Annotated in this window: 55 protein-coding genes, 1 other RNA gene and 1 pseudogene (1 of these 57 only partly in view); 30 read left to right on the top strand and 27 right to left on the bottom strand. The window is 66.4% G+C overall.

Translation table 11 applies throughout. From position 1 onward, the window contains the following. The 10 genes and pseudogenes from J2X45_RS18590 to dapD all read left to right on the top strand — a co-directional run. Window positions 1-2,655 carry the 3' portion of an autotransporter domain-containing protein gene (locus J2X45_RS18590; RefSeq protein ID WP_310217864.1) on the top strand. 603 nt of this gene lie to the left of the window's left edge, so only the last 2,655 of its 3,258 coding nucleotides appear in the window; the start codon falls outside the window, past its left edge; it ends in the stop codon at window positions 2,653-2,655. Between the two features lie 261 nt (window positions 2,656-2,916). Beyond that, a pseudogene (locus J2X45_RS18585) lies at window positions 2,917-3,030 on the top strand (hypothetical protein); the annotation flags it as partial. Window positions 3,031-3,039: 9 nt separating this feature from the next. Then, window positions 3,040-4,455, top strand: a complete 1,416-nt coding sequence (locus J2X45_RS18580; protein ID WP_310218048.1) for a porin — start codon at window positions 3,040-3,042, stop codon at window positions 4,453-4,455. Between the two features lie 24 nt (window positions 4,456-4,479). Beyond that, on the top strand, window positions 4,480-5,529 hold the full coding sequence (locus J2X45_RS18575; protein WP_310217861.1) for a sulfate ABC transporter substrate-binding protein: 1,050 nt from the start codon (window positions 4,480-4,482) through the stop codon (window positions 5,527-5,529). A gap of 211 nt (window positions 5,530-5,740) precedes the next feature. Beyond that, window positions 5,741-6,847 carry a histidine kinase dimerization/phosphoacceptor domain -containing protein gene (locus J2X45_RS18570; protein WP_310217858.1) on the top strand — a complete coding sequence of 369 codons (1,107 nt, stop codon included), beginning with the start codon at window positions 5,741-5,743 and terminating at the stop codon, window positions 6,845-6,847. 19 nt (window positions 6,848-6,866) lie between these two features. Further along, window positions 6,867-7,334 carry a response regulator gene (locus J2X45_RS18565; RefSeq protein WP_310217855.1) on the top strand — a complete coding sequence of 156 codons (468 nt, stop codon included), beginning with the start codon at window positions 6,867-6,869 and terminating at the stop codon, window positions 7,332-7,334. Continuing rightward, window positions 7,334-7,606 carry a SemiSWEET transporter gene (locus J2X45_RS18560; protein WP_310217853.1) on the top strand — a complete coding sequence of 91 codons (273 nt, stop codon included), beginning with the start codon at window positions 7,334-7,336 and terminating at the stop codon, window positions 7,604-7,606. Before J2X45_RS18565 ends, J2X45_RS18560 begins: the two co-directional genes overlap by 1 nt. Before the next feature lie 81 nt (window positions 7,607-7,687). After that, window positions 7,688-8,602, top strand: a complete 915-nt coding sequence (argB, locus tag J2X45_RS18555; RefSeq protein WP_310217850.1) for an acetylglutamate kinase — start codon at window positions 7,688-7,690, stop codon at window positions 8,600-8,602. Then, window positions 8,599-9,264, top strand: a complete 666-nt coding sequence (locus J2X45_RS18550) for a pyrimidine 5'-nucleotidase (protein WP_310217845.1) — start codon at window positions 8,599-8,601, stop codon at window positions 9,262-9,264. The genes argB and J2X45_RS18550 overlap by 4 nt, the downstream gene beginning before the upstream one ends. Next, on the top strand, window positions 9,261-10,106 hold the full coding sequence (dapD, locus tag J2X45_RS18545) for a 2,3,4,5-tetrahydropyridine-2,6-dicarboxylate N-succinyltransferase (RefSeq protein WP_310217842.1): 846 nt from the start codon (window positions 9,261-9,263) through the stop codon (window positions 10,104-10,106). The genes J2X45_RS18550 and dapD overlap by 4 nt, the downstream gene beginning before the upstream one ends. 131 nt (window positions 10,107-10,237) lie before the next feature. Here the strand turns inward: dapD and J2X45_RS18540 are convergent, their stop codons facing one another. Then, window positions 10,238-10,564 carry a cell surface protein gene (locus J2X45_RS18540; protein WP_310217838.1) on the bottom strand — a complete coding sequence of 109 codons (327 nt, stop codon included), beginning with the start codon at window positions 10,562-10,564 and terminating at the stop codon, window positions 10,238-10,240. Window positions 10,565-10,670: 106 nt separating this feature from the next. Here J2X45_RS18540 and fmt point away from each other — a divergent pair, with 106 nt between their 5' ends. Both fmt and truA read left to right on the top strand, forming a co-directional pair. Beyond that, window positions 10,671-11,597 (top strand): methionyl-tRNA formyltransferase, encoded by a 927-nt coding sequence (fmt, locus tag J2X45_RS18535; RefSeq protein WP_310217836.1) that lies wholly within the window; start codon window positions 10,671-10,673, stop codon window positions 11,595-11,597. Continuing rightward, window positions 11,597-12,340 (top strand): tRNA pseudouridine(38-40) synthase TruA, encoded by a 744-nt coding sequence (gene truA, locus J2X45_RS18530; RefSeq protein ID WP_310217834.1) that lies wholly within the window; start codon window positions 11,597-11,599, stop codon window positions 12,338-12,340. The genes fmt and truA overlap by 1 nt, the downstream gene beginning before the upstream one ends. Here the strand turns inward: truA and J2X45_RS18525 are convergent. From J2X45_RS18525 to dapE, 3 genes are read right to left on the bottom strand one after another with little or no spacing between them, the layout of a single operon-like run. After that, window positions 12,337-12,927 carry an NAD(P)H-dependent oxidoreductase gene (locus J2X45_RS18525; RefSeq protein WP_310217832.1) on the bottom strand — a complete coding sequence of 197 codons (591 nt, stop codon included), beginning with the start codon at window positions 12,925-12,927 and terminating at the stop codon, window positions 12,337-12,339. The genes truA and J2X45_RS18525 overlap by 4 nt on opposite strands. 51 nt (window positions 12,928-12,978) lie before the next feature. Continuing rightward, the gene (locus J2X45_RS18520) at window positions 12,979-13,899 is read right to left on the bottom strand and encodes a glutaminase (protein WP_310217830.1); all 921 of its coding nucleotides are present in this window, start codon (window positions 13,897-13,899) and stop codon (window positions 12,979-12,981) included. Between the two features lie 17 nt (window positions 13,900-13,916). Continuing rightward, a complete protein-coding gene (gene dapE / locus J2X45_RS18515) occupies window positions 13,917-15,077 on the bottom strand; it encodes a succinyl-diaminopimelate desuccinylase (RefSeq protein ID WP_310217828.1) in 1,161 nt (386 codons plus the stop codon). Between the two features lie 64 nt (window positions 15,078-15,141). Between dapE and J2X45_RS18510 the strand changes: the two genes are divergently transcribed. Further along, entirely contained in the window at window positions 15,142-15,621 is a 480-nt protein-coding gene (locus tag J2X45_RS18510) for a cupin domain-containing protein (protein WP_310217827.1), read from the top strand. Between the two features lie 7 nt (window positions 15,622-15,628). Here J2X45_RS18510 and def read toward each other — a convergent pair whose 3' ends face one another. The 7 genes from def to ffs all read right to left on the bottom strand — a co-directional run bounded on the left by def (window position 15,629) and on the right by ffs (window position 20,944). Beyond that, a complete protein-coding gene (gene def / locus J2X45_RS18505) occupies window positions 15,629-16,150 on the bottom strand; it encodes a peptide deformylase (protein WP_310217824.1) in 522 nt (173 codons plus the stop codon). Between the two features lie 8 nt (window positions 16,151-16,158). Next, window positions 16,159-17,448: a DNA recombination protein RmuC gene (gene rmuC / locus J2X45_RS18500; protein ID WP_310217822.1), complete on the bottom strand. Its 1,290-nt coding sequence runs from the start codon at window positions 17,446-17,448 to the stop codon at window positions 16,159-16,161. A gap of 53 nt (window positions 17,449-17,501) precedes the next feature. Continuing rightward, window positions 17,502-17,654, bottom strand: a complete 153-nt coding sequence (locus J2X45_RS18495; RefSeq protein WP_310217821.1) for a hypothetical protein — start codon at window positions 17,652-17,654, stop codon at window positions 17,502-17,504. A gap of 109 nt (window positions 17,655-17,763) precedes the next feature. After that, a complete protein-coding gene (recR, locus tag J2X45_RS18490; RefSeq protein WP_310217818.1) occupies window positions 17,764-18,366 on the bottom strand; it encodes a recombination mediator RecR in 603 nt (200 codons plus the stop codon). Between the two features lie 125 nt (window positions 18,367-18,491). After that, window positions 18,492-18,821 (bottom strand): YbaB/EbfC family nucleoid-associated protein, encoded by a 330-nt coding sequence (locus J2X45_RS18485; protein WP_062094817.1) that lies wholly within the window; start codon window positions 18,819-18,821, stop codon window positions 18,492-18,494. Window positions 18,822-18,938: 117 nt separating this feature from the next. Next, complete coding sequence (locus J2X45_RS18480; RefSeq protein WP_310217816.1) at window positions 18,939-20,762, bottom strand: DNA polymerase III subunit gamma/tau; 1,824 nt, start codon at window positions 20,760-20,762, stop codon at window positions 18,939-18,941. Between the two features lie 90 nt (window positions 20,763-20,852). Then, an RNA gene (gene ffs / locus J2X45_RS18475) (signal recognition particle sRNA small type) lies at window positions 20,853-20,944 on the bottom strand. 75 nt (window positions 20,945-21,019) lie between these two features. Between ffs and nudC the strand changes: the two genes are divergently transcribed. Continuing rightward, on the top strand, window positions 21,020-21,961 hold the full coding sequence (gene nudC / locus J2X45_RS18470; protein WP_310217813.1) for an NAD(+) diphosphatase: 942 nt from the start codon (window positions 21,020-21,022) through the stop codon (window positions 21,959-21,961). Between the two features lie 93 nt (window positions 21,962-22,054). Next, window positions 22,055-23,293 carry an acetyl-CoA C-acetyltransferase gene (locus J2X45_RS18465; RefSeq protein ID WP_310217811.1) on the top strand — a complete coding sequence of 413 codons (1,239 nt, stop codon included), beginning with the start codon at window positions 22,055-22,057 and terminating at the stop codon, window positions 23,291-23,293. A 138-nt stretch (window positions 23,294-23,431) separates the two neighbouring features. Here J2X45_RS18465 and J2X45_RS18460 read toward each other — a convergent pair whose 3' ends face one another. Next, a complete protein-coding gene (locus J2X45_RS18460) occupies window positions 23,432-24,886 on the bottom strand; it encodes an AMP nucleosidase (RefSeq protein WP_310217808.1) in 1,455 nt (484 codons plus the stop codon). A gap of 309 nt (window positions 24,887-25,195) precedes the next feature. On the opposite strand from J2X45_RS18460, the gene J2X45_RS18455 reads away from it, so the two are divergent. Both J2X45_RS18455 and J2X45_RS18450 read left to right on the top strand, forming a co-directional pair. Further along, the gene (locus J2X45_RS18455) at window positions 25,196-26,449 is read left to right on the top strand and encodes a dicarboxylate/amino acid:cation symporter (protein ID WP_310217806.1); all 1,254 of its coding nucleotides are present in this window, start codon (window positions 25,196-25,198) and stop codon (window positions 26,447-26,449) included. Window positions 26,450-26,595: 146 nt separating this feature from the next. Then, on the top strand, window positions 26,596-27,018 hold the full coding sequence (locus J2X45_RS18450) for a DUF6491 family protein (RefSeq protein WP_310217804.1): 423 nt from the start codon (window positions 26,596-26,598) through the stop codon (window positions 27,016-27,018). A 21-nt stretch (window positions 27,019-27,039) separates the two neighbouring features. Here the strand turns inward: J2X45_RS18450 and J2X45_RS18445 are convergent, their stop codons facing one another. Together J2X45_RS18445 and J2X45_RS18440 are read right to left on the bottom strand one after the other, a co-directional pair. Then, window positions 27,040-27,912 carry a 2-dehydropantoate 2-reductase gene (locus J2X45_RS18445; RefSeq protein ID WP_310217802.1) on the bottom strand — a complete coding sequence of 291 codons (873 nt, stop codon included), beginning with the start codon at window positions 27,910-27,912 and terminating at the stop codon, window positions 27,040-27,042. Between the two features lie 161 nt (window positions 27,913-28,073). Continuing rightward, the gene (locus tag J2X45_RS18440) at window positions 28,074-29,117 is read right to left on the bottom strand and encodes a ribonucleotide-diphosphate reductase subunit beta (protein WP_310217799.1); all 1,044 of its coding nucleotides are present in this window, start codon (window positions 29,115-29,117) and stop codon (window positions 28,074-28,076) included. Window positions 29,118-29,252: 135 nt separating this feature from the next. Between J2X45_RS18440 and J2X45_RS18435 the strand changes: the two genes are divergently transcribed. From J2X45_RS18435 to J2X45_RS18415, 5 genes are all read left to right on the top strand, one after another. Further along, a complete protein-coding gene (locus J2X45_RS18435; RefSeq protein ID WP_310217796.1) occupies window positions 29,253-29,939 on the top strand; it encodes a glutathione S-transferase family protein in 687 nt (228 codons plus the stop codon). Window positions 29,940-30,291: 352 nt separating this feature from the next. Then, window positions 30,292-30,858: a hypothetical protein gene (locus tag J2X45_RS18430; RefSeq protein WP_310217792.1), complete on the top strand. Its 567-nt coding sequence runs from the start codon at window positions 30,292-30,294 to the stop codon at window positions 30,856-30,858. A gap of 339 nt (window positions 30,859-31,197) precedes the next feature. After that, window positions 31,198-32,589: an adenosylhomocysteinase gene (gene ahcY, locus J2X45_RS18425; protein ID WP_310217790.1), complete on the top strand. Its 1,392-nt coding sequence runs from the start codon at window positions 31,198-31,200 to the stop codon at window positions 32,587-32,589. 118 nt (window positions 32,590-32,707) lie between these two features. Next, complete coding sequence (locus tag J2X45_RS18420; RefSeq protein ID WP_310217788.1) at window positions 32,708-33,559, top strand: bifunctional hydroxymethylpyrimidine kinase/phosphomethylpyrimidine kinase; 852 nt, start codon at window positions 32,708-32,710, stop codon at window positions 33,557-33,559. A gap of 136 nt (window positions 33,560-33,695) precedes the next feature. Beyond that, window positions 33,696-34,823 (top strand): serine hydrolase domain-containing protein, encoded by a 1,128-nt coding sequence (locus J2X45_RS18415; RefSeq protein ID WP_310217786.1) that lies wholly within the window; start codon window positions 33,696-33,698, stop codon window positions 34,821-34,823. Here J2X45_RS18415 and rarD read toward each other — a convergent pair. Together rarD and J2X45_RS18405 are read right to left on the bottom strand one after the other, a co-directional pair. Next, window positions 34,820-35,722 carry an EamA family transporter RarD gene (gene rarD, locus J2X45_RS18410; protein ID WP_310217784.1) on the bottom strand — a complete coding sequence of 301 codons (903 nt, stop codon included), beginning with the start codon at window positions 35,720-35,722 and terminating at the stop codon, window positions 34,820-34,822. The genes J2X45_RS18415 and rarD overlap by 4 nt on opposite strands. Before the next feature lie 251 nt (window positions 35,723-35,973). After that, window positions 35,974-37,002: an aspartate-semialdehyde dehydrogenase gene (locus J2X45_RS18405; RefSeq protein WP_310217782.1), complete on the bottom strand. Its 1,029-nt coding sequence runs from the start codon at window positions 37,000-37,002 to the stop codon at window positions 35,974-35,976. Between the two features lie 252 nt (window positions 37,003-37,254). Between J2X45_RS18405 and J2X45_RS18400 the strand changes: the two genes are divergently transcribed. Then, entirely contained in the window at window positions 37,255-39,216 is a 1,962-nt protein-coding gene (locus J2X45_RS18400) for a PBP1A family penicillin-binding protein (protein WP_310217779.1), read from the top strand. 1 nt (window position 39,217) lies between these two features. On the opposite strand, the gene J2X45_RS18395 is transcribed toward J2X45_RS18400, so the two are convergent. Both J2X45_RS18395 and J2X45_RS18390 read right to left on the bottom strand, forming a co-directional pair. Further along, window positions 39,218-39,937: a M48 family metallopeptidase gene (locus J2X45_RS18395; protein WP_310217777.1), complete on the bottom strand. Its 720-nt coding sequence runs from the start codon at window positions 39,935-39,937 to the stop codon at window positions 39,218-39,220. 48 nt (window positions 39,938-39,985) lie between these two features. Then, window positions 39,986-41,248 carry a polyhydroxyalkanoate depolymerase gene (locus J2X45_RS18390; protein ID WP_310217774.1) on the bottom strand — a complete coding sequence of 421 codons (1,263 nt, stop codon included), beginning with the start codon at window positions 41,246-41,248 and terminating at the stop codon, window positions 39,986-39,988. Window positions 41,249-41,461: 213 nt separating this feature from the next. Here J2X45_RS18390 and J2X45_RS18385 point away from each other — a divergent pair, with 213 nt between their 5' ends. After that, the gene (locus J2X45_RS18385; protein ID WP_310217771.1) at window positions 41,462-42,079 is read left to right on the top strand and encodes a hemerythrin domain-containing protein; all 618 of its coding nucleotides are present in this window, start codon (window positions 41,462-41,464) and stop codon (window positions 42,077-42,079) included. An 11-nt stretch (window positions 42,080-42,090) separates the two neighbouring features. On the opposite strand, the gene J2X45_RS18380 is transcribed toward J2X45_RS18385, so the two are convergent. Then, window positions 42,091-42,681 (bottom strand): SCO family protein, encoded by a 591-nt coding sequence (locus tag J2X45_RS18380; protein WP_310217769.1) that lies wholly within the window; start codon window positions 42,679-42,681, stop codon window positions 42,091-42,093. A gap of 56 nt (window positions 42,682-42,737) precedes the next feature. On the opposite strand from J2X45_RS18380, the gene J2X45_RS18375 reads away from it, so the two are divergent. Then, window positions 42,738-44,138 carry an ActS/PrrB/RegB family redox-sensitive histidine kinase gene (locus J2X45_RS18375; RefSeq protein ID WP_310217767.1) on the top strand — a complete coding sequence of 467 codons (1,401 nt, stop codon included), beginning with the start codon at window positions 42,738-42,740 and terminating at the stop codon, window positions 44,136-44,138. 76 nt (window positions 44,139-44,214) lie between these two features. Then, entirely contained in the window at window positions 44,215-44,772 is a 558-nt protein-coding gene (spdR, locus tag J2X45_RS18370; RefSeq protein WP_310217764.1) for a stationary phase response regulator transcription factor SpdR, read from the top strand. Window positions 44,773-44,829: 57 nt separating this feature from the next. On the opposite strand, the gene J2X45_RS18365 is transcribed toward spdR, so the two are convergent. From J2X45_RS18365 to J2X45_RS18355, 3 genes are read right to left on the bottom strand one after another with little or no spacing between them, the layout of a single operon-like run. Then, on the bottom strand, window positions 44,830-45,615 hold the full coding sequence (locus J2X45_RS18365) for an SDR family oxidoreductase (protein ID WP_310217762.1): 786 nt from the start codon (window positions 45,613-45,615) through the stop codon (window positions 44,830-44,832). A gap of 41 nt (window positions 45,616-45,656) precedes the next feature. After that, a complete protein-coding gene (locus tag J2X45_RS18360; protein WP_310217761.1) occupies window positions 45,657-45,941 on the bottom strand; it encodes a 4a-hydroxytetrahydrobiopterin dehydratase in 285 nt (94 codons plus the stop codon). Between the two features lie 27 nt (window positions 45,942-45,968). Then, window positions 45,969-46,610, bottom strand: coding sequence for an HAD-IA family hydrolase (locus J2X45_RS18355; RefSeq protein WP_310217760.1), 642 nt, complete (start codon window positions 46,608-46,610; stop codon window positions 45,969-45,971). Window positions 46,611-46,752: 142 nt separating this feature from the next. Here J2X45_RS18355 and J2X45_RS18350 point away from each other — a divergent pair, with 142 nt between their 5' ends. From J2X45_RS18350 to J2X45_RS18340, 3 genes are all read left to right on the top strand, one after another. Next, window positions 46,753-47,154, top strand: a complete 402-nt coding sequence (locus tag J2X45_RS18350) for a hypothetical protein (RefSeq protein ID WP_310217758.1) — start codon at window positions 46,753-46,755, stop codon at window positions 47,152-47,154. A 67-nt stretch (window positions 47,155-47,221) separates the two neighbouring features. Further along, complete coding sequence (locus J2X45_RS18345; RefSeq protein ID WP_010918131.1) at window positions 47,222-47,326, top strand: hypothetical protein; 105 nt, start codon at window positions 47,222-47,224, stop codon at window positions 47,324-47,326. Window positions 47,327-47,506: 180 nt separating this feature from the next. Then, on the top strand, window positions 47,507-49,480 hold the full coding sequence (locus tag J2X45_RS18340; RefSeq protein WP_310217755.1) for an AsmA family protein: 1,974 nt from the start codon (window positions 47,507-47,509) through the stop codon (window positions 49,478-49,480). A 138-nt stretch (window positions 49,481-49,618) separates the two neighbouring features. On the opposite strand, the gene J2X45_RS18335 is transcribed toward J2X45_RS18340, so the two are convergent. From J2X45_RS18335 to J2X45_RS18315, 5 genes are all read right to left on the bottom strand, one after another. Further along, window positions 49,619-49,897, bottom strand: a complete 279-nt coding sequence (locus tag J2X45_RS18335) for an HPr family phosphocarrier protein (RefSeq protein ID WP_310217752.1) — start codon at window positions 49,895-49,897, stop codon at window positions 49,619-49,621. Then, window positions 49,894-50,301: a PTS sugar transporter subunit IIA gene (locus J2X45_RS18330; protein WP_310217750.1), complete on the bottom strand. Its 408-nt coding sequence runs from the start codon at window positions 50,299-50,301 to the stop codon at window positions 49,894-49,896. Before J2X45_RS18330 ends, J2X45_RS18335 begins: the two co-directional genes overlap by 4 nt. Before the next feature lie 75 nt (window positions 50,302-50,376). Beyond that, window positions 50,377-50,811, bottom strand: a complete 435-nt coding sequence (locus J2X45_RS18325) for an HPr kinase/phosphorylase (protein ID WP_310217748.1) — start codon at window positions 50,809-50,811, stop codon at window positions 50,377-50,379. Further along, window positions 50,808-52,412 carry an ATP-binding protein gene (locus tag J2X45_RS18320; RefSeq protein ID WP_310217747.1) on the bottom strand — a complete coding sequence of 535 codons (1,605 nt, stop codon included), beginning with the start codon at window positions 52,410-52,412 and terminating at the stop codon, window positions 50,808-50,810. Before J2X45_RS18320 ends, J2X45_RS18325 begins: the two co-directional genes overlap by 4 nt. Beyond that, entirely contained in the window at window positions 52,387-53,094 is a 708-nt protein-coding gene (locus J2X45_RS18315; protein ID WP_310217744.1) for a response regulator transcription factor, read from the bottom strand. Before J2X45_RS18315 ends, J2X45_RS18320 begins: the two co-directional genes overlap by 26 nt. Before the next feature lie 216 nt (window positions 53,095-53,310). On the opposite strand from J2X45_RS18315, the gene J2X45_RS18310 reads away from it, so the two are divergent. Further along, on the top strand, window positions 53,311-55,008 hold the full coding sequence (locus J2X45_RS18310; protein WP_310217742.1) for a hypothetical protein: 1,698 nt from the start codon (window positions 53,311-53,313) through the stop codon (window positions 55,006-55,008). Window positions 55,009-55,254: the final 246 nt, after the last annotated feature.

The raw sequence follows: 55,254 nt of genomic DNA, 5'->3' as shown, positions 1-55,254 counted from the left end.
CCGGTGACCGGCAAGGTGACGTTGGGCGGCCAGATCAACGTGCAAGGCGTGAACGCCGTCGCCGAGGCCGTAGACGCGAACATCACCGGCGCGCTCGTTCTGCAGGGCGCGGCCAGCGCCACGGGCTACCGCTACACCACCCGTCCGTCGACCGTGGACGCCTTGAACAAGCTGGACGCCGACGACCTGCTGCAGGGTGGGCCAGCCGTGCGCATCGCCGGCGACGTCACCGGCGGCGTGTTGCTGCAAGGCCTTAACTACTCGTCCAAGGTCAACAGCGACGGAACCACGACGATCTCGACCGTGTCGTCGAGCAACACCGGGACGTCCAGCATCAACGTTTTCGGCGCTGCCCCGGCGTTGCAGATCGGCTCGGCCAGCCAGAACGTCACCCTGGGCGCGGTTGGAACCGGCGACAACGCCTACGGCCTGATCGCCAAGGGGGCCATCTCGGCGGCGGGCGTCTACAACGGCGTTTCGGCCACGGGCGTTTCGATCGGCGCCGGCGGCGGCGGCACGACCACGCTTTCGGGCGGCCTGCGGAACGACGGGCAGATCACCGCGAGCGCCTACGAGGCGAGCGCGACGACCTTGGCGCTGAATTCGGGCTCCAATGTCGCGGCGATCCTCAATCGCGGCGCGTTAACCGCCAACAGCGCGTCGTACGCCGGATCCGGAATCACGGCTGACGCCCGCGCGCTCGTGATCGCTAGCGGCGCTTCAGCCACCAGCTTCAGCAACACGGGCAGCATAACGGTCACGCGGACGGGCGAGACGGGCGATGCGATCGCCGTGCTTGACCAGGCCGGGACTCTTAGGACCATCTCCAACACCGGCTCCATCCGGACGACGGTTTCGGCGCCCGCGTACAAGGCCGACGGCACGCTCGCGACCGTGACCTCCACGGGTCGAACGATCGCGCTGGATCTGCGCGCGAACACGTCTGGCGTGACCTTCACCCAGTCGGGCCCCGCCGACTTCACGTCGACGAGCACTTTCCCCAGCACAGACACCACCTCAAGCTCGACCTCGACCTCGACGACGGTGGCGCCGTCCGTCATTGGCGACGTGCTTTTCGGCTCTGGAGCCGACACCCTGAACCTCTGGAGCGGCACGCTGCTGGGCGAGATGTCGTTCGGCGCCGGCCAGGACCGCCTGTCGATCGATGGCGGCGGCGTCGCCGTCGGCAAGCTTTACGACAGCGATGGGAAGTTGGACCTGTCGATCGCCAACGGCAGCCTGGCCATCGCCAACGCCGACACCATCAATGTCAGCAGCGTGACTCTGGGCGGCAAGGCGAAGCTCCTGTTCTCCGCAGATCCGGCGGCCGGCGCGAACACCAAGCTCGTCGTGTCTGGCTCCACCACGATCGCCTCGGGCGCCGAACTGGGCATCCGCATGGCCAACCTGGTCAAGCAGCCGACCACCTTCACCGTCATTCAAGGGTCGAACATCAGCGTCGGGACGATCGGCAACAGCCTGCTCGCCTCGTCGCCCTATCTCTATGTCGCGACCAGCCGCGCCGACGCCAACAATGTCTATATCGACGTGCGTCGCCGCTCCTCGTCGGAGATCGGTTTCAACCAGGCTGAGGCCTCGGCCTACGACGCCGTGTTCAGCGCGCTCGGCGCAGACACCACACTGGCCGCGACCTTCTTGAACCAGACGACGCGCGATGGCTTCCGCGACCTCTACGACCAGATGCTGCCTGATCAGGGCGAAGGCCTCTTCGCGGCGCTACAATCGGTCAACCAGCAGGTTTCGGCGGCCACCATGTTCCGTCCGGATCCGGGCGATCGCTATGGTCCCGACAGCGTATGGGTTCAGGAAATCAACTCCCTGACCCGTCGCGACACCGACCAGACCCTCGGTTCCGACACCCAGGCCTTCGGCTTCGTGGGCGGCTACGAAGCGATGGGCGACGCTGGCGGCGCTCTGGGCCTGACGCTGGCCTATGTCAGCATCGAAGAACACGACACGGTGGCCAAGGTCGGCGAACAGACGACCGCCTCGTTCGTTCAGAGCGGGGCCTATTGGCGGCGCTCGGTCGGCGGTTGGCGCTTCAACGCCGGCGGCGGCCTGGGCTACGCGTTCTTCCAGGGCGATCGTCGTTTCATCGCCCCGGACGCCAGCGGCGATGGCGTCGCGGACCTGCTCTTGCAGAACAGCGCCGATTGGAATGGCGTGACCGCCAACGCCTATGCCGGCATGGCGTACGAACAGAAGTTCGGCCGGTTCTTCGCTCGCCCCGAGGGCCGTCTCGACTATGTCTGGCTCCGCGAAGGCAAGCGCACCGAAAAGGGCGGCGGCGATGCGTTCGACCTGACCGTGGACAAGCGCACGTCCAGCAATCTCAGCGGCGAGCTGGGCGTGGTGATGGGCGCGGACTTCGGCAAGCAGGTCTGGTGGCGCCCGGAAGTCCGCGTCGGCTATCGTCAGACGCTGGCCGGGTCCGTGGGCGACACCGTCGCGCGCTTCAAGGGCGGCAACGCCTTCTCGTTGGCGGCCATGGACGACAAGCAGGGCGCGCTCACCGCCGGCTTCGCTCTACGAGCGGGCACGCCCATGTCGTATCTGGCCCTGGAGGGCGGCGTCGAAGCCGCCAAGAAGCAGAAGCGCTACAACCTGCGCCTCTCTGGCCGGGCGATGTTCTAACCGCGTCAAATCGTCCCAATACACCGTATTCGTTGCAGAGGCCGCTTCGGGAGACCGGAGCGGCCTTTTTCGTGAACGGGTTGTTAATGGCTTCAACCATTTGATTCCGTGGAAGATTCGCGGCCTTTTCCGCGACACTTCGCCGCGCCTCCAGAAAATCTCGGGGCCGGCTCCCTTAATCTCTATTTCCGAACTAGGAATAATCGTCTTCCTTGAGTTCGGCAGGTCGGCCCGCACAGCGGCGCCGAGAGGGGACTAACGATGATCACCACCAAGACCGCCTTCCGCGCCGCTCTGATCGCTGGCGCTTCCCTGCTCGCAACCGCCGGCGCCGCTTCGGCTCAAACCGTCTCACCCGACAACGCCGCCGCGCGCATCGCCGCGTTGGAGGCCCAGCTCGAGGCCCTGCAGAAGCAGGTTTCGGACCTGAAGGCCGCGACCGCCGCCAGCGTCAAGGACGTTAGAGCCGCGCAAAGCGCCACGACCGTCAGCCTCGCGAACGCGCGCCCGACTTTCTCCACGGGCGATGGAGCCTTTTCCGCCTCGATCCGGGGGATCTTCCAGGCAGACGCTGCGCTCTATGACCAGAAAAGCGCGGGCCCGCTCAGCACAGACTTCCGCCGCGGCTCCTTCGGCGACGCAACCGAGAACGATCGCGCCCGCGATCTTTCGGACGGCGCGAACGTGCGCCGCGCCCGTCTCGGCATCGAAGGCAAGGCCTTCGGCGTGTTCGACTACAACATGATCTACGACTTTGGCGGTTCAGGCACGGAAGAGGCCGGCAAGATCTCTTCGGCCTGGGTGCAATACAGCGGCCTGCCTCTCAAAATCCGCGCCGGCGTCTATGCGCCTGTGACCAGCCTCGAGGACGCGGCCAACAACACGGGCTCGCTGTTTGTCGAACGCGCCTCGGTCGCCGAGACTGTCCGTGGCGTCGCCGGGGGTGATGGCCGCGCTGCGATCGGCGTCTTGGGCAATGGCGAGCGCTGGAACGTCTCGGCGGCCGTGACCGGCAACACTGTCACCACCCAGACCTTCGATGAGCAACTAGGCTTCGTGGGGCGCTTCGCCTATGTGCCTCTGAAGGGCGACGGGTGGCTGGTCCACACCGGTGTGAACGCCAACCTTGTCATCAGCCCCGCAAAGAGCGGACCGGACGTCGCGGCCACCGGCGGCGCGACCAGCAACCTGCGACTGCGCGACCGGCCGGAATTGCGCGTTGATGGGACTCGGCTGATCGATACGGGCAACATCGACGCCGACGGCCTGACCGCCATCGGATTGGAACTCGGCGCCCAGCGAAACAACGTGTTTGTTCAGGCCGAGTACTTCGACATCCAGGTCAAGCGCCGCAACAGCACATTGCCGGATCCGAAGTTCAACGGCTGGTACGTTCAGGCGGGCTGGACGCTGACGGGCGAACCCCGCCGCTATAGCACCGCAACCGCCGGTTTTGACGCGCCGCGGCCCGCCAAGCCCTTCGACCTGAAGAAGGGCAATTGGGGCGCGGTCGAACTCGCCGCGCGCTATTCGACCTTCGATCTCGACTACCTGGCGGGTCCGGCGGGCTCAGCGCCCGTCACGGGCGCGATCCGGGGCGGCGAGCAGAACATCCTGTCGCTCGGCGTGAACTGGTATCTCAATCCGGTCGTTTCGCTTTCTGCCGCCTATCGCAATGTCGAGGTCAAGCGCCTTTCGCCTGGTGGTACGGCCTTTGTCGCCGGCTCGACCCCGGTCGCCGGAGCGCAAGTCGGGCAAGACCTCGATATCTGGTCCGTCCGAACACAGTACGCGTTCTAACCTTCAAAGCTCCGAGGACACTTCATGGCTCGTCACTCTGACAAACCCACACGTCGAGGTGTCCTCGGCGCGGCCACCGCCGGCCTTGGTGCGCTCGCCGCTCCAGCCGTGCTTGGCGGTGTCGCCCATGCCCAAGCCAAGCCCGTCACGCTTCTGAATGTCAGCTACGATCCGACGCGCGAGCTCTACAAGGAGGTCAATGCGGCGTTTGCAGCGTACTGGAAGTCGCGCGTCGGCCAGACCCTGACCATCAACCAGAGCCACGGCGGCTCGGGCAAACAGGCCCGCTCCGTGATCGACGGCTTGCAAGCCGATGTCGTCACCCTAGCGCTCGCCTACGATATCGACGAGATCGCCGCGAAGGCCAGGCTGCTGCCCGCGAACTGGCAGTCACGCCTGCCGCAAAATTCCACGCCCTACACCTCCACGATCGTCTTCCTGGTCCGCAAGGGCAATCCCTGGAAGATCAGGGACTGGAGCGACCTGATCAAACCGGGCATCGACGTGATTACGCCCAACCCCAAGACCTCGGGCGGCGCACGCTGGAACTATCTGGCGGCCTGGGCCTGGGCCCTGAAGCAGCCCGGCGGCAATCCGGCGAAGGCCGAGGCGTACGTCAAGGCGCTGTTCGACCACGTGCCCATCCTGGACACGGGCGCACGCGGCGCGACGACCACCTTCACCCAGCGCGGCATCGGCGATGTTCTGCTGGCGTGGGAGAATGAAGCCTACCTCGCGCAAGAGGAACTGCCAGGCAAGTTCGACATCGTCTATCCGTCGCTGTCGATCCTCGCCGAACCGCCTGTCGCTCTGGTCGACAAGAATGTGGATCGCCGCAAGACCCGCACCGTGGCGGAGGGGTATCTGAACTTCCTCTACAGCCCGCTGGCGCAGGAACTCATCGGCAAGCACTATTATCGCCCTCGTAACGCGGCGGTCGCCGCCAAGTACGCGAGCCGGTTCAAGCAAATCCCTCTGGTGACGATCGACGACACCTTCGGGGGCTGGAAGAAGGCGCAGGCGACCCACTTCGCCGACGGCGGCGTGTTCGATCGAATCTATCAGCCCAGGTGACACCCGGGGGCTGATCCTGTCCGGGAAGTCCGGATCAACCCTCGACCATCGCGGCGACTGGCCCCAGGGGCCATTCCTCCCCAAGTTCGCCGCGTTTTGACGGCGGGAGTCCTTAGCGGGCCCCCGCCGTTTCTTCGTCGGCTATAACCCCTGTTGGGAACTCGACAGGATCGGGTACGTTGAGCGTCCACGGGGAGGTGGGAGCTTAGCCTTGGAAGACTATTCGGAATCGCGCCGGGCCGGCGAACGGCTCGCCGCCGGACATGGCGTCGACGACCCTTTCGCCGCCGCGATCCGCGCCACGCGGATGGCCATGATCGTGGCGGACGCCACCCAGGCCGACAACCCGATCATCTTTGCAAACGACGCCTTCCTGAAGCTGACTGGCTACGCGCGGGACGAAGTTATCGGCCGCAACTGCCGCTTCTTGCAGGGGCCCGACACAGACCCCGAGACCGTCAAGACCGTGCGTGACGCCGTGGCGGCGGGGGACGACGTCGCCGTCGACCTCCTCAACTATCGCAAGGACGGATCGTCGTTCTGGAACGCGCTTTACCTATCGCCCGTGCGGAACGACGCCGGTCAGATCGTTTATTTCTTCGGCTCGCAGCTGGATGTCACCGACAAGAAGGCTATCGAGGTTCGCGCCCGCGACCACAGCGACGGCCTTCAGCAGATGGTCGATGAGCGGACACGCGAACTCACCCAAGCTCTGGAGCAGAAGACCGTCCTTCTTCACGAGGTGGATCACCGCGTGAAGAACAATCTTCAGCTCATCTCGAGCCTGTTGCTGCTGCAAAACCGGCGCGTGCCTGATCCTGCGATCAAGGCGTCGCTAAAGGGAATGTTGGGCCGGGTGAACGCCATTGCGACGGTCCATCGACGCCTGTTCCAAAGCGAGGATGTGGAGCGCTTCGACGTTTCGGCGTTCATTCGGGACATGGTCGCCGACCTGATGGGTTCGGCCATGCGTGACGACATCCGGGTCGAGCTGGATCTCGAACGCGTGGAAATCCCCGCCGCCAAGGCGGCGCCGCTCGCCCTGGTGGTCAACGAACTGCTGACCAACGCCCTTCGGCACGGCTTTCCTGAAGGACGCGGGGGTCGCATCTTTGTCGGTGTCTCTCGCCTCAACGGCGACTTCCGGATCGAAATCGCCGACGACGGCGTTGGTTCGAATAGCGAAACGAAGACCTCCGGCTTTGGCCTGACCATCGTTCAACTGCTCTGCCAGCAATTGAAGGCGAAATGGGAGACCACCGACGCGGAACCTGGGACCCGTGTGGTCGTTCTGTTGCCCGTCAATGGGGCGCACTGAGTAAGGATTTGTCTTGGTAATGAGCCGGCCAGCGCTCGATGTTCTGATCGTCGAAGACGAGATGCTTCTCGCCATCGAGCTGGAACATCTGATCGAGGAGGCTGGCTGCCATCCGCTCGGCTGCGCCATGAGTTCTGACGAAGCCGTCGCGCTCGCCCAGCAACTCAAGCCTGACCTAGCGCTTGTTGATGTCCACCTCAGTGATGGCCCCACTGGCGTCGATGTGGCGCGGAAAATCGCTGACGACTGTGGTGGCGTCGCGTTGTTCATGACCGCCAATGTCAAGCGCTTGCCCGACGACTTCGCTGGCGCCTGCGGCGTTATCGGCAAGCCCTATTCAGAGCATGGGGTAAAGACCGCCCTGGCCTTTCTCGCTGTTTGCCTCACCGAAGGGCGCGCACCGGGCCCGGTCCCGGTCGGCCTGACTCTCGCGCCGGCCTACGCCCAGCGCTGGGAGGCCGAGGACCCACTCGCCAGATCCGCCTGATGGAAGGCTCACCCCTCGCCGTTCTCGTCGGAACATTGGCGGCCTTGCTGTCAATCGGGAGCTTTGCGCCACAGATCATCAAGACCTGGCGCGAGCGTGATGCTTCGACCGTCTCACTGCGCATGTATGTCGTGACGGTGACAGGATTTGCTTGCTGGCTGACCTATGGCCTGATGATCCAGGCTTGGCCGGTCATCGCGTCCAACCTCGCCTGCCTTGTGATGTCCGGCGCCATGCTGGCGCTCAAGCTGCGGTTCGGTCGCGCGGGCTAGCGCCCGGGCTCGTTTTTGATGACAGGGGGGGCGGGGTCCGCTATCGAGGCGCCGCTCTTTTCCGCATCGAGGACCGCCGCCTTGACCGACGTCGCCGAGGAAGCTGGCTGGGCCACCGCCAAGACTTTGGCTGAGGCCCTGCCCTATATCCAGATCTACGACCGCGAAACGGTCGTGATCAAATACGGCGGCCATGCAATGGGCCAAGAAGAAGTGGCCAAGGTCTTCGCCGCCGATGCGGTACTCCTGAAGCTCTTGGGTGTGCATCCGGTGGTGATCCACGGCGGCGGCCCGCAGATCAGCCGCATGCTCGACAAGGCCGGTGTGAAGTCGACCTTCGTCGACGGGCTGCGCGTCACAGACGAAGCGACGATGGAAGTCGCCGAGATGGTCCTCTCGGGCGCGATCAACAAGGAGATCGCCAACTGGATCACGCTGGCCGGCGCCGAGGCGGACGTGCGCGGCGTAGGCCTGTCGGGCAAGGACGCCCGCCTGATCACCGCCGAAAAGGTGACGCGGACCAAGAAGGATCCGGATAGCAACATCGAACAGGCGGTGGACCTGGGCTTCGTGGGCGAGCCCACCAAGGTCGACCCGCAGCTGATTGAGGCCCTGCTGACCTCGGAGCACGACTACATCCCGGTCGTCGCGCCGATTGGCGTTTCGCCCGACGGCGACACTTTCAACATCAACGCCGACACTGTGGCGGGCGCGCTGGCGGGCGCCCTCAAGGCCAAGCGCATGTTGATGCTGACCGACATCAAGGGCGTGCTCGACGCCAATGGCGAACTGATCCGTGAAATGACCATCGAACAGGCTCGCGCCCTGATCGACACGGGCGTGGCCACCGGCGGCATGATCCCGAAGCTGGAAAACGCCATCCACGCGATCGAGTCCGGCGTCGAAGCCGTCGTCATCCTGGACGGCCGCCGCCCGCACGCCATGCTGGTCGAGCTGTTCAGCGAGCACGGCGCAGGCACCCTCATCAAGCGATGAGCGCGGACCTTTCCCACGTCGACACCTGGCTGTTCGACCTCGACAATACGCTCTACCCGATCGAGACCCAGTTCATGGGCCTTATCGAGGCCAAGATGACGGATTTCGTGGCCCGCGAGACCGGTCTGCCGCGCGACGAGGCGCGCGTGCTGCAGCATGGCTACTTCACCGAGCACGGCACGACCCTGGCCGGGCTCATGGCCAACCATGGGATCGAGCCCTCGCGCTTCCTGGACGAGGTGCACGACGTCTCCCTGGATTGCCTGACGCCCGATCCCGCCCTGCGCGCAGCGATCGCCGCCCTGCCCGGGCGCCGGCTGATCTTCACGAACGGTTCCGTCGGCCACGCCGAGCGGGTGCTTTCGCACCTGAACCTCCGTGACCTGTTCTCGGAAGTCTTCGCCATCGAGACGGCGGACTACGTGCCCAAGCCAGCCCTCGCGACATTCGATCGGATCTGCAAGCTGCACGACATCGACCCGCCGATGACGGCCTTCTTCGAAGACAGCGAGAAGAACCTCGTGCCAGCGTCGCGCATGGGCATGACCACCGTCTTGGTGGGCCCACACGCGGCCGCCTCCACGTCCGAACACGTTCATTTCCGCACCAACGATCTCGCCGAGTTCCTGGGCTCGGCGCGCCTGCAAGGAAGCCCCGCATGACCGCCGTGAGCCTCGCCGATCTCCAGACCGAAATCGAAGCGGCGTGGGAAGCCCGCGCCGACGTCTCGGCCGCCACCACCGGTCCGGTCCGAACCGCCGTCGACGAAGCGCTGCGCCTGCTCGACAGCGGCGAGGCCCGCGTCGCCGAGAAGATCGACGGCGAGTGGTTCACGCACCAGTGGCTGAAGAAAGCGGTGCTGCTGTCGTTCCGCCTGAACCCCAACACCGTTATGCGCTCGGGCGCGCTGGGCGGCGGCGTCGGTCCCTGGTGGGACAAGGTGCCGAACAAGTTCGACGGCTGGGACGCCCCGCAGTTCGAGGCCGGCGGCTTCCGCGCGGTCCCGGGCGCGATTGTCCGTCGCGGCGCTCATATCGGCAAGAACGTGATCCTGATGCCGTCGTTCGTGAACATCGGCGGTTATGTCGATGAAGGCACGATGGTCGACACCTGGGTGACCGTCGGCTCGTGCGCCCAGATCGGCAAGAACGTCCACCTGTCCGGCGGCGTCGGCATCGGCGGCGTGTTGGAGCCCCTGCAGGCCAACCCGACCATCATCGAGGACAACTGCTTCATCGGCGCCCGCTCGGAGGTCGTCGAGGGCGTGGTCGTCGGCGAGGGCTCGGTGCTGTCGATGGGCGTCTTCATCAGCGCCTCGACCAAGATCGTCGACCGCAAGACCGGCCAGGTCCACATCGGCAAGGTCCCGCCTTACAGCGTCGTGGTGCCCGGAAACCTGCCCGATCCGAACGGTGGTCCGGGCCTCTACTGCGCGGTGATCGTCAAGACGGTCGACGCCCAGACGCGGTCGAAGACCTCGATCAACGATCTGCTGCGGGATTGATACTCCAAAATCCTCCCCCCAAGGGGGGAGGCGGGCGTAGGCCGGAGGGGGAAGTGCGTCCTATCGGGCTTCCTCCTCCTTCGTTCGCTTCGCGAACACCTCCCCCGCCAGGGGGAGGATTTAATGACGACCTACCGCGTCGCCTCGTTCAGTTGCTTCTTGCTCTCGGCGGCGCCTTCCTTGGCGTCCTGCTTCAGGTCCTTGCCGGCTTCCTTGAGCTCCTGGCCGGCCTCGCCGGCGGCCTCCTTGAGCTCCGCGCCGGCTTCCTTGGCGCTTTCCTTGATCGCGGTCCCAGCTTCCTTGACGTCGGGGTCGTTGGCGATCTCCCGGGCCGCGTCCTTGACGTCGGAAGCGGCGGCCTTGGCGCCTTCCTTGACCTCCTGGGCGTGCTGGTCCGAACAAGCGGCGAGGGACAGGGCGGCGCCGGCGGCGGCGATCAGAAGCAGTTTCGAGCGCATGGTTAGGCTCCCGGCTGGGTTCAGGGGTCGCGTGGATAACGAAAGGCCATGGCCTAGGTTCCGCGTCGGCTTTGCGTCCGCGCGTCGAGACCGCTAAACCCCCGCCATGCGCATCGCCTTCCTCGGCACTCCCGATTTCGCCGTCACCTGCCTCGCCGAACTCGTCGCCTCGGGGCACGAGATCGTCTGCGTCTATTCCCAGCCGCCCGCCCCGCGCGGGCGTGGCCAGGAACTGAAGCCCTCTCCGGTCCATGCCTTCGCCGAGGGCCTGGGCCTGCCGGTCCGCACGCCGGTCTCGATGAAGACCCCTGAAGAGATCGAAGCGTTCAAGGCCCTCAACCTCGACGCCGCCGTCGTCGTGGCCTTCGGCCAGATCCTGGTGAAGGACGTGCTGGAAGCGCCGACCCACGGCTGTTTCAACCTGCACGCCAGCCTGCTGCCGCGCTGGCGGGGCGCCGCGCCCATCCAGCGAGCGATCATGGCCGGCGACCCGGTCACCGGCGTCCAGGTCATGCGGATGAGCGAAGGCCTCGACGAGGGCCCGATCCTGATGTCCGAGCAGGTCGCCATCGCCGAGGACGACACCGCCGCATCCCTTCACGACAAGCTGGCCGCCGTCGGCGCGCGCCTGCTGCCCGTCGCTCTGGCCGCCATCGAACGCGGCGTCGTTCAGGAGACCCCCCAGGCCGAGGAGGGCGTCACCTACGCCAAGAAGATCAAGTCGGCCGAGGCTCGCATCGACTGGACCCGCCCCGCCGTCGAGGTGGACCGCCATATCCGCGGCCTCTCGCCCTTCCCCGGCGCCTGGTTCGAGGCGCCGTCGGAGAAAGGTCCCGTGCGCGTGAAGGCCCTGTTGTCGTGCGTCGAGGCCGCCTCTGGCGCGCCGGGAACGGCGCTGGACGACGCCCTGTTGGTCGCCTGTGGCGAGGGCTCCATCCGCCTGCTGAAGGCCCAGCGCGAGGGCAAGGGCGCCCAGGACGCGCAGACCTTCACGCGCGGCTTTCCGATTCCGGCGGGAACGGTCCTGGCCTGATGCCCCGCTACCGCCTCCTCGTCGAGTATGACGGCCGCCCCTACGCGGGGTTCCAGGCTCAGGCGACGCTGCCCAGCGTGCAGGGCGCGATCGAGGCGGCGCTGAAGGCCTTCTGCGGGCAGGACGTGCGCATCGCCGCCGCCGGCCGCACCGACACCGGCGTCCATGCCACCGGTCAGGTGGTCCATGTCGATCTTGAGAAGGACTGGCCCGCCCAGACCGTCTTCAACGCCCTCAACGCCCACCTGACGCGCGAGGCGGTCTCGATCCTATCGGCCGAGGTCGCCGAAGAGGGGTGGCACGCCCGCTTCTCGGCCAATGAGCGGCGCTACCTCTACAGGATCCTGAACCGGCGCGCGCCGCCCGCCCTCGATAAGGGGCGCGTCTGGCACATGAAGAAGGACCTCGACCACGAGGCCATGCACGCCGCCGCCCAGCATCTGGTCGGCCTGCACGACTTCACGACGTTCCGCGACATGCACTGCCAATCCAAGAGCCCGGTGAAGACCCTCGATGTCGCCCGCGTGCGTCGGGTCGGCGAGGAGATCCACCTTGATTTCGAGGCGCGGTCCTTCCTGCACCGCCAGGTCCGCTCGATGACCGGAACGCTGGTCGAGGTCGGCGCGGGTCGCTGGAGCCCCGACGATGTGAAGGCCGCACTAGAGGCCAAGGACCGCCGGGAATGCGGCCCCGTCGCGCCGGCGGATGGACTTTATCTGGTGGGCGTAGGGTACGGGGACTAGCTGGCCGCCGCCCCAAGATCCGCCATCCGCTCCAGCCACCGCGACCGGCCGCCTGGGCCGATCGCCTCAACGCCGCCGACGATGGACGCCCGGGTCGGCTTGACGCCGGCGAGCATGAAGATCCCCTGCGTGACCGCCTTCAAGCCGTGCGAGCCGAAGACGAGACGAAAGATCGCGCTGGGCATGCCCATGGTCAGCACCATACGGGCCGAGCGCCCCGAGAGCTTCGAGTTCCAGCCCTTGGGGCCGACCTCGAACCCGAACCCGCCCCGGAACACCTGCTCCAGCGCGGCCTTGAGCTTGGCCGGCACGCCGCCAAGCCAGAGGGGGAAGACCAACACCAGGTGATCCGCCCAAAGGATGTCGGCGCGTAGATCTCGGATCAGAGGCGTGACGTCGTCGACCTGAAAGGCCGCCTGACTTTCCAGCAGGGGAATGTCCATGGTTCCGATGTCGGCGCGGCGGATCTCATGCCCCCCTGCAATGGCGCCCTGGGCATAGGCCTCGGCGAGGGCCCGACAAAAGCGGTCGGGCGCAGGGTCGGGATGGCCGACCAAGATCAGGATTCTACGGCTTGGCTTGCTCATGAGGCGCAGGCTGCGCCCCTCGACCGGCATGCGCGTTGATCCTGATCAAGGCTACAGCACCGAGCAGTTCGTGATCTGGCTGAACGCCTCCAGCGCCGCCGCGCCGACCACACTGGTGCCGAAACGGTCCAGCTCCGGCGACCAGACCGCCACCGTCGCCTTGCCGGGGATCACCGCGACGATGCCGCCACCCACCCCGCTCTTGGCCGGGAGGCCTACCCGATAAGCGAAGCTGCCGACGCTGTCATAGATGCCGCAGGTCAACAGGAGGGCGTTCAGACGGCGGGTCAGACGCTCGGGAAACACCGTCTCCTGCGCGATCGGCGAAAAGCCGCCCGCCGCCAGCGGCAGGAACGCCCGCGCCAGCTGGCGACAGCTCATGGTCAGCGCGCACTGGCGGCAGTAGGCGGCGACCACGGCCTCGGGGTCATGGGTGATCGTACCCTTGCCCCGCATCAGGCTGGCGATTGCCCGGTTCTGCCAGGCGTGGGCGAGCTCCGACGTCGCCACCGCCGGATCGATTTCCAGCCGCTCGTCACAGAGAAATCCGGCGAAGTCACGGACCAGGGCCGCCGGGTCCCGGGTGACGTCCAGCAGCACGTCGGTGATCGCCAGGGCGCCGGCGTTGATAAACGGATTGCGCGGCACGCCCTGCTCCGCCTCAAGCAGGGAAAGATGGTTGAACGGCGTGCCCGACGGCTCCTTGCCCACCCGCGTCCAGGTCTCGTCGCCCAGGCGGTTCAGGGCCAGGCCCAGGGCGAAGACCTTGGTGATGCTCTGGACGGAGAAGCCTTCGTCGGCGTCGCCGATGACGTGTTCGCCGCCATCGACGGTCCGCACCGCCATGCCGAACTTGGCGCCAGGCACAGTCGCCAGCTGCGGGATGTAGTCCGCCGGTCTGCCCCTGCCGAAATGCGGCTTCACCAGCACGGCCACCTCGGCCAACACGTCGGGGATCGAGAGCGCCCTCATCCTCGTCCCCGCACCGCTCAGGCGAACGCTTGGAAGTAGCGGCTGATCAGCGCCTCGTAGGCGTCGGCCAACTGACGGACCTCATCGACCGGCACGCGCTCATCGACCTGGTGCATGGTCGAGCCGACCAGGCCGAACTCGACGACCGGGCACAGGGCGCGGATAAAGCGGGCGTCGCTGGTGCCGCCGGTGGTCGACAGCTCCGGCGCGCGGCCGGTAGCGTCAGTGACGGCGGCCACGATCACGTCCGTGAAGTCGCCGGGCTCGGTCAGGAAGGCTTCGCCGCTGATCTTGCACCGCGCGCTGGCGGTTCCGTCGAAGCCTTCCGCGGCCTTGGCGCACTCCCCCTCGATCCAGGCGGCCAGGTCCTTGCCCTTGTGGGCCGGGTTGAAGCGGATGTTCACGCGCGCCTTGGCCGAGGCCGGGATGACGTTGGTGGCGGTGTTGCCGACGTCGATCGTGGTGATCTCCAGGTTCGACGGCTGGAAGCCGGTATAGCCTTCGTCCAGCACCCGCGCCTTCAGAGCCGACAGGATGTCGATGAGCACCGGAACCGGATTGGCCGCGCGGTGCGGATAGGCCACGTGCCCTTGGCGGCCCTCGACCGCAATCCAGGCGTTGATGCTGCCGCGACGGCCGATCTTGACCATGTCGCCCAGCAGGTTCGCCGAGGTCGGCTCGCCGACGATGCAGTGGTCAATGATCTCGCCTTCGGCGGCCAGAGCCTCGACGACCTTGACGGTGCCGTCTTCGGCAACCCCTTCCTCGTCGCCGGTGATCAGGAAGCTGATCGAACCGGGATGCTCGGGGATCTTGGCGACGGCGGCGACGAAGGCGGCGATGGCCGATTTCATGTCGACCGCGCCGCGGCCATAGAGCACGCCGCCCCTGATCTGCGCCTCGAACGGATCGGCGGTCCAGGCGGCGTCGTCGCCCACCGGCACCACGTCGGTGTGGCCAGCGAAGCAGAGGTTCGGCCGCGCCGTGCCGCGTCGGGCGTAGAGGTTCTCGATCTCGCCGAACTTCATGCGGCGGCAGGAAAAGCCGAGGACCTCCAGTTGGCGCTGCAGCGTGTCCATCGCGCCGGCGTCGGCCGGGGTCACGGACGGCCGCCGGATCAGGGCCTGAGCCAATTCGACGGGATCAATGCTGACAGAAGCGGGCGCGGGGCTGGTCATGATGCAGGCTTTAAGCTTCCCCTTGCGTCCGCGCAAATTCGGCACGCTTGTTCCAAGGTAGGTCATGCCCAAGATCGATCTCGCCACCGCCCCCACCCGCGTCGGCACAGCCTATCCTGCGCCGTTCAATCAGCCCTGCCTGCAGCGCCACCGCACGAAGCTGGGCGACGCGGCTGGGCTGGATCAGTTCGGCGTCAACCTGCTGCGCCTGCCGCCCGGCGCCTGGTCCAGCCAGCGCCACTGGCACACGGCCGAGGACGAGTTCACCTGGGTGGTCGAGGGCGAGGTCGTGCTTGTGGAGAATGACGGCGAGACGGTGATGCGAGCCGGCGACTGCGCGGGCTTCAAGGCTGGTGTCGCGAACGGTCACTGCTTCCAGAACCGGTCAGATCAGGACGTGCTGTTGCTGGAGGTGGGATCGCGCAGGCCGGATCAGGACGGTTGCGACTATCCGGATATCGATCTCATCCTGCGGGAGGGGGAAAGCACGTACCGCCACCGGGATGGGGCCCCCTACGAAACCAACGAGGGACGAAAGCGGTAGTCCGCCCTTAAGCCGCGCGACGGGCCTTCTTGACCTTGGCCATGGCGCGGTCGCGGCGCAGGCGCGAGAGGTGGTCGATGAAGAGGACGCCTTCCAGGTGATCCATCTCGTGCTGGATGCAGACGGCGAACAGGCCCTCGGCCTCTTCGACGACCGTCTCGCCCTGATAGTTCATGTAGCGCAGGGTGACCTTGGCCGGGCGCTCGACCTCGTCATAGTACTCGGGCACCGACAGGCAGCCTTCTTCATAGCCCTGCAGGTCCTCGGACGAGGCCAGGATCTCGGGATTGACGAAGTAGCGCGGCGCCTTGTCCTCGCCCTCACGGGCCAGGTCCATGACGATCACGCGGACGGGCTCGCCGATCTGCACGGCGGCCAAACCGATGCCGGGGGCGTCGTACATGGTCTCCAGCATGTCATCCATCAGAACGCGTAGCTCGTCCGTGACGGCCTCCACCGGGGTGGAAACCTTCTTCAGGACCGCCAGGTCGGCGGCGTTATCGACGGTGAGGATGCGACGGATAGTCATGATGTTGGTCAGGTAGGCGTGTCATTCCCGAGGGTCAAGGTGGGAGATTGTCCCACGGCCTTCAGCTTGGTCAAAGGCCGCACCGCCTGATCGACCATGGGCGGCTCGGGGATCTCCTTGCCCTCGTGGTCGACAGACAGGTCCTCGAAGCGCCTGGCCTGGGTCAGGACCTGGCTCTCCAGCGAGCCGACGAACTGGTTGTACTTGCCCACGGCGCTCTCCAGCGCCTTGCCCATGGCGCCCGCATGCGCTCCCATTACCGAAACGCGCTTGTAGAGCTCGCGACCGACCTCGACGATGCGGGCGGCGTTCTTGGCCTGGTCCTCGGCCCGCCAGCCGTAGGCTACGGCCTTGCAGAGCGCGAACAGGGTCGTGGGCGTGACCAGCACCACACGGCGGTCCATGGCCTCGGCCATCAGCTCGGGCAGGCGATCCAGAGCGGCGGCCAGGAAGCCGTCGCCGGGCACGAACATCGCCACGAAGTCCGGCGAGCCCTCGCCGGCGAACTGGTCCCAATAGGCCTTGGACGACAGGCCCTGCATGTGGGTGCGCACGCTCTGGGCGTGACGGGCCATGGCCGCTTCGCGCAGGACCTCGTCGGTCGCCTCCTGGGCTTCGAGGAAGGCGTTGAGCGAGCACTTGGCGTCAATCACGAACACGCCGCCACCCGGCAGCGTGACCTTCACGTCCGGCCGGCGACGCCCCTCGTCGCTGTCGACGCTGAACTGCTCCTGGAAGTCGAAGCGGCTGTTGAGGCCCGCAGCCTCCAGCACGTTGCGCAGGGTCTGCTCGCCCCAGCGGCCTTGGACGCCGGCGCCGCGACGCAGGGCGGCCGACAGCTTGCGGGCCTCGGCCTGGGTGGCGGTCGAAGCCTCGAGCAGGGCGGTGATCTGGGCTTTCAGGCCGCCCGTCTCCTCGGCCCTCGCCTTCTCCACGGCGGTGACCTGGGCTTCGAACTTGGCGAGGGTCTCGGCCACCGGCTTGAGTTGAGCCTCCAACCGGGCCTCGGCGAGACGCTCGCGGCTCTTGGCGTTCTCGTCGGCGCGCTTGATCAGCTGCTCGGCGATGGCGTTGGCGCTCTGAGCCGCCTGGGCCTTGATCAGCTCGATCTGGGTGGCGCTCTGGTCCTCCAGCAGGCGATGGCGCTCTTCGGCCTGAGCCAGGCGCTCATTCAAGAGCCACGCCTGGGCCTCGGCCTTCGCGGCGCGGCGTTGCGCGGTCACGGCCCAAAGGCCAAAGGCCACGGCGGCCAGCGCGAAGACCAAGGCCAGGATCAGGAAAGGATCGGAGAAGTTCATGCTCCGTTCCTAGCCGAAGTCGGCGACGGCATAAAGGCCGCCGCCACCTCCCATCACTCGTCGCCGTCAGCGATATCGGCGATCAGGCCGTTGATCGGCTCCTCGTTGAAGCTGGTCACGTTGTGACCCTTGTCGTGCACGCCGACCTTGGCGACGTGTGGGGCTTCGACCTCGGCCGCAGGGGCCTTGTCGTCTGGCGTACTCATGAAAATCGTCCCTCTACAGACGCATCGGCGGTCCCGACGCGACGACGGGGAGCTTGGCTTTTGAAAGCGGAGCTGTCAGCCGGTTTCCAGAAGCGCTCCCGGATTTTTCTCAAGCCGGGCGGCGGGCGCGCAGCGCTTGGGCGATGGTGCCGTCGTCGAGCCAGTCGAGGTCGCCGCCCACGGGGACTCCACGCGCCAGCATGGTCACCGGCACATTGGTCTGAGCCAGACGGTCGGCGATGTAGTGAGCGGTCGTCTGGCCGTCGACCGTGGCCGGCAGGGCCAGGATCACCTCGGCCACCTCGCCGCCCCCGACCCGCGCGACCAGTTCGCCGATCCGCAAGGCCTCGGGGCCGACGCCGTCCAGGGCTGACAAGAGACCGCCCAGCACGTGATAGCGCCCCTTGAACGAGCCGCCGCGTTCCATCGCCCAGACCGAGCCGACCTCCTCGACCACGCACAGCAGGCGGCCGTCGCGCGAGCCGTCGGCGCAGACCGCGCAAGGATCGGTGACGTCCAGCGAACCGCAGCTCCCGCAGGTTCGAACCTTGGCCTGCGCCTCTGCCAAGGCGGTCGCCAACGGCGCCAGCAGCGTGTCGCGCTTCTTCAGCAGCGCGAGGGCCGCACGCCGGCCCGAACGCGGACCCAGGCCCGGCAGCTTGGACAGCAGGGCGATCAGGCGCTCGATCTCGGGTCCGGCGGAGGCGGCCATCAGGTCCTTTGGGTAGTCGGTGCGTCTCCCTCCCCCTTCGGCAAGCTCAGGGTGAAGGTGATTTTCGGCTCAGTAGAGATCCTCACCGTAAGCCTGTCGAAGGGCGAGGATGGCGGCTCCCGGCTTTAGAACTTCATCCCAGGCAGACCGCCCATCAGGCCCGCCATCGGGCCGGCGGCGTCCTGCATCATCTGGGCCTGTTTGGCGTCGAGCTTCTTCTTGGCGTCGGCGTGAGCGGCGACGATCAGGTCGGCGATCACCTCGCCCTCGCCGGGCTCGATCAGGCTTTCGTCCAGCACCACCTTGGCCAACTCGCCCGTGCCCTTCAGCGTCACCGTCACCATGCCGCCGCCAGAGGTTCCCTCGACGGTGCTCTCGGCCAGGCGCGCCTGGGCGTCCTGAAGCTTCTGTTGCATGGCCTGGGCCTGCTTCATCAGGCCGCCGAGGTCTTTCATGGTCTTGGTCTCCAAAACTACTTGTCATCCCGGCGAAAGCCGGGACCGCCGGATACGCCGGCGCTCGCCGTGGTCCCGGGTCTGCGCTGCGCTGGCCCGGGATGACAGCTTCCTTTGTCAGCCCTCTTCCTCGTCCGGCTCCAGGGGCGGAGCCTCCGGGGTGAGGAGCTTGCGGATCTCGACGATCTCGGCGCCGGGGAAGGCCGACAGCACCGAGGCGACAAAAGGATCTTGCTTGATGGCCTCCAGCGCCTCGCGCTCCTCGCGCTTCTGGCGCTCCATGAGGCTTTCGGCCCCGCCGCCGCCCTCGGCCGCCACCAGCCAGGGCTGGCCGGTATGCTCCTTCAGGAAGCGAACAAGCCGCCCCGCCAGATTTCCGGGCGCGCCGGGCGCGGCCTCGAAGGTGAGCGCGCCGGGGCGGAAGTTGATCGGGCGAACGTACTGCTCGACATCCAGCCGCAGGCCGATGTCGCGCTTGGCGGCGATCAGGGCCATGACGTCGTCGAACGAGGCCAGCACCGGCATGGCTTGGGCGCCGGGCGCAGCCATCATCACTGGAGACTGGGCAGAAGCTGTCGCCCCGCCTGCGCCGCCGCCGATCGACACGCCACCGCCGGGACCACCGCCCCCAACCGGCGCGCCGTCGCGAAGGGCCTTCAGCGCCTCCTCCGGACCAGGCAGGTCCGCCGCATAGCACAGGCGGATCAGGGCCATCTCGGCCGCAGCCATGGCGTCGGGCGCGCGGCGCACCTCGTCATGGGCCTTCAGCAGCATCTGCCACAGACGCGACAGCGTGCCGGCCGAAGTATGGGCGCCGATCGCGGCCAGCCGCGCAGCCTGCTCCTTGGGCATCGACAGGGCGTCGGGGCCCAGCGCCTTGGACACCGCCGAGGCGTGGCAGTGGTCGAGAACGTCGAGCATGACCACCGCTGGGTCGGCGCCGAAACCCCACAGGGCGCGGAAGGCCTCAAGAGCCTCCTTCGTCTTCCCAGCCATGACGTGTTCGTAGAGCGCGATGGTCTGGCTGCGGTCGGCCAGGCCCAGCATGTCGCGGACCACCGTGGCCGTGACCGTCTGGCCCCGCTCGGTCTGGACGATGGCCTGATCCAGCAGGGAGAGACCGTCGCGCACCGAACCCTCCGCCGCGCGGGCGATCAGGGCCAGGGCGTCCATCTCGATCCGCGCGCCTTCCTTGGCCGAGATGCGGTCGAAGTGCTTGACCAGCACGTCCGGCTCGACCCGGCGCAGGTCGAAGCGCTGGCAGCGCGACAGGATCGTCACCGGAACCTTGCGGATTTCGGTGGTGGCGAAGATGAACTTGGCGTGTGGCGGCGGCTCTTCCAGCGTCTTCAGCAGCGCGTTGAACGCCGCCGTCGACAGCATGTGCACTTCGTCGATGATGTAGACCTTGTAGCGCGCCTCGACCGGCGCGTAGCGCACCCCGTCCAGAAGCTCGCGCATCTCGTCGACCTTGGTGCGCGATGCGGCGTCCAGCTCCAGCACGTCCATGTGCCGGCCCTCGATGATGCCGCGGCAATGATAGCCTTCGGTGGTCAGGTCGACCGAGGGCCCCTTGACGGTGTCGGTCTCGTAGTTGAGCGCGCGCGCCAGAAGGCGGGCGGTCGTGGTCTTGCCCACCCCGCGAACGCCGGTAAGCATGAAGGCGTGGGCGATCCGCCCCGTCGAGAACGCATTCGCCAGCGTGCGGACCATGGCCTCCTGGCCGATCAGATCCTCGAAGGTGCGCGGACGGTACTTGCGCGCCAGAACGGTGTAGGCGTCGCCCTTCTCGCCCTCGGGCGGGGTCTCGACCACGGGGCGCGCCTCGGCGGCCGCCGCCGGCGCGTCGCCGAAGATGTCGGCGGTGTTCTCGTCCCGCTCGGCGGGCGCCTCGTCCCACGGCGGCGCGGAATCGGGCGAGAGGTCGTCGTGGTCGGCCATGGCGCTGAGTGTAGTGGGGCGGAGGGCGCAGCAAAAGCCTCGGGCCCTAAAGCGCGCGCATCTGCTGACAGAATTTCGAGGGAAATGAGGTGGAGACCGGCAGACGACCCAGAGGTGATCTCGTTGTGGCTGCTGCCTCTCGGCCCTGACCAGGTTGGCGAGGACTCCGTCCGCGCCGATCTCCGAGGCCTATATCGCGACTCATCGCGCAGGATGCAAGGCTGACGAGTCATTCCGCTCACGCTACAGAGTGGCGCATGCCTCTTTCGATCATCACCAACACCTTCGCCGGCAATCCCCTGGACCGTGACAGCGAGCGTCGCGGCGACGAGGCCTTCCTCGCCGAAAAGCTGGCCGATCCCGAGTCGCTGGCCGTCGCGCTGTGGAATGGCAAGCCGCTGGTCGAGGACATCCTCGGCGACGACGGCAAGCCCACGGGCGTGCAAATCGCCTATCTGCGCGCCGACATGGCCCAGGACCTGGCCGGCGGGAACGAGAAGCTGCTGTATCTGGGCCTCTGGAAGGACATCGCGGTCTTCGCGGTCGACATCGAAGGCGCGGCGGACCCCGCCGAAGGGCCGTTGCAGGGCCTGGGCCGGTTCGAAGAACTGCGTGGCGCGGCGGCGACCATGCCGCCTGCCGACGCCGGCATCCTGGCCACCGCCAAGTCGATGTTCGAGTGGCGCCGCCGCCATCGCTGGTGCAGCGCCTGCGGCCAGAAGACCGAGGTCTCGGACGGCGGCTGGAAACGCGTCTGCCCGTCCTGCGAGGCCGAGCACTTCCCACGTACCGATCCGGTGGCGATCATGCTGGCGATCCATGACGGCAAGTGCCTGCTGGGCCGTCAGGCGATGTGGCCCAAGGGCATGTTCTCGGCCCTGGCCGGCTTCATCGAGCCCGGCGAGACGATCGAGGAGGCCTGCGCCCGCGAACTGCAGGAAGAGGCCGGCCTGAAGGCGACGGCGGTCCGCTATCACTCCAGCCAGCCCTGGCCCTGGCCCAGCTCGCTGATGATGGGCCTGATCGCCGACGTCGACAGCGACGAGGCCGCCCCCGACCAGACCGAGCTCGAGGAAGTCCGCTGGTTCACCCGCGAGGAAGCCCAGCAGCTGATCAGGGGCGAGCTCGAGGGCCTGTTCGCCCCGCCGCCCCTGGCCATCGCCCACCAGCTGATCAAGGCCTGGGCCGAAGAGGCGTAAAACCTCTGGACTGCCCCAGCGGCGCCTCCCGTTCAGTTCGCATCGAGCCCGGCCAGCAAGACCGGCGATGCGAACTGAACATGGGAGGGCCGAATGGCCGAAGCCTACATCATCGACGCCTGCCGCACCCCGCGCGGCATCGGCAAGGTCGGCAAGGGAGCCCTGGCCGACTTCCATCCCCAGCACCTGGCCGCCACGGTCCTGAAGGCCCTGGCCGAGCGCAACGGCCTCAACACCGCTGAAGTCGACGACATCATCTGGGGCACCTCCAGCCAGCGCGGGTCGCAGGCGGGGGACCTGGGCCGCATGGCGGCGCTGGACGCTGGCTATGACGTCCGCGCCAGCGGCGTGACTCTGGACCGCTTCTGCGGCTCGGGCATCACCACGGTGAACCTGGCGGCGGCCTCGATCATGTCGGGCATGGAGGACCTGGTCATCGCCGGTGGGACCGAGATGATGTCCTACACCTCGGCCACCGCGAACGTGACGTCACCGCCGATGCTGGACAGCGGCAACCTGCGCCTGCGCGCCCGTCATCCGCAGTCGCACCAGGGCGTCTGCGCCGACGCCATCGCCACTCTGGAGGGAATCACCCGCGCCGATGTCGACGCCCTGGCCCTGGAGAGCCAGCGCCGCGCCGATCTCGCCATCAAAGGCGGTCACTTCGACAAGAGCCTGATCCCCGTGCTGCGCGACGACGGCTCGGTCGCGCTGGACCACGAGGAGTTCCCGCGTCCGCAAACCACGGCTGAAGGGCTGGCCAGCCTGAAGGCCTCGTTCGCGGCCCTGGCCGAGATCCCGGTCGACGAGGCCGGTAACACCTATGGCGGCCTGATCCGCAAGGTCTATCCGGACCTGAAGATCCAGCACATGCACCACGCGGGCAACTCGTCGGGCGTGGTGGACGGCGCGGCGGCGGTGCTGCTGGCCTCGCCGGCCTACGCCCAGCGCAACGGCCTCAAGCCTCGCGCCAAGGTCATCGCCATGGCCAATGTCGGCGACAGCCCGACCCTCATGCTGAACGCCCCGGTCCCGGCCGCGCGCAAGGCTCTGGCCAAGGCCGGCCTGACCGTTGACGACATCGATCTGTGGGAAATCAACGAGGCCTTCGCGGTCGTGGCCGAGAAGTTCATCCGCGACCTCAAGCTCGACCGCGACAAGGTCAATGTGAACGGCGGCGCCATGGCCCTGGGTCACCCGATCGGCGCGACCGGCTCGATCCTGATCGGCACGATCCTGGACGAGCTGGAACGCCGCGACCTCAAGCGTGGTCTGGTGACCATGTGCGCCGCCGGCGGCATGGCGCCCGCGATCATCATCGAGCGGGTTTAGGGAAACAAGATGCTCCCCCGCGAGGCGGGGGAGCTGTCACGGAGTGACTGAGGGGGCTGGCGCGGCCCAGGTCCAGCTCGCCCCCTCCGGCCCTCTGGGCCACCTCCCCCGCAGCGCGGGGGAGGAACTATCTCCACATCACCGGAACGGCGGCTCGTCGAAGGCGCGGAGCTTGCGCGAGTGCAGGTTCGGGCCTTCGGCGTGCAGCAGCTTGCAGGCCAGGATGCCGATCTGCAGGTGCTGGCTGATCGCCCGCTCGTAGAACGCGTTGGCCTGGCCGGGCAGCTTGATCTCGCCGTGCAGCGGCTTGTCCGAGACGCAGAGCAACGTCCCGTACGGCACCCGGAAGCGGTACCCCTGGGCCGAGATGGTCGCCGACTCCATGTCGATCGCCACCGCACGGCTCTGGTTGAAGCGCAGGGCCGACAGGCTGTGGCGAAGCTCCCAGTTGCGGTCGTCGGTGGTGACGACGGTGCCGGTGCGCAGGCGCTTCTTCAGCTGGTCGCCGCTGTCGCCGCTGATCGCCTTGGCCGCGTCGTAGAGGGCGCGCTGCACCTCGGCGATGGACGGCACGGGGATTTCCGGCGGCAGCACCGCATCCAGCACATGGTCGTCGCGCAGATAGGCGTGGGCCAGGACATAGTCGCCGATGGTCTGGGTGTCGCGCAGGCCGCCGCAGTGGCCGATCATCAGCCAGGCCTGCGGGCGCAGCACCGCCAGGTGGTCGCAGATCGTCTTGGCGTTGGAGGGGCCGACGCCGATATTGACCAGGGTCACGCCCGAACCGCCCGGGGCCATCAGGTGGTAGGCGGGCATCTGGTGCTTGCGCCAGGTCGATTCCGCCACCGCCAGTTCCGGATTGACCGTGTTGGCGGTGATGGTCAGCCCGCCGGCGCAGGACAGGGCCGTGTAAGGGCTGTCGGGCGCCTTCAGCTGCTCGATGCTCCAGCGAACGAACTCGTCGACATAGCGGTTGTAGTTCGTGAACAGGATGAACTGCTGCACGTCCTCGGCCGGGGCGCCGGTGTAGTGCTTGAGCCGCGCCAGCGAGAAGTCGGTGCGCAGGCCGTCGAACAGCGACAGCGGGTGGGTGTCCTCCAGCACCGAGTTCCACAGGCCGTCGGCGATCTCGTCGCCGATGAAGGCCAGGTCCGTGGTCGGGAAGAAGCGGGCGATATCCTCGCTGCGCACGTCGGCCTGGTTCAGGTCGATGGTGGCGTCCAGAACGTAGGGATAGGGGATTTCCTGGCGCGAGCGGTCGATCTCGATCTCGACGTCGAAGTCGTCCATCAGCAGCGTCAACTGCTCGACCAGATAGTCGCGGAACTGCGCGGGCCGCGTGACCGTGGTCGCATAGACCCCCGGGCGGCTCACCCGGGCGTACGAGCGGGCCAGCTTCGGCGGCAGCGCTTCGGGGTCATAGGTCAGGCGCAGCTCGGGATAGGCGAACGTCCCGTCAAAGCGGGCGGCCGGGTCCGGGCGGGTTCCATGTTCGAGATAGGCGCGGAGCGCGTCGCGCAGAGCGCCGACGGCGCGCTCGTATTCGTCATTGAGTCGCTCAACGACGGCGATTGCTTTTTCTTGGTTTGACATGGCGCCTTATAGCGACGTTTTGCGACCTTGGCGAGACAGCCGGGCGACACAAATAAGAATTTTATTACTTGGGTGGACGCTGCGCCGTCGGCGCCACGCCCGATTGCAGTAGACGCCCGTTTCCGGAGCTCGGCCACGCCCAAGAGCGCTTGGCGGACGCATGGGGCATGGACGAACCCGCCCATGTCGGCCACAAGGGCTGAAATGCTCCAGGAGGGCGCGACTGGCGGCGCGGACGTGCTCGCGCGTCGTTCCTTCCGACAACCAGAACAAGCCGTCGACGCCCGCGTGAGGCGCCAGGGGGACTAGATGAATAAACGCTTCGCCTATCTGATCATCGGCGCGATGATCCTGGGGGTGCTGGTCGGCTGGGCCTGCAACCAGTTCCTGGACCCGGCCGGCGCCAAGGCTGCGGCCGGCAACCTGTCGATCATCACCGACATCTTCCTGCGCCTGATCAAGATGATCATCGCTCCGCTGGTCTTCACGACCCTGGTGGCCGGCGTCGCGCACATGGAAGACGCCGCCGCCGTCGGCCGCATCGGCGCCAAGACCATGACCTGGTTCATCGGCGCCTCGGCCGTGTCGCTGGTGCTGGGCCTTCTGATGGTCCACCTGCTGGATCCGGGCGCGGGCCTGAACATGGCGCATGTCGACGTGGCGATGAAGACCACCGCCTCGACCGAAGCCTTCACCCTGAAGGGTTTCATCACCCACCTGGTGCCGACCTCGATCTTTGACGCCATGGCCAAGAACGAGATCCTGCAGATCGTCGTCTTCTCGCTGTTCGTCGGCACTGCGGTCGCGGCGCTGGACGACAAAGCCCCACAGATCCTCGAGCTGGTCGAGCAGGCCGCCCAGATCATGCTGAAGGTCACCGGCTTTGTGATGAAGCTGGCCCCGCTGGCCATCTTCGCCGCCCTGGCCTCGACGATCGCGACCCAGGGCCTGGGCATGCTGGCGACCTACAGCAAGTTCGTGCTGGGCTTCTACCTGACCATGGGCGTCCTGTGGGCGCTGCTGTTCGTCGCCGGCTTGGCGGTGCTGGGCAAGCGGGTGGTGCCGCTTTTTGGCGTGATCCGCGACCCGACCCTGCTGGCCTTCTCGACCGCCAGCTCGGAAGCCGCCTACCCGCGCATTCTCGACAGCCTGCCGAAGGTGGGCGTGCGCCGCCGGATCGTGTCGTTCGTGCTGCCCCTGGGCTACTCGTTCAACCTCGACGGCTCGATGCTGTACTGCACCTTCGCCACGATGTTCATCGTCCAGGCGCACGGTGTGGAGCTGACGGTCCAGCAGCAGATCTTCATGCTGCTGCTGTTGATGGTGACCTCCAAGGGCATCGCCGGCGTGCCGCGCGCCTCGCTGGTGGTGATCATGGCCACCCTCACCTATTTCGGCCTGCCGGAAGCCTGGATCGCGCTCGTTCTGGGCGTCGATCACCTGCTGGACATGGGCCGCAGCGCCACCAACGTCGTCGGCAACAGCGTCGCCGCGGCGGTCGTCGCCAAGTGGGAGGGCGAGCTGGACGACATGCCGCCGGAAGGCGAAGCCGCCAAGGCCTGATCCCCGCGATCCTGGCCGCTTGAGATCGCCCGCTCCGCCTCGGCGGGGCGGGCTTTTTCGTGTCCAGTTTCAAATGTACAGTAAAAACTTGACAACAACCACGTGAGGTCCAATCTCGATGGGCGAGGGACTATGAGGATGACGTCATGAGCAGGATCACCCCCCTGGCGCGCGTCGCGCTGATCGGGCTGGCCGTCGCGGGCTTCTCGGCTTCCGCCGCCCAGGCCCAGGCGCCGGGCGAGCCCCCCAAGGCCGCCAAGCCGGCGCGGCAGTGCTTCTACCTTTCCGACTGGCGCGGCTGGTCGGCGCCGGACAAGAACACGCTGTACATGAAGGTGCGCGGCCGCGACGTTTATCGCGTCGACCTCGCCTACGGCTCCAGCCAGCTGACCTGGCCGGGCACGCATCTGGTCTCGGTCGTGCGCGGCCCTGACAGCGTCTGCCATCCGCTGGATCTGGACCTGCGGGTGTCGGACGGCTTCGGCATTCCCCTGCCGATCCGCGCCAAGACCATCACCAAGCTGACGCCGGAAGAAGTGCAGGCGCTGCCCAAGAAGTATCGCCCCTAGGGCTTCGGCGGCGCTTGCGCCTCAGAGCGCCGCCGCGTTCAGCAGCGCCACCACCATGGCGTTGGCCGGCGTGGCGATCCCATGGACCGCGCCCCTGCGGACGATGACGCCGTTGCGGGCGTCCAGCTCCATCGCCCGTCCGGCCGCGCGGTCAGCGTGCAGCGAGTTGACCGAGCCCGGATCGGCGGCGCGATAGCCGGCGATCACCTGGTCGGGCAGGTCGTCGGAGAGGTCCGCCCCCTCGGCCCGGCCCACCGCCACGCACTCGCGCACGAGGCTGCGCATGACCTGCGCCGCGCCCTCGTCATGGGCGATCCCGGCGGGCTTCAGAACCAGGGCGTTGACCGCGCCGGCGCAGTTGAGGGCCAGCTTCTTCCAGGCCTGCGTGACGAAGTCGTCGACCACCTCAAGGGCGATCGGCGTGTGGGCGAAGAGGGCCGCGAAGGCCTCGCCGGCCGCGCCCGCAGGAACCTTGATCCAGCCGTTGCGCCGCTGCAGCATCCGCCCCGGCGCCGAGCGCTCGGCCGGGATGTCGACCACGGCCGGAACCAGCCGCTCGGCGGCGATCCGGCCCTCGAACGGGGCGGTGTGCTCGACCCCGTTGCGCAGGATGGCCACGCGGGTCTGAGGTCCCACCAGCGCGTCCAGCCAGGTCCAGGTCGCGTCGGTGTCATAGGTCTTGGTCGTGACCAGCACCCAGTCGACGGGTGTGAGCCCTGCCTGCGAGGCCGCCACGCGCGGGCTCGCGTTGATCGGGCCTTCCGGCGTCTGGACCGCCAGGGCCTCGAACGGCGTGCGAACGCAGACGGTGACCGCATGGGCAGGATTCTGCGCCAGCCAGGCGGCGAGCGTTCCGCCCACCGCGCCGGGGCCGATCACGGCGATGCTGGTCATGGGATGCTCCGGTCAAAACAAAACCCTCTCCCCTTGCGGGAGAGGGTGGCCCGGCGATAGCCGGGTCGGGTGAGGGGTCGCGCGGACGGCGCCGTGAAACCCCTCATCCGTCATCCTTCGGATGACACCTTCTCCCGCAAGGGGGAGAAGGACATCAGAGCCTACTCCGCCGGGACCACCTCGGCCGAGCGCTTCTTCATCATCTCGTCGAAGCTGGTCCAGACGCCGTCGGCGCCGTGCCATTGCCCCTTGGTCGCGGCCTTGGAGTATTCGGTCGCGCGGGCTTCGAAGAAGTTGGCGTGCTCGACGCCCGACAGCAGCGACTGCAGCCAGGGCAGCGGGTTTTCCTTCACGCCGTACACCTCGGGCAGGTGCAACTGGCGCAGGCGCCAGTCGGCGACGAAGCGGATATAGGCCTTGATGTCGTCAGGCGTCATGCCCTGGATGTCGCCGGCCTCGAAGGCCAGGTCGATGAAGTTGTCTTCCATGCCGACCACGGTCTTGCAGCAGTCGACGATGTCGTCGGCCACGGCCTTGGTCACCGCGCCCGTCTCCTTGTTGAAGGCGTGGTACAGCTTGATGATGCCGTCGCAGTGCAGGCTCTCGTCGCGGATCGACCACGAGACGATCTGGCCCATGCCCTTCATCTTGTTGAAGCGCGGGAAGTTCATCAGCATCGCGAACGAGGCGAACAGCTGCAGGCCTTCGGTGAAGCCGCCGAACATGGCCAGCGTGCGGCAGATGTCGGCGTTGGTCTCGACGCCGAAGGTCTGCATGTAGTCATGCTTGGCCTTCATGGCCTCGTATTCCATGAACGCCGAGAACTCGGTCTCGGGCATGCCGATGGTCTCGAGCAGCAGGGCGTAGGCCGCGATATGGATCGTCTCCATGTTCGCGAACGAGGCCAGCATCATCTTCACTTCGGTCGGCTTAAACACCCGACCGTAGCGCTCCATGTAGTTGTCCTGCACCTCGACGTCGGACTGGGTGAAGAAGCGGAAGATCTGCGTCAGCAGGTTCCGTTCCTTGTCGTTCAGCTTGACGGCCCAGTCCTTGAGGTCCTCGCCCAGCGGCACTTCCTCGGGCATCCAGTGGACCTGCTGCTGCTTCTTCCAGAAGTCATAGGCCCACGGATAGCGGAACGGCTTGTAGCCGCCCGAGGGGGTCATAAGGCCAGGCAGGATCAGCGATGACGGAGCGGACATGACAGAGCCTCGGGCAGAATCGAGCGGACGCGATAAGATGCCCTACCCTACCAAAGCCGCTCGGTTCATCTAGTGGCGCCAGCGTCGCACCCCCACAAGATGTTGTGAGCGGGTGTGGATAACCCCGGAGTCGCCATGGCCGCCTATCGCCTGTTCAGCGCCCTCGGATCGGGCGGCGTGCCCATCGAGGCGGCCATGACCCTGATCGGCCTGCCCTATGAGATCATCGAGGCCCCGACCTGGGAGGGCGAGGCGCAAACGGCCAAGGTCGCGGGGGTCAATCCGCTCAAGCAGATCCCGGCCCTGGTCACGCCCGAGGGCGAGACGATCACCGAAAGCGCCGCCATCCTGATCTGGCTGGCCGACCGCTTCCCCGAGGCCAAGCTCGGCCCTGCGATCGACGATCCGATGCGGGCTCAGTTCCTGCGCTGGATGACCTTCATCCCGGCTTCGATCTATTCGCTGTTCTGGGTGCGCGACGAGCCCTCGCGCCTGGGCGGGCCCGACCCCGAGGTCCAGGCGCGGATCAAGGCCGCGACGGCCGAGCGGATCGCCGACTGCTGGGCGATGATGGAAAGCCAGGTGGCGCCGCTGATGGACCGCCACGGCGGCCCCTACCTGCTGGGCGACACGCTGGGCGTGCTGGACCTCTATGTCGCGGTCGTCAGCCGCTGGGGGCCCCGGCGCGTGCGATTCTACGAGGCCGCGCCGAAGATGGCGCAGGCGGTGCGGCGGGTGGATGCGGACCCGAGGCTGGCGGCGTTCTGGGCGGAAAGGTTTCCGTTCTTCGACGGGTGGGAGCGGTTGGGGCAGCAGGGGTGATTAGATTAGCCAACACGCATCTGGCAGCATCTCAGATGTGGAGTGGATGAACATGGCTCGTGAGCCAGACGCTTTGCGCCAAAGACGCCAGCGACGACCGAGATTGAGACAACAAATCCGCAACCGCGAAATATTCTGCATATACTGTGCAGGAGAATCGATTGCAGAAACAGTCGATCACATGCCGCCGATAGTTATATTTCACAACAACCATCGGCCGGAGGGATTAGAATTTCCTGCGTGTGAAGACTGCAATAGGTCCGCTCGAATTACAGATACTGTGGTTGGGCTTCTATCTCGCCTGTATCCACCATCAACTGACCGGAGAACTGACGCCGAAGTAAGCCGACTTTTGCAAGCGGTCGCCAACAACGCGCCGGGAGCTTTGGAGGAAATGCACGTCTCCACAGCGCGTAGCCGCCGCCAACTCGCGCGCGAGGGTCTGTCGGAGGAACTTGGTCTACTCAATGTTGGCGGCCCGATTATCAAGTCACACCTTGAAGCGTTTGCCGCACGCCAAGCCCTGGCGATGCACTACATGCGTCTCGGAAGCGCAGTACCGCGAGCAGGTGGCGTTGTATGTCGGACCTTCACCAATCTCGACGCCGCGCTCGGAGGAATACCTGACGATCTCTTCCGGCTAGTCGGGGAGCCGGACACCCTGCGGCAGGGCAGAGGGCTCGAGGTAAGTGATCAGTTTCTTTATGCCGCCAGGGCTGTTGAGGAGCGCACGATGGTAGCGAGCTACTCGCTCTTTCGGCAGTCTCTAGCGTTCTTCACGATCTCAGCGATCAATGTAAGTCACTTGACCGAGGCTATGACTGCAGGCGCACGCGTTATCATTCCCGGCCAGTTTAGAGCCACCGCCCTTCCTTCATACCGTTTATCCTTTACGGTTTCAGGTATTCCGCTTCGTTAGCCCCCACCACTGCAAAGCCGTCGCCCCAGGGCGGGCGCCCCCTTAAATCTCTTGGAGGCTGCAGCGTGCAGGGCCGATCAGGTCAGTCAAGGACGACGCTCACGCGTCGCCGCGCGGCGGCCGCCCGGAGGGCGGTCCTTGAGTGACCTGCTCAGCCCTGCGATCGTCTCGCCGTGAGATGTAAGGATGGCTCCTTCTCGAGGGCGAGAAGAAGACGCCCCCCAGGACCAACGGCCGCCCACACCCCTGACATAAAGATATCTTTATGCGTTAATTGCTAGGAAGGGGTCTCGCGCGTATAAGGTGGGCAAAATCCCCACCCGACCGCAGGAGCCGACCGTGGCTGACTATATCGTCAAGGACATCTCGCTCGCCGATTTCGGCCGCAAGGAAATCGCCATCGCCGAGACCGAAATGCCGGGCCTGATGGCCACGCGCGCCGAGTACGGTCCCCAGCAGATCCTCAAGGGCGCCCGCATCGCCGGCAGCCTGCACATGACCATCCAGACCGCCGTGCTGATCGAGACGCTGACGGCCCTGGGCGCTGAGGTCCGCTGGGCCTCGTGCAACATCTTCTCGACCCAGGACCACGCCGCGGCCGCCATCGCCGCCGCCGGCATCCCGGTCTTCGCCTTCAAGGGCGAGAACCTGGTCGAGTACTGGGAATACGCCCACAAGATCTTCGAGTGGCACGACGGCGGCTATCCGAACCTGATTCTGGACGACGGCGGCGACGCCACCCTGCTCTGCGTGCTGGGCCCCAAGGCCGAGAAGGATCCCTCGATCCTCGACAACCCGCAGAACGAGGAAGAAGAAGCCCTCTACGCCGTGATGAAGAAGTACCTGGCTGAAAAGCCGGGCTTCTATTCGGCGATCCGCGCGGCCATCGGCGGCGTGTCGGAAGAGACCACCACGGGCGTCCACCGCCTGTATCACATGGCCCAGAAGGGCGAGCTGCCGTTCCCGGCCATCAACGTCAACGACAGCGTCACCAAGTCCAAGTTCGACAACCTGTATGGCTGCCGTGAGAGCCTGGTCGACGCCATCCGTCGCGGCACCGACGTCATGCTGTCGGGCAAGGTCGCCGTGGTCTGCGGCTATGGCGACGTGGGCAAGGGCTCGGCCGCCTCGCTGCGCCAGGGCGGCGCCCGCGTGATCGTCACCGAGATCGACCCGATCTGCGCCCTGCAGGCGGCGATGGAAGGCTATGAGGTCCAGACCCTGGCCGACGTCGCCGACAAGGCCGACATCTTCGTCACCGCGACCGGCAACAAGGACGTCATCACGGTCGACGACATGCGCCGGATGAAGAACAACGCCATCGTCTGCAACATCGGGCACTTCGATTCCGAGATCCAGATCGCCGGCCTGCGCAACTTCAAGTGGGACGAGATCAAGCCGCAGGTCCACCACGTGGAATTCCCGGACGGCAAGAAGATCATCGTGCTGTCGGAAGGCCGCCTGGTGAACCTGGGCAACGCCACCGGCCACCCCAGCTTCGTGATGTCGGCCTCGTTCACCAACCAGACCCTGGCCCAGATCGAGCTGTGGACCAACAAGGCCAAGTACGACAACCAAGTCTACACCCTGCCCAAGCACCTGGACGAGAAGGTCGCCTTCCTGCACCTGGAAAAGCTGGGCGCGAAGCTGACCACGCTGCGCAAGGATCAGGCCGATTACATCGGCGTGCCGGAAGCTGGCCCGTTCAAGCCGGATCATTACCGGTACTAGGATCGGACGAAGTCTGATTTCCCATGGGGAAGGCCCGCCGCTCGGCGGGCCTTTTCTTTTGCGGGGGCGTGCGAAGACGCCCTGTTCAATTTCGCATGGCTCGGCTAATCGCTTTTGCATGCCGTTAGCCTTGATCATCTCCAGCCATGTCGCCGGCAGCCAAGTGGGCGCGACCGCCCAGGCCACCGCCCTGGCGCAGTTCAAGATCGACTCGATGGTCGTGCCGACCGTGCTGTTCGGCCGTCACCCGGGCTGGGGCATCCCCGGCGGCGCCCCGGTGCCGATCGAGGTGTTCGAGGGCATGCTGGACGGCATCGAGGCCAACGGCCTGTTCGGCCTCGTGGACCTCGTCATCACGGGCTATTTCGCCACCGCTGCCCAGGCCCGCGCCGCCGCGCGGGTGATCGACGCGGTGCGGGAGACCCCTCGCCCGAACGGCGCGGCCATGCGCCGGCCGACCGTCATCGTCGATCCCACCATGGGCGACGCTGGCAAGGGCCTCTACATCCCGGCCGAGACCGCCGACGAGATCATCGCCGACCTGATCCCGCGCGCCGACGTCGTGGCCTGCAATTCCTGGGAGCTGCAGAAGCTGACCGGAACCGACGCCCGCGACCCGCAGTCGGCCATGCGCGCCGCGCGCCTGCTGGGCAAGACCACGCTGGTCTCGTCCGTCCACCGAGGCGCCGAGATCGGCGCAGTGCTGGCCGACAAGAAAGAGGCGTGGCTGGCCGCCCACGCCAAATCCGATCGCTCGCCCAACGGCACCGGCGACCTTCTGACCGCGTTGTACGCCGCCTCGATCCTCGAGGGTCAGACCTTCTCGTACGGCCTGGCCCGCGCCGTCGGCGGCGTGGCCGAGACGGTGACCGCCGCCAACATCTGGAACGCGCCCGAACTGCCGATCGTGGCGATGGGCGCGCGCATCAAGCAGACCTCGCCGACCGTTCGGATCGAACGGCTGGCTTAGGGAAGACCGTCATCCCGGGCGAAGCGCAGCGTAGACCCGGGACCGTAACGCGCTCCGAGCTTGCGGCGGTCCCGGCTCGGCGCGCTTCGCGCTTGGCCGGGATGACAAGCGTGTTTGGCCTGCTGTAGATCAAGACATGACCGTAGGAATTCAGGGCCTCTGCCCAGACCGCTTCGCCCGCGTCCGCGAGACCTTCGAGGCCAACTTCGCCGACGGGGGCGAACTGGGCGCGCGTTTTGCGTTCGCCATCGAGGGCGAGATCGTCGTCGACCTGATGGGCGGCTTCGCGGATCGCAAGCGCGAGGTTCCGTTCGGGCCCGACACTCTGACCGCCCTGTTCTCGACCACCAAGGCCGTGGCGGCCCTGATGGTGGCTCGGCTGGTCGACGAGGGCCGCCTCGCCTACGACCAGCCTGTCGCCGACGTCTGGCCCGAGTTCGCGCAGGCCGGCAAAGAGGCCGTGACCGTCGAGCAGGCGCTGTCGCACCAGGCCGGCCTGTCGGGCTTCCCCAACGAGACCGACCCGGCCATCTGGTTCGACTGGGACGCCACCTGCGCCAAGCTGGCGGCCATGGCGCCGCTGTTTCCGATCGGCTCGGCCAGCGGCTACCATCCGGTGACGTATGGCTACCTGGCCGGCGAGATCTTCCGCCGCGTCGACGGCCGGACCATGGGCACGGCCCTGCGTGAAGACATTTGCCAGCCGCTGGGCTTGGATCTCTGGATCGGCCTGCCCGACAGCGAGCACGGCCGCGTCGCCGACCTGATGCGCCCCACGGCCATGCCCCAGTTCGGTGAGATCAACGCCGCCGTGGAGGCCGCCTTCTTCAAGCCGTGGTCCTCGCCGGGCGGAAAGGGCGCGGCCGAGTGGCGGCGGGTCGAGATCCCCTCGGCCAACGGCCATGCGACCGCGCCGGCCCTGGCGCGCCTGATGGGCGCGCTGGCCAACGGCGGGACGCTGGACGGCCGCTCGTTGATCACGCCCGCCGGGATCAAGGCCGCCACCGCCGAGCGCCTTCGCGGTCGCGATCTTGTCCTGCCCTACGAGATCAGTTGGGGCGCGGGCTTCATGCGCAATGAGCCCAACTTCTACTATGGGCCGACGCCCGAAGCGTTCGGTCACTCGGGTTGGGGCGGCTCGTGCGCCTTCGCCGACACGACGCGCGGCGTGTCGGGCGCCTATGTGATGAACAAGCAGGGCAACGCCCTGATCGGCGATCCGCGCGCGGTGCGCCTGATCGAGGCGGCGTACGCTTCGCTCTAGGCCGGAGCCAGGGCGCGGGATTTGCGCCACGCCCCGTAGGCGAAGGTCGCCACGCCCAGCCAGATGAATACGAACGACAGCGCCCGCAGCGGGGTGAACGGCTCGCCGAACGCCACGCCCAGCAGGAACTGGATCGTGGGCGCGATGAACTGCAGAAAGCCCACCGCGCTGAGCGGCAGGCGGCGCGCCGACCAGGCGAACAGGGCCAAGGGAACCACCGTCGCCGGACCGGCCAGCGCCAGCAGCGTCGTCACCCCGGCGCCTGCGCCGAAGTGGCCCTGGCCGCTCGCCTGCAGGAACCAGACATAGGCCAGGCCCGGCAGCGCCAGATAGGCGCACTCGATGAAGAGGCCGGTCTGGGCGTCGGCCTTCACCTGCTTGCGCAGGATGGCGTAGACGCAGAAGGTCAAGGCTAGGCCCAGCGAGACGATCGGCAGGTGGCCCAGCGCCACCGTCTGGATCGCCACGCCGACGGCGGCGAAACCGATCGCCACCTTGCCCTCGGTCGACATCCGCTCGCGGAACAGCAGCGCCCCGGCCGCCATGTTCATCAGCGGGTTGATGTAATAGCCGAGGCTGGCCTCGATCACGTGGCCGGCGTTCACCGCAAAGACGTAGATCGTCCAGTTGCTGAAGATCGCCAGGGTCGACAGGGCCAGCACCCCGAGCGTCCTGGGCTGGCGCAGCACCTCGGCGACCTGCCCCGCCTGCCGGGCGATCAGCACAAGGCCCAGCGCCCACAGGACCGACCAAAGCGAGCGGTGCGCGATCATCTCCCAGGAGGTGACGTCCATCTTGGCCAGCAGGTGGAAGTAGAGCGGCAGGAAGCCCCACAGCAGGTAGCAACCAACGCCCGCGGCGTAGGCCGAGCGGCTTTCTGTCTGGGAACTGGGGGGCATCGAACCAAACCTCTCGGGCGCTTCTCGCAGGTAGGAAGCCCGCCGTCCGCCCGCATCTTGCGGAAGGTTGGGAAATTCTGGGTTTGCGACCAGGGAATCCGGAGCGAAACCTCAACCCGACCTTCCCGGCGAATGCCGGGACCCAGATCACAGGCCGCCGTAGCGCATAGGAAGAGCGCTGTATCCTTAGCGGCGATCAGCGCTCTTCCATCTGGGCCCCGGCATTCGCCGGGGAGATCGGGTCTCTAATCCTAGGCCAGGACCTTGCGCTTCAGCAGGCCCTTGTCGTGCAGCAGTTGAGCGATCTGCACCGCGTTCAGCGCGGCGCCCTTTCGCAGGTTGTCGGAGACGCACCAGAACGCCAGGCCGTTCTCAACGGTCGGGTCCTTGCGGATACGCGAGATGTAGACCGGGAACTCGCCCTGCGACTCCTTAGGCGTGATGTAGCCGCCGTCCTCGCGCTTATCGACCACGACGATGCCGTCGCTGTCCCGCAGGATCTCGCGCGCCTCGTCTTCGTCCAGGGGGCTCTCGAATTCGACGTTCACCGACTCCGAGTGGCCGACCATCACCGGCACGCGCACGCAAGTGGCGGTCAGCTTGATCGCCGGATCCAGGATCTTCTGGGTCTCGACGGTCATCTTCCACTCTTCCTTGGTGAAGCCGTCCTCCATGAAGACGTCGATGTGGGGGATGACGTTGAAGGCGATCTGCTTGGTGAACTTCTTGGGCGGCGGCGCGCCCAGGACGTAGACGCCCTTGGTCTGGTCCCAGAGCTCGTCCATGCCTTCCTTGCCGGCGCCCGAGACCGACTGGTAGGTCGAGACGACCACCCGCTTGATCTTGGCCTCGTCGTGCAGCGGCTTCAGCGCCACCACCAGCTGCGCCGTCGAGCAATTCGGGTTGGCGATGATGTTCTTCGGGATGCTGTTGACCGCGTCCGGGTTCACCTCCGGCACCACCAGCGGCACGTCCGGATCCATGCGGAAGTGGCTGGAGTTGTCGATGACGATCGGACCGGCCGCGCCGATCTTTTCGCCCCAGGCCTTGGAGATCGACCCGCCAGCGCTCATCAGCACGAGGTCGACCTTGGAGAAGTCGAACTGCTCCAGGTCCTCGCACTTGAGGATCTCGTTACCGAACGACACCTCGACGCCGATGGATTTGCGGCTGGCGATGGCGTGCATCTTGTCCACGGGGAATTTGACTTCCTCGAGGATGTTGAACATCTCGCGGCCCACATTGCCCGTGGCGCCGACCACGGCGACCCGGTAACCCATCGCGCTCTCCTGAAGACTGTCGCCCGCTGACCTCGCAGGGCGCGGTTCCGTTACGCCTCATACCCACGGCGCGCAAGCCGAGGGTTTCTCGCAGGCCCGCCAGGGAAACGGCGGTCGCGTCAAGGATCGACGCCTGAAAACCGCCGCGTTCATGTCTCGTCAATCTTGTCGCGCGTTTTGTGGGCTTCGGTTAAACCGAACGCGCCCCAACGGGCGTGATCCAGGCGTCTGCGCGGTAGGAACGATACGATCATGGCGAACGGACCCTTCGGCGGGAACAAGCCGGCGAAGCCGCAGCGCACGCCGCTGCAGGCCCTGGTCTACTGGGGTTCGGTGGTTGGCGTCTGGGGCCTGATCTTCATTGTCGCCTTCTTCGCGGTGTTCGCCAGCGACCTGCCCGACACGTCCAAGCTCTACGACGTCAAGCGGCAGCCCTCGATCAACTATCTGGACCGCTCCGGCGCGCTTCTGGCCGTCAGAGGCAGCCAGTATGCGCCGCCGGTCGATCTGGACGCCCTGCCCAAGTACGTGCCGGCGGCCTTCATCGCCATCGAGGACCGTCAGTTCTACCATCACTTTGGCTTCAACCCCTGGGGCATCGTGCGGTCGATGGCCTGGAACCTGACGCATGATGGCCCTCAGCGTGGCGGCTCGACCATCACCCAGCAGTTGGCCCGCAACCTGTTCCTGAGCCCGGCCCAGAACTATCGCCGCAAGGCGCAGGAGCTGATCCTGGCCATCTGGTTGGAGCTGAAGTTCTCCAAGAAGCAGATCCTGGCTCTGTATATGAACCGGGTCTATTTCGGGGCCGGCGCTTACGGCATCGAAGCCGCCTCGCAGCGCTATTTCAACAAGCCCGCCAACCAGCTCACCATCGGTGAGGCCGCCCTGCTGGCCGGCATGATGAAGGGCCCCGCGCGCTATTCGCCCGTATCGGCGAAGGAGCGCGCCGCGCGCCGCGCCACCATCGTTCTGGACGAGATGGTGCGGATCAAGGCGATCACGCCCGAACAGCGCGACGAGGCCTTCCGCACCCCCGTTCAGGTGTCGGCGACGCTCGCCAACCAGCGCGCCCAGTACTTCACCGACTATATCGACGCCCAGGTACGCTCACTTGTGGGCGAACCCACCGAAGACCTGGTGGTCGAGACCACCTTGGACCTGCCGATCCAGGTCTCGGCCGAACGCGCCGTGAAGCTGGGCGTCGAGGGGCACATCAAACAGGGCGTGCAGCAGGCGGCGCTGGTGGCGATCGACGGCGAGGGCCGCATTCGCGCCTATGTCGGCGGCGCCGATTACACCGACAGCCAGTTCGACCGCGCCACCACCGCCCGCCGCCAGGCCGGCTCGGCCTTCAAGCCCTTCGTCTATCTGACCGCCATGGAAGCAGGGCGCACGCCCAGCGTGATGGTCGTCGATGAGCCGGTGAAGATCGGCAATTGGGAACCGAAGAACTACACCAACAAGTATCTCGGGCCGATCACGCTGCAGACCGCCTTGGCGCAGTCGATCAACACCGTCGCAGCACGCCTCGCCAACGAGGTGGGCACCAGCAACGTCGCCAACGCCGCTCGACGCCTGGGGATCACCAGCAAGATCCAGCTCGATCCTTCGATGGCCTTGGGCGCGGTGGAAGTCTCGCCGATGGAGATGGCCCAGGCCTATGCGCCGTTCGCGAACGGCGGCTTCCTGGCCAAGGGCTATGGCATCGAACGCATTCGCACCGCCAGCGGCAAGGTTCTCTACGACCATAGCGTCGACAAGCAGGCGCGCGCGGCGGTCATCGGCTCACCGAGCCTGCAGTACATGAACCAGATGATGCGTGAGGTCGTCGCCACCGGGACCGGTACGCGCGCGCGCGTCGCCGGCTACGACATCGCCGGCAAGACTGGCACGACCAGCGACTACAAGGACGCCTGGTTCGTCGGCTACACCGGCGGCTTCGTGACGGCGGTCTGGACGGGCAAGGACGACGCCACGCCGATGAAGCGCGTCACGGGCGGCGGCGCGCCGGCGGAGGTCTGGCGGGTGTTCATGGCCGCAGCGCTTCCGCGCCTGAAGGCGACGCCGATCCCGGGCGGCGTCATCGAACCGCCGCCGGTCGCGCCGGTCGATCCCATCGGTGACCTGATGAACACGCCGCCCGCGCCCGAAGGCCCCGCCGCAGAGGCGCCGGCCGGCGAGCCGCCGCCTGCAGATCAGCTGCCCTACTAGCCTAAGCGCCGATCGCGTGCAGCTCGGCCGCGTGGGCGCGGAGCCAGGCGCGATGCGGGGCCGGGTCGCCGATCAGCTGCTCGCACAGCGCCCAGAAACGCGGCCCGTGATTGGCCTCGATCAGGTGCGCGCATTCGTGGGCGGCGACATAGTCGGCGACGGCGGTCGGCGCGAGGATCAGACGCCAGCTGTAGCGAATGGCCGCCGGCGTTCGCGATGTCGCCGGGCGGCAGGACCCCCAGCGCGCCTTCGGATCGGCGATGGCCACCGACGGCATGGGGCGTCCCAACGCGGCCGCGTGAATCGCCGTCCGCTCGGTCAGGACGGCCAGAGCCTCGCGCTTGGCCAGGCGGATGACTTTCAGTCCCCAGTTGGCGTCATCGGGCGCGACGATGCGGTCGCCGTCGATCCGCGCGCGGCCAGGGCCGACCTCCAGGCGATAGGGAACATCGTTCAGACGCAGCACCCCGCCCGGCGCGAGACTCATCCGCTCGGGCAGGGCGGCCAGTTGCTTGGCGATCCAGCCGGCCTTTTCCTGAGCGAAAGCGACGGCCTCGTTCAGGCGTCGCGGGTTCGGCGACAGCGCGACAACCTCGGACTTGGCCCGGTCAACCCGCAATGAAATCCGGCGCGCGCGACCGTCGACCTTAAGCCGCACCGGCCAGCCGCCGACCTCAAGTCGATCACCATCGGAAAAGCGTTGGGCGGTCCGCGCGAACATCGCCCCTAAATCGCGTGCGCACGCGTTCGCCGCAAGGGCGACCCTGCCTCAGACTTCCTCGCCGAAGTTCGGGTCGCACTTGCGAATGAACTTGCGGACACGCGGATAGATTTCCTCACGGAACCGGCGCCCGTTGAAGACGCCGTAGTGACCGACGCTGGGCTGGACATAGTCCAGCTTCATGTCCTCCGGGATATTCGGGCACAGGCCATGCGCCGCCTGCGTCTGGCCGATGCCCGAAATGTCGTCGTTCTCGCCCTCGACCGTCATCAGGCCGATGTCGGTGATCACCTCGGGCTTCACCCGCGTTCCGCGATGCACCAGCTCGCCCTTGGGCAGCAGGTACTGCTGGAAGACGATGTCGATGGTCTGGAGGTAGAACTCCTCGGTCAGGTCCAGGACCGACAGGTACTCGTCATAGAACTCCAGGTGCTTGTCGGCGCTGTCGCCGTCGCCGCTGACCAAGTGGTTGAAGTAGCGGCGGTGGGCCTCCTGGTGACGCTCGGCGTTCATGCTCATGAAGCTGGCCAGCTGGACGAAGCCTGGATAGACGCGCCGGCCCGCGCCCGCGTAGGGCGGCGGCACAGTGTAGATCATGTTCGACTGGAACCAGGTGAACGGCTTTTCCTCGGCCAACTGGTTGGTGACGGTCGGCGACAGGCGCGCATCGATCGGCGAGCCCATGAAGGTCATACTGGCCGGACGCGACGGGTGGTTCTGCTCAGCCATCAGCGCTGCGGCGGCCAGGACCGGCGGGCCGGGCTGGCAGACGGCGACGACGTTCGGGCGCGGGCCCAGCACCTCAAGCATCTGGATGACATGATCGATATAGTCGTGGAAGTCGAACCGCCCCTCGAGAACCGAGACCTCGCGGGCGTTGACCCAATCGACGATGAAGACGGCGTGGTCGGGCAAAAACGCCTCGACTGTGCCGCGCAGCAGCGTGGCGTAGTGGCCCGAGAGCGGCGCGACGATCAGCACCGCCGGGTCGAGAGAAAACTTTCCCGCGCGGCGCATGTCGGCCATGTCGCGGTCGAACTGGACGAGGCGCGCCCAGGGGCTTTCCCACACCACCGTCGGACGGACGCGGACATCGACCTGGCCGACCTTGACCGTGTCGATGTTCCACTTCGGCTTGCCGTAGCGCCGGGTGACATTGGCGAACAGGTCCGCGCCGGCGTGCATGCGCCGGCCAAGCGCCGTGTCGGCGGCTGGATTCAGTGGCGATCCCCAGAAGTCCCGGGCCGCCAGCGCCATTTGGCGCATCGGAGTGGAGGCGTAGTAGGCCGCCTCATGCAGGGCGTAGAGCATGGCGCATCCGCTATGTTGCATCGCAACATAACACGCCGAAGCCTAACAAAGTCCAGTCGGTCGCCAAATTTTGCGCCGCGACGCAAAGTCACTCGCGCCATCGCGCTCGCCTCGGAGGAGGCGGTAGGGCTTACGGGGAGGCGAGGGAACCTTTGGCCCGTCAAGGCGTAGCTGCTTCGGCGATCAAGCCAAGCCGTTCAGAAGGTGAAAGCCATGCCCCGAGACGCCCTCCAGACGACCTCACGGCAGAGTCAGGCGCGCGAGGCCAAGGCCCTTGCCGTCGCCAAGGCCAAGGCCATCGCGCCGGACCTCGTGGCGCGGATCGGCAGCACGCCCAAGACCACCTTCCGCGGCGATCCAGATATCTTTGGGCGTCTCGTCGAGGACCATGACCGCCACCGCGCGCTCTTGGCCATGATCGAGGAGACCCAGGGCGACAGTGATGATCGCCGCGCCCTGTTCGAGGAGTTGACGCGTGAGCTCAAGGCGCACGCCGCCGCAGAAGAGCAGGCGTTGTGGTCAAGCGTGCTGCGCGATCCGGAGACAACCGACTTCGCTCGCCACGCCATCGCCGAACACAAGGAGATCGATGACCTTCTAGCCGACCTCGCCGCCCGCGATATGGGCTCGTCAGGTTGGCTGCAGCGCTTCGCTGCGCTCAAGGCGGAATACCTGCATCACATCCGCGAGGAGGAGCAGGAGCAGTTCGTCGCCGCCGAAGAGCACCTTAGCTCCACTGACCTGCGTCATATGCGACGCGTCTTCGAGCAGCGGAAAAAGGCCGAGAAAGCCGCCGCCCAGATCGAGAAGAAAATCCGGCTCAAGGACTGAGCCGGCGTCTGTCAGCCCTCCCGAACGGCGTCCTTGATGCGCCGGGCGATCTCGTCCGGCGGGAGATTGTAGGGAATCACCGTCTTGAAGCGCCCCTTGGGGTCCATCAGGTAGATCGCGGTCGAGTGGTCCATGGTGTAGTCCTGCCCGTCTCCGACCTTGGCGTAGTAGACGCGGTAGGCCTTTGCCGCCGCGTCGACCTGCGCCTGCGTTCCAGTCAGGCCGAGGGTGGCCTTGGGGACGTAGGGGGCCGAGAGATAGGCCTTCATCTGCTTCACGGTGTCGCGGGCGGGATCGATCGAGATGAACACGATCTGAAGGTCCTTGGCCTTGGGCCCGAGTTGATCTGTCGCCGCAGCCAGCCCTTGAAGGGTGCCGGGGCAAACATCGGGACAGTACGTAAAGCCGAAGAAAACCGCGCTCCACTTGCCTTTCAGCGCCTTTTCCGTTGTCGGCGCGCCATTTTGGTCGACCAGTTCGAACGGGCCTCCGACGGTCACAGCCGGCTGAGACCGAAACACGCCGACGTTCCAGGCGAGTCCCGCCGCGACTGCGAGCCCCACGACGCAGGCCAGAATGAGCACGAGACGATGGCGGGGCATTCGCGGTTCATCCTTTTACTCTCGCCACGCGCGCAATTCTGGACAATCCTGCGGTCATGGCTGACGCTTCGTTTGCGAGAGCGCCCGACGATCAACGTTCCAAGGGGCTCGATAAGCTGGCCGAGGAGCCGGCGCAAGACGACGCCTGGTCGTGGACCGCGCCCGGTCTTCGCCGAGGCCGCCTACGGGTGCGAACCCTGCTGGCTCAGCGCTGGGCGTGGGTCGTGGGCCAAACCGCCGTCCTCACCTTTGCGGGTCTTGTCCTGAAGCTGCAGGTGCCATGGGCCCTGTGCTTTACCCTGATCGCGCTTTCGGCCTGGCTGAACGTCCTCATGGGCCTGGCGTCCAGCGGCCAGAGGCTGGCGCGTGACGGCGAGGCCACCGCTCAGATCGCCTTCGACATCCTGCAGCTTTCCGGCCTGTTCTATCTGACCGGCGGCGCTCAGAATCCGTTTTCGCTGCTTCTGATCGCGCCTGTCACCCTGGCTGCGGCCACCCTGCCGGCGCGCTACGCGCTGACGCTTGGGGCCATGGCCATTCTGTCGTCGATCCTTCTGGCCCTCTTCCATCTGCCGCTTCCGACCGTAGACGGCAGGCCGCTGCCCGATCTGTCCAACTCCAACCTGCTGTGGTCCATCGTGATCGCCAGGATCTTCGGCATCGTCTTCACCGGACTTTATGCCTGGCAGGCGGCAAGCGAATCCGCGCGGATGGAGCTGGCCCTGAACGTCACCGAGACGGTTCTGGCGCGCGAGCAACGCCTGTCGGCGCTCGGCGCCCTGGCCGCCGCGGCCGCCCATGAACTGGGAACGCCGCTCGCCACGATCTCCGTGGTGGCGCGCGAGATGGCGCGGAACGCCCCCAACGACGAAGTGCGAGAAGACGCGGAACTGATGATCGGTCAGGCGGCGCGCTGCCGCGAGATCCTGCAGCGCCTGACCGAAATGCCGGAGGCGACAGATGCGGTTCACGAGCGCATGAGCCTCGTGCAACTGGTCCAGGACGTGATCGAGCCTCACCTCGTGCACGGCATCCGCGTCGAGGCGGTCGTCAACGGTCCTTCCGGCGAAACGGCGCCGGACATCTGGCGTAGGCCCGAGATCATTCACGCCATGACCTCGATCGTGGAGAACGCGGTGGACTTCGCCCGCAGCGAAGTGATTGTCATTGCGCGCTTTGACGCCCGCCACATCGTGATCGAGGCTCGCGACGACGGACCTGGCTTCTCGCCGGAGGTCCTGGCGAAGCTCGGAGAACCGTACGTCACGACTCGTCCAGGCGCCGAAGGCTCCCGTACCGGTCATATCGGCATGGGCCTTGGCTTCTTTATCGCCAAGACCTTGCTGGAGCGGACAGGCGCAACCGTGGACTTTCGCAATGGTCGTCGCGGCGGCGCGGTGGTTTCTGCGCGTTGGCCTAGACCCGCCCTTGAGGCTCCCGGTCATACGGGGGCTTGAGTTGTGGTGCGGAAACGCGAAAGTATGGTTTGTTATTGGAACTGCTTGAGAATTAGCGCGGGGAGGCGCTGACTTCATGGCGGATATCGGAGAACTGGTTTCGGCCCTGCCGGACAAGTCACTGCTGCTATTGGACGATGACGCGCCGTTGCGGACCCGGCTTGGCCGTGCGCTCGAGCAGCGGGGCTTCGAGGTGACCCTCGCCGCCTCCGTCGCCGAGGCCTTGACCGTTCTCCGCACGCAAGCGCCTGCGCACGCCGTCCTGGACATGCGGCTCGAAGACGGGTCGGGACTTAAGGTGGTGGAGGCCGTGCGCGACGCGCGCGCCGACGCCAAGGTCATCATGCTGACCGGCTACGGGAACATCGCCACCGCCGTGGCGGCGGTGAAAGCGGGCGTCGTCGACTACCTGTCGAAGCCGGCCGACGCCGACGACGTGGCCCGAGCGCTTCTGGCGGCGAAGGACTCGGCGCCCGCCCCGCCGGAAAATCCGATGAGCGCCGACCGCGTGCGCTGGGAGCACATCCAGCGCGTCTACGAGATGTGCGGTCACAATGTTTCTGAAACCGCACGGCGCCTGAACATGCACCGCCGCACCCTGCAGCGGATCCTGGCGAAACGGGCTCCGCGGTAAGAAATCTTCTGCCATCCCGGACGGCTGAAAGGTCGAGCCGGGATGGCAGTTTGAAGGTCACATCGCAGAAATGCCGCCGTCGACCTTGATCTCGGCGCCGGTCATGAACTTGCTCTCATCACTGGCCAGATAGAGCACGGCGTTGGCGATGTCCGTAGGCTCGCCGATACGCCCCATGGGCACCTGCCGCGCCAGCTTGGCGAAGGCCTCCTCCTTGCCAAACCGGTTCGAAAAGCCGTCCAGGATCGGGGTGTCGATAAAGGTCGGGTGGATCGAGTTCGACCGGATGTCGAGCTTCATCTTGGCGCAGTAGAGCGCGATGTTCTTGCTCAGCAGCCAGACCGCCGCCTTGGAGGCGTTGTAGGCCGGCGAATTGCCGTTGGCGATCAGGCCCGCGATCGAGGACAGGTTGATGATCGAGCCGGGCTGGTGGGCGCGCATGTGCGTCAAAGCGTGCTTTGCGCCCAGGAAGACGCTGTCGACATTGACTGACATGACCTTCTTCCAAAGCCCGAAGTCCAAGCTCTCGATGGGTCCGTCGCCGCCAATGCCGGCGTTGTTGACCAGCACAGAAAGACCGCCCATCGCTTCGGTGGCCTTCTCCAGCACGTCGATCCACTGATCTTCCTGGGTGACGTCCAGTTCGAAGGCGAAGGCCGTTCCCGCGCCGTGCGCGGCGTTGATCTCGTCGGCCACGGCCTGGGCGCCCGTCAGGTTGATATCGGCCAGGGCGACCTTGGCGCCCTCCTTGGCCAGCATGCGCCCCGCCGCCGCGCCGAGTCCCTGGGCGCCGCCGGTGATGAAAGCCTTCTTGCCGGCGACCCGGCCTGTCGTCTGCGCCATCTCGGCGTCCTCCCGATTATTCAAACATCAGTTTGAAATTTTCAGGCGGCGCTGTCCATGAACTTCGCGAGGGTCACGTCCAGATCGGTCACGCCGTCCGCGTCGTGGGTGGTCAGCAGCACCTCGACACGGTTGTAGACGTTGAACCACTCGGGGTGGTGGTCGAGCTTGTCGGCCATCAACGCGACCCGCGTCATGAAGCCGAAAGCCTGGTTGAAGTCGTCGAACTTGAACGTCTTGACGATGGCGTCCTTGTGGTTCGGGGCGATGCTCCAACCCGCAAGCTGGGTGATCGCGGCGGCGGCGCCGATCCTGGGACGGGACATGGGATTCTCCGAAAGAGCCTTGTCCCCTCAGAACGCCAATCCGGTCGCCTCCGCAAGATCGCTCAGCAACTGATCCTCCGACGAGACCTTGATCGCGGTCATGCCCAGAGCGGCGGCCGGCTTACAGTTGATCCCAAGGTCATCGAGATAGACGCAGGCCTCCGGCGCGACGCCGAGCAATTCGCACATCATCTGATAGATGCGCAGGTCAGGCTTGCGGACGCCTGCCTTTGAGCTTTCGATCACCGCATCGAACAGCGCCATGATCTCGCCGACAGCCAGCGCCTTTTCGGCGCTCTGCGCCATGCCAGGACCATGGCCGGTCGGGACATTGTTGGTGATACAGCCCACCTTGAAACGCCCCTTGCAGGCCTTCAACGCCTCCATGACCCGGGGACGAAGGTCCCCATAGAGCAAGGGCAGCACCTCGGCGCCCCGCACATCGTGGCCCAGTCGCAGCGCCTCGTCCCGAAACAGCCCATCGAAAGCGGCGGCGTCGATCTCGGCGCGCTCAAACCGCGCCCAGGCGTTGGTGTCGGGGTCGGTCGCGTTGACCGTGCGGATGAAGTCCTTGGGCAGGCTTCGCTCGGTCTCGTAGCGCCGGAACGCCTCGAAAGGCGAGGTCGTGAAGACGCCGCCAAAATCCCAGATCACCGCCTCGATCGCCATCGCCGCCTCAAACGCTTGTTTGATCGCAGGCTAGCGGGCGATGCGCGTGAGGGGAAGTCTGCGAATGGGCGAGCTCGCGCGTCGGGTGAAGGGCGATGACGGGCGCTTCTGAAAGGTTTTGTTAACAATTCAGGAGTCGCCCATGACCTTTGTACGTCGCGTTTCAGTGCTGGTCCTTACAGGCGTCAGTCTGGCGTCCGCCCCTGCCTATGCGGACCCGGCGCGCGGCGGCCATGTCGATCCGCGCCTGTCCCCGTCCGATACTTCGGTCGGGGGCTGCGAGACGCGCCGCGTCACCGGCCCGGGCGGGGCCTATCGTTGGGAACGTGTCGAGTGCGCCGCCGATCGCGGCTGGTCCGATTATGACCGCTGGGGCTACGGCCAGGCGCCGCTGATGGTGGAAACAGCCGACGATCGTTATGGCCCGCGCGAGGCCTCTACGGAGGATCGTTATGGGCCTCCGCCGGGAGCCTATGGGCCTAACTACGTCGCCGCTGGCCGAGATCGGATCGGCTATCTGATCTGGCCGGGAAAAAGGCCCTGAAGGGCGTGGCGCCACCCTTGCGCCGGACACGTTCACGTGCACCAAATTGGGACGGGGGAAACAGTAAATGCGTACACCGAATAAACCGCTCTTCAAGGCCTACGAACTCGTCGCCATCGCCGTGTTCGTCGTCGCAGCCGCCGCTGTCAGCAGCATCGGTCTCGTCTACTAGGCCAAGCTTCAGAGTACGGATCGAAGCCTAAAGTCTCGCTTCGACTGGAACAGGATCGCCGGCCCCGCGCGTTATGTGGGAACAACCGGAGCCGCGATCCTGTCGACCCAAGACACCATTCCAGACCCTACGCCATCGCATCGGCCAGCTCGCAAGCTCTCGCGGCGCGCGCTCGTCGGCGTGGGGGCGGCGCTCGCGCTGCTTGCGGCGATCATCGCGTTCCTCTTGTTCTTCGACTGGAACTGGTTGCGCGGGCCCATCGGCCGATACGCCTCCGCGCAATTGAAGCGCGAGGTCGTGATCACAGGGGATCTGCGCGTTCACCCCTGGTCGCTGTCCCCAAAGGTTGAGGCGTACGGGCTCCGCATCGGCCAGCCGAGCTGGACGCGTCAGCTTGAATCTAACGCCGCGCCCATGGCGCAGGTCCAGCGGGTGGCGGTTCAGATCAAGCTTCTGCCGCTGCTGCGCGGCCAGACGGTGCTGCCGTTCCTGGCGATCGACCGGCCAGACCTTCGCTTGCTGCGCGCCAAGGACGGCCGCGCGAACTGGACTTTCGGGACGGCGCGCAGCGACAAGCCGCTGAAATTGCCCATCGTCCAACGCCTGATCGTCAATGACGGCGCGCTTCGAGTCGACGACCGCCAGCGCGGCGCGCTGTTTGTGGGTCAGGTCAATGCGCGCGAACGCGCCGACGACCGTCAAGGGCGATTTGTCCTGGAAGGCAAAGGAAGCCTGAACCGCTCGCCTTTTCTGGCCGAAATCATGGGCGGGCCGCTGCTCAATATCTCGCCCAGTCGGCCCTACCCCTTTCAAGCGGATGTCCGAGCCGGCGCGACGCGCATCCGAGCACAAGGCCAGATCACGCGCCCGTTTGACCTTTCTCGTTTTGAAACGCAGCTCAATGTCGCCGGCGCGGATCTCAATCGCCTGCACGATCTGACCGGCCTCACCCTCCCCAACACACCGCCCTACCGGATCTCAGGCCAGCTGGTGCGCAAAGGCGCCCGATACGACTTCAAGAACCTGGCGGGGCGAATTGGGGACAGCGACATCGGCGGTGATCTGTTCGTCCTGACCGACCGGGAACGCCCCTATCTGGAAGCTCAGCTGCGATCGCGTCGCCTGGACTTCGACGACCTCGGGAGCCTGGTGGGCGCCGCCCCGGCCACGGGGCGCGGCGAGACCGCTTCGGCCGGCCAGAAGGTCGAAGCCGCTCAACGCGACGCGACCCGACGCCTGCTTCCCGACGCCACCCTGCAGGTCGAGCGCGTCCGGGCGATGGACGCGAAGGTCTCCTACAGAGCCGAGACCGTGAACGCGCCGAACCTACCGCTTCGCAAGGTCAGTCTGGACATGACCCTGAACGCAGGCGTTCTGACGCTGGACCCGCTGGCCTTCACGTTCTCGCGCGGGGATCTTCGCGGAAAGGTTCGGCTGGACGCGCGACCAGCGACCCCACGAACCGACATTGACGTTCGACTGACCAACGGACGGCTCGAGGAGTTCATCCCTATCCAGAATGGGGGCAAGCCCGTCATCACGGGCCCGGTCATGGCCCGCGCCAAGCTCACCGGCGTAGGCAATAGCGTGCGCCGCGCGGCCTCCACCGCCGACGGCGTCGTCACCGTCGTAGCTCCGAAGGGTGAAATCCGGCAAGCCTTCGCCGAGCTGCTCGGCGTCAACGCCTCCAAGGGGCTGCTGCTTCTACTGTCGGACAGCGACAAGCAGACATCGGTCCGGTGCGCGGTGGCCGATTTCAGCGTCAAGGATGGCGTCATGACGACCAACCATCTCGTCGCCGACACCGGCGTGGTGCTGGCCCGAGGGCGTGGAACGATCAATCTGGCGACCGAGCAAATGGCGTTCCGCATTGAGGGCGACAGCAAGAAGCCCAGACTGGTTCGCGTGTTCGTGCCGATATCGATCAAGGGTCCGTTCATGGAGCCCAGGGTCAGCTTGCAGCCAGGCAAGGCGGCCGGTCAGGGCGGGGTCGCCGCCGCTCTGGGATCGTTGATAAACCCGGTGGCGGCCCTATTGCCCTTCCTCACCGCCGGCGAAGCCAAGGACGCCGACTGCGCGGGTCTGGTCGCGCAAGCCCGCCAGCAAGGCGCGCCCGTTCGGGTGACCCAAACCACGCCAGCCAGGGGTCGCTGAGCTAGAGCATTTTTCGAGCGAAGTGGTTCCGGTTCGCGTGAAGAAAAATGCGTCAAAACAAAAGATTAGAGCTCACGGCCTGACGCAGTCAGGTCGTGAAATGCTCTAGGCGTCAGGGCGCCTTTGCGTCGAGCGGCTCTACCGCTCCTCGTCGAACCGGTTGCCGACCAGTTCGCACAGGGCCTCCACCGCGGCGTCGGCCTCAGGCCCTTCGGCGCTGATGTCGATGGTGGATCCGATGCCGGCGGCCAGCATCATCAGCCCCATGATTGAGCGTGCGTCGACGGACGAGCCTTCGCGGCTGACGGTCACTTCGGCGTCGAAGCCTGACGCCATCTTCACGAACTTGGCCGAGGCCCGGGCGTGCAATCCCCGCTCGTTGACGATCTCGACCGTTCTTGAAGCCATGCGCGTCATTTTTCTCCGGCGAGCACGTAGGAGGCCACGGAGATGTACTTGCGTCCAGCCTCCTGGGCGTGCGCGACACAGGCTTGCAGGGTCTCGCGCTGGCGCACGCTGGCCAGCTTGATGAGCATTGGCAGGTTGAGGCCGGCGATGACCTCGGCCCTGGTCTGCTCCATCACCGAGATGGCCAGATTGCTGGGCGTCCCGCCGAACATGTCGGTCAGCAGGATGACGCCGTCGCCGCCTTCGTCGACCGCGGCGCACGCCTTCAAGATGTCTGCGCGGCGACGTTCCATGTCGTCCTCAGGACCGATGCAGATCGCCTTCACGGCGGCCTGCGGCCCCACGACATGCTCCATGGCGGAAACGAATTCTTCCGCCAGACGCCCGTGCGTCACGATCACGAGCCCGATCATGCCTTGTATCTCAAACGGGATCCCCATTCCCGCCGCGACCGGGAGAGCGTCGCGCGGGCGGTCTTGATACGCCCGTTAGGATTGGACTCCAAGAGACTGCATCATGCGTCTGATTTTCGCTGGGGCGGCGGGTTCTCGCGGCCACAGGTCGAAAACGGGAACATCCACGCCTGAAATCCGCTCGAAACGCGACTCCGGCAGCCTTTCGACGCCTTCCGGAGCCTCCACGCAGCGGACAACCAAGGCGACCTCCGCAAAAGACACCGCAGCGGCGGCGACCACCCCGAGCCCGCGAACCTCGATCAGTCCCGCCAAGGTCTCGGGCGCCCGCCCGTAGAGCCGACCGCCCGCAGCGAAGGTTACGACGCGATCATCGGCCACGAGACGAAAGCCCTGGTCCAAGGCGCGCAACGCCAGATCGCTCTTGCCCACCCCAGAGGCGCCCTCGATCAAGGCGCCGCGCCAAACCCCTCCCAGGCGGAGGGCGATCAAACCGCCGTGGCGGATCATTCGCGAGCGTCCGGCAATTCGACGACGAACCGAGCGCCGATGACCTTGCCTGCCTCGTCCTTGCGGTTCTCCGCGTGAACCTTGCCGCCATGAGTCTCCACAATCTGCCGGGCGATCGACAGACCCAGGCCCGAATTCCCGCCGAACGCACGTCCTTTGGGCCGGGACGTATAGAAGCGTTCGAAGATGGTCTCCAGATTATCGGGCGGCATGCCCGGCCCGTCGTCCTCGACCGTCGCGATCAAGGCGCCCCGCGCCCGAGACAGGCTGACCCGCACCTCACCGTCAGCGGGACTGAACGAGCGCGCATTGTCGATCAGGTTGCGGAAAACCTGACCGATCGGCGTCTCGCGCCCCAGGATCATCGCCGGTTGCGCCGGGTCGGCCACACGAAGCGACACGCGCACGCTGCCAGGCGCGTCACCCGGCCGCCACTGGCTCTCGTAGAGGCTCACGACCTCGGCCAGCAGCCGGCTCAAATCCACAGCCTTCGGATGTTCGCGCGACAGCTCCGCGTCGAGGCGCGAAGCGTTGGAGATGTCTGTGACCAAGCGATCCAGACGATTGACGTCGTTCTGCAGGATCGCCAGCAGCCGTGCGCGCGCCGCCGGTTCGGTGACGAGATCGAGCGTCTCGATCGCCGACCGGATCGAGGTCAGCGGGTTCTTGATCTCGTGCGCGACGTCGGCGGCGAAGCGCTCGATGGCGTCCATCCGCTCGGACAGCGAATGGGTCATGTCCTCCAGTGAACGCGACAGATCGCCCAGTTCGTCTTTCCGCTCAGACAGATCGGGGAGCGAGATCGCGCGGGCGCCCTGAAGGCGGACATGGTCGGCGGCGCGAGCCAACCTCAGGACCGGCACGGCGATCAGCCGGTGCAGCAGGACACTCGACGTCAGGATCGCCAGCATAGCGACCGCGATGAACGGCAGCAGGGCCTTTCGCTGCGCGGCGATGATCTCGTCGACGTCGCTGGCCTCAAGCGTCAGGACGCCGAGCACCGCCTTCACATGCTGGATGGGTATGGACACCGAGACGACCCGCTCGCCGTTCTCGGCGATCCGGGTCCCCGCGACCGTTCGGCCCTGCATGGCTTGGGCGATCTCGTCAGCCAAGGCCTTCTGGGCGCGCTTGGCCTTGGCGTCGCCTGCGGGCGTCGACGGAGCGTCTGCGTCCTTCTGGCCAGGCTTTCGCGCCGGCGGCAGAACCTTCCAGTCAACCCGATCAGCGACGACGAAGGAGTCGGCCAAAGCCTTGCCGTCGGCGTCGAACAGCCGAGCGCGTTGCGAGCGGGGGATGAACAAAAGCTGGAAGATCTGGCTGGCCGTATACGGATCCAGCGCCGGCTCCGGTTCCCCCACAGTCGCCGATTGATCGATCACATTGGCGATCAGTTCGCCCTGGGTCGACAGGCTGTCGATCCGCGCGTTGACCAGGCCGTTACGCAGCTCATTGAGGATCAGGGCCCCGACAATGACGATCGCCAGGGCCACGACATTCAGGACAACAATCAGCCGTCCCAGCCGCGAGCCGCGCGGCCAGGTCAAGCGCCGCCGGGGTGCAGGCGGCTCGTCGTCAGGCTTCGCGGTAACGGTAGCCAACGCCGTACAGGGTCTCGATGGAGTCGAATTCCGGGTCGACCTGACGGAACTTCTTGCGCATCCGCTTGATGTGGCTGTCGATCGTGCGGTCGTCGACATAGACCTGATCGTCGTAGGCGGCGTCCATCAGGTTGTCGCGGCTCTTCACGAAGCCCGGGCGCTGGGCCAGGGCCTGAAGCAGCAGGAACTCGGTTACGGTCAGGCGGACGGGCTTTCCGTCCCACAGGCTGTCGTGACGGGCGGGGTCAAGCGTGAGCTTGCCACGCTTCATCGTCTTGGACCCCGCCGCGCCGGCGGCGGTGGACGCCTCGTCCTCCTCAGGGCGCGCGCGCCGCAGAACAGCCTTCACCCGCTCCAGCAGCAGCCGCTGGCTGAAGGGCTTGTGCATGTAGTCATCGGCGCCAAGGTTGAAGCCTAGGATTTCGTCGATCTCGTCGTCCTTCGACGTCAGCATGATCACCGGGATCTCGGACGTCTGGCGCAGCCGGCGAAGCACCTCCATGCCGTCCATGCGCGGCATCTTCACATCGAGGATCACCAGGTCCGGCGGACTGGCTTCCACCGCTTCCAGCCCAGAGGCGCCGTCGTAATGGGCCTTCACGGAATGGCCATGGCTCTCCAGGGCCAACGAGACCGAAGCAACGATGTTTTCGTCGTCGTCAATGAGCGTGATCGCGGCCATCGGGTCGATACGTGTCCTTCACCTTCCGTGTTCGCCCGATCCTATCGGTCGGGCGTCACAGCTTCAACGCACGGCGCGGCGAAGCTTTCCCTGCTTGTGTCGGCGCTTTGCGGCTCGAGAAAGGCGTGATTGCGGCGCTCAGGTCACCGGCAAGTATCCTCAACTTCGCCTTAAGGTCTCATACGCCATAGTTATCGCTCTTGGAGCGGGTAGGACATGAGCCAGGTCCATTACGAGCTTTTTGTCCGGCGCAAAGTCGGCGCGCAGTGGACGCTCGAGATCGCCACGGAAAACCGCGCGCAAGCCTTGCAGGCGGCCGAAGACGTCCTGACCCAGAACCGCGCGGTCGCCTCGCGCGTCACCAAGGAAACCCTCGATCCGTCGACGGGCGAGTACAAATCGATCTCCATCTTCACCAAGGGTCTTGTCGACGGCGGCAAGCCCAAGAAGGAGGTCGAGGATCGGGACCCGCTGTGCGTCCAGCCCGCCGATCTCTACACCGCACACGCCCGCGACCGGATTGGCCGCCTGCTCGAAGGCTGGCTGTCCCGCCATAAGGCGACGCCGTTCGAGCTGCTGCATCGCCCCGACCTGGTCGAAAAACTGGAAGCCTCGGGCACGGACCTGCAGCACGCGCTGCAGAAGATCGCCATTCCCGAGGCCGAAGCGCGCGGACAGTCCGTGCACGAGGTCATGCGTCACTTCCACGGGCTGGTCGAGCGCACGATCGCCAACCTGATGAAGGCGTTCAAGAAGGGCGCGCTTCCCGACCTCGACAAGGAAGGCTTCGCCAAGGCCGCCGAGCGTCTGGTCGCCGACCCCGACCGCGCTTTCCTGCTCGGCGCCGGCGTTGCGGCTTCGATCGCGCCCGCGACCAACTGGTCGGACAAGATCGCGCGCCTGCTCGACCTGGCCGACGCCGCGCCCGCAGAGCCCCGCGCCCGCGCCGCCGCGCTCCAGGCCATCGAGACGCCGCTGGCCGAGATCATCGGCTCGCGCGCCGGCATGGCGGATCTGCTCGACACCAAGGACGACCTCGGCGCCACCCTCGCCGCCATGACCCGCCTGACCGGCGGCGCGGGCGTGGAAGCCCTGATCCGCATCGAACCCAGCGTGCGCGCCTGCATGCCCGAGCTGTCGGGCACCGCGCGCCGTCTAAGCGAATGGCTCGCCGGCGACAACTTCCCCAGCGTGCGCAAGGCCATCGCCCAGCGCGTGCTGACCGAACTCAACGGCGTTCGCCGCCTGAAGCCCAACGACGCCGAGGCCGAGATCGAGTTCCTGCGGTCATTGGCCATGGGGCTGACCGCCGCCGCCGGGCGCATTCTGCAGGGCGAGGACATCCAAGTCGCCTTCACGACCCGGTCGAAAACGCTGTTGAACGGCGACTTTATCGAGTCACTGCTAGGCCGCGACCGCTCCGCCCATGAAGAAATCAAGATGCTGATCCGCCTGGCGGAAAACGTCATGGGGGCGGTCAACAAGCGAAACGCGTCGCGGTGGCTCAACGCCAACATCAGCGCCATGCGCTTCGAGAAGGAAATGCGGCAGGGCCCGGACTCGCCCGTCGCCAAGCTCAATCATCTGGCGACGCTGCAACGGTCGCTGACCCGGTCGGGCCTCGTCCGCGAGGACTACGAGCCGCTTTGCGCCAAGCTCGGCGAAATTGGCGCGCTGATCGAGGCCGATACGCGCCTTCTGACCATGTTGGTCCGCGCGCCAGCGCCCCTGCCTCACCGCCTGCAACTCCTGGCCAAGCTGGCCATGGGGGAGGCTGGCCCCACCGGGCCGGTGGCCGACAAGGCGCGGTTCGAGGCCTTGAAACTGGCCAAGGACCCAAGCTCCCGCGAGCAGCTGGCGAGCTCGCCCCAGACCATGGACCTGATCAAGAGCTTGCTCACCCAAGCGGCCTGATCAGACGCTCAGCGCAGGATGGTCCGGGCGTCGATCAATCGCACATCATGCATCTGGTTGAGATAGGCCTCGTAGTAGCCCTTGTGGGACGCCCCAACGATGGCGAGAAGGCGCATGCCCGGATAGCGCCCCAAGACGTCGCGGATATTCCCCAACGTACTAACCCGCTCGCGCGGGAGGGGTATTTGTTCGGCGCTGAGGGACATCGGGATCCTCCTGTCTGAAGAGGAACGTGGGTCGGCCACG

Origin of the sequence: Caulobacter sp. BE264, assembly GCF_031457805.1 — a bacterium.
Classification (GTDB): domain Bacteria; phylum Pseudomonadota; class Alphaproteobacteria; order Caulobacterales; family Caulobacteraceae; genus Caulobacter.
This window is presented reverse-complemented; position numbering and strand designations above follow the sequence as displayed.

Excerpts from the sequence above, each read along its gene's own strand:
- J2X45_RS18380 (WP_310217769.1), bottom strand. The coding sequence starts at position 42,681 with ATGCCCCGCCATCGTCTCGTGCTCATTCTGGCCTGCGTCGTGGGGCTC.
- rarD (WP_310217784.1), bottom strand. The coding sequence starts at position 35,722 with ATGCCCCCCAGTTCCCAGACAGAAAGCCGCTCGGCCTACGCCGCGGGC.
- J2X45_RS18350 (WP_310217758.1), top strand. The coding sequence starts at position 46,753 with ATGACCTTTGTACGTCGCGTTTCAGTGCTGGTCCTTACAGGCGTCAGT.
- J2X45_RS18450 (WP_310217804.1), top strand. The coding sequence starts at position 26,596 with ATGAGCAGGATCACCCCCCTGGCGCGCGTCGCGCTGATCGGGCTGGCC.
- J2X45_RS18455 (WP_310217806.1), top strand. The coding sequence starts at position 25,196 with ATGAATAAACGCTTCGCCTATCTGATCATCGGCGCGATGATCCTGGGG.
- fmt (WP_310217836.1), top strand. The coding sequence starts at position 10,671 with ATGCGCATCGCCTTCCTCGGCACTCCCGATTTCGCCGTCACCTGCCTC.
- truA (WP_310217834.1), top strand. The coding sequence starts at position 11,597 with ATGCCCCGCTACCGCCTCCTCGTCGAGTATGACGGCCGCCCCTACGCG.
- J2X45_RS18520 (WP_310217830.1), bottom strand. The coding sequence starts at position 13,899 with ATGAGGGCGCTCTCGATCCCCGACGTGTTGGCCGAGGTGGCCGTGCTG.
- J2X45_RS18345 (WP_010918131.1), top strand. The coding sequence starts at position 47,222 with ATGCGTACACCGAATAAACCGCTCTTCAAGGCCTACGAACTCGTCGCC.
- dapD (WP_310217842.1), top strand. The coding sequence starts at position 9,261 with ATGACCGCCGTGAGCCTCGCCGATCTCCAGACCGAAATCGAAGCGGCG.
- J2X45_RS18325 (WP_310217748.1), bottom strand. The coding sequence starts at position 50,811 with ATGATCCGCCACGGCGGTTTGATCGCCCTCCGCCTGGGAGGGGTTTGG.
- recR (WP_310217818.1), bottom strand. The coding sequence starts at position 18,366 with ATGGCCGCCTCCGCCGGACCCGAGATCGAGCGCCTGATCGCCCTGCTG.
- dapE (WP_310217828.1), bottom strand. The coding sequence starts at position 15,077 with ATGACCAGCCCCGCGCCCGCTTCTGTCAGCATTGATCCCGTCGAATTG.
- J2X45_RS18315 (WP_310217744.1), bottom strand. The coding sequence starts at position 53,094 with ATGGCCGCGATCACGCTCATTGACGACGACGAAAACATCGTTGCTTCG.
- J2X45_RS18445 (WP_310217802.1), bottom strand. The coding sequence starts at position 27,912 with ATGACCAGCATCGCCGTGATCGGCCCCGGCGCGGTGGGCGGAACGCTC.
- J2X45_RS18495 (WP_310217821.1), bottom strand. The coding sequence starts at position 17,654 with ATGAGTACGCCAGACGACAAGGCCCCTGCGGCCGAGGTCGAAGCCCCA.
- J2X45_RS18355 (WP_310217760.1), bottom strand. The coding sequence starts at position 46,610 with ATGGCGATCGAGGCGGTGATCTGGGATTTTGGCGGCGTCTTCACGACC.
- J2X45_RS18375 (WP_310217767.1), top strand. The coding sequence starts at position 42,738 with ATGGCTGACGCTTCGTTTGCGAGAGCGCCCGACGATCAACGTTCCAAG.
- J2X45_RS18575 (WP_310217861.1), top strand. The coding sequence starts at position 4,480 with ATGGCTCGTCACTCTGACAAACCCACACGTCGAGGTGTCCTCGGCGCG.
- J2X45_RS18385 (WP_310217771.1), top strand. The coding sequence starts at position 41,462 with ATGCCCCGAGACGCCCTCCAGACGACCTCACGGCAGAGTCAGGCGCGC.
- J2X45_RS18390 (WP_310217774.1), bottom strand. The coding sequence starts at position 41,248 with ATGCTCTACGCCCTGCATGAGGCGGCCTACTACGCCTCCACTCCGATG.
- J2X45_RS18485 (WP_062094817.1), bottom strand. The coding sequence starts at position 18,821 with ATGAAAGACCTCGGCGGCCTGATGAAGCAGGCCCAGGCCATGCAACAG.
- J2X45_RS18330 (WP_310217750.1), bottom strand. The coding sequence starts at position 50,301 with ATGATCGGGCTCGTGATCGTGACGCACGGGCGTCTGGCGGAAGAATTC.
- J2X45_RS18395 (WP_310217777.1), bottom strand. The coding sequence starts at position 39,937 with ATGTTCGCGCGGACCGCCCAACGCTTTTCCGATGGTGATCGACTTGAG.
- J2X45_RS18560 (WP_310217853.1), top strand. The coding sequence starts at position 7,334 with ATGGAAGGCTCACCCCTCGCCGTTCTCGTCGGAACATTGGCGGCCTTG.
- J2X45_RS18415 (WP_310217786.1), top strand. The coding sequence starts at position 33,696 with ATGACCGTAGGAATTCAGGGCCTCTGCCCAGACCGCTTCGCCCGCGTC.
- J2X45_RS18400 (WP_310217779.1), top strand. The coding sequence starts at position 37,255 with ATGGCGAACGGACCCTTCGGCGGGAACAAGCCGGCGAAGCCGCAGCGC.
- J2X45_RS18540 (WP_310217838.1), bottom strand. The coding sequence starts at position 10,564 with ATGCGCTCGAAACTGCTTCTGATCGCCGCCGCCGGCGCCGCCCTGTCC.
- J2X45_RS18525 (WP_310217832.1), bottom strand. The coding sequence starts at position 12,927 with ATGAGCAAGCCAAGCCGTAGAATCCTGATCTTGGTCGGCCATCCCGAC.
- J2X45_RS18460 (WP_310217808.1), bottom strand. The coding sequence starts at position 24,886 with ATGTCAAACCAAGAAAAAGCAATCGCCGTCGTTGAGCGACTCAATGAC.
- J2X45_RS18565 (WP_310217855.1), top strand. The coding sequence starts at position 6,867 with ATGAGCCGGCCAGCGCTCGATGTTCTGATCGTCGAAGACGAGATGCTT.
- J2X45_RS18440 (WP_310217799.1), bottom strand. The coding sequence starts at position 29,117 with ATGTCCGCTCCGTCATCGCTGATCCTGCCTGGCCTTATGACCCCCTCG.
- J2X45_RS18310 (WP_310217742.1), top strand. The coding sequence starts at position 53,311 with ATGAGCCAGGTCCATTACGAGCTTTTTGTCCGGCGCAAAGTCGGCGCG.
- J2X45_RS18405 (WP_310217782.1), bottom strand. The coding sequence starts at position 37,002 with ATGGGTTACCGGGTCGCCGTGGTCGGCGCCACGGGCAATGTGGGCCGC.
- J2X45_RS18480 (WP_310217816.1), bottom strand. The coding sequence starts at position 20,762 with ATGGCCGACCACGACGACCTCTCGCCCGATTCCGCGCCGCCGTGGGAC.
- J2X45_RS18335 (WP_310217752.1), bottom strand. The coding sequence starts at position 49,897 with ATGACGCGCATGGCTTCAAGAACGGTCGAGATCGTCAACGAGCGGGGA.
- spdR (WP_310217764.1), top strand. The coding sequence starts at position 44,215 with ATGGCGGATATCGGAGAACTGGTTTCGGCCCTGCCGGACAAGTCACTG.
- J2X45_RS18550 (WP_310217845.1), top strand. The coding sequence starts at position 8,599 with ATGAGCGCGGACCTTTCCCACGTCGACACCTGGCTGTTCGACCTCGAC.
- J2X45_RS18465 (WP_310217811.1), top strand. The coding sequence starts at position 22,055 with ATGGCCGAAGCCTACATCATCGACGCCTGCCGCACCCCGCGCGGCATC.
- def (WP_310217824.1), bottom strand. The coding sequence starts at position 16,150 with ATGACTATCCGTCGCATCCTCACCGTCGATAACGCCGCCGACCTGGCG.
- rmuC (WP_310217822.1), bottom strand. The coding sequence starts at position 17,448 with ATGAACTTCTCCGATCCTTTCCTGATCCTGGCCTTGGTCTTCGCGCTG.
- J2X45_RS18435 (WP_310217796.1), top strand. The coding sequence starts at position 29,253 with ATGGCCGCCTATCGCCTGTTCAGCGCCCTCGGATCGGGCGGCGTGCCC.
- nudC (WP_310217813.1), top strand. The coding sequence starts at position 21,020 with ATGCCTCTTTCGATCATCACCAACACCTTCGCCGGCAATCCCCTGGAC.
- J2X45_RS18365 (WP_310217762.1), bottom strand. The coding sequence starts at position 45,615 with ATGGCGCAGACGACAGGCCGGGTCGCCGGCAAGAAGGCTTTCATCACC.
- J2X45_RS18360 (WP_310217761.1), bottom strand. The coding sequence starts at position 45,941 with ATGTCCCGTCCCAGGATCGGCGCCGCCGCCGCGATCACCCAGCTTGCG.
- J2X45_RS18510 (WP_310217827.1), top strand. The coding sequence starts at position 15,142 with ATGCCCAAGATCGATCTCGCCACCGCCCCCACCCGCGTCGGCACAGCC.
- J2X45_RS18420 (WP_310217788.1), top strand. The coding sequence starts at position 32,708 with ATGCCGTTAGCCTTGATCATCTCCAGCCATGTCGCCGGCAGCCAAGTG.